Annotated in this window: 54 protein-coding genes, 2 tRNA genes and 2 pseudogenes (2 of these 58 cut by a window edge); 31 read left to right on the top strand and 27 right to left on the bottom strand. The window is 74.5% G+C overall.

Annotated features, from left to right (window positions below):
- Window positions 1-1,135, bottom strand: the 5' portion of a protein-coding gene (locus AC1WTP_RS02170) for a zinc-dependent metalloprotease (protein WP_481647667.1). Its footprint begins 92 nt before the window's first position; 1,135 of the gene's 1,227 nt are visible here — the first part of the coding sequence; it begins with the start codon at window positions 1,133-1,135; its stop codon lies beyond the left edge, outside the window.
- A gap of 182 nt (window positions 1,136-1,317) precedes the next feature.
- Here AC1WTP_RS02170 and AC1WTP_RS02165 point away from each other — a divergent pair, with 182 nt between their 5' ends.
- The 7 genes from AC1WTP_RS02165 (at window position 1,318) to AC1WTP_RS02135 (ending at window position 7,994) form a co-directional block, all read left to right on the top strand.
- Window positions 1,318-2,331, top strand: a complete 1,014-nt coding sequence (locus tag AC1WTP_RS02165) for a YlbL family protein (RefSeq protein ID WP_481647550.1) — start codon at window positions 1,318-1,320, stop codon at window positions 2,329-2,331.
- A 214-nt stretch (window positions 2,332-2,545) separates the two neighbouring features.
- A complete protein-coding gene (locus tag AC1WTP_RS02160; RefSeq protein WP_481647549.1) occupies window positions 2,546-5,551 on the top strand; it encodes a UPF0182 family membrane protein in 3,006 nt (1,001 codons plus the stop codon).
- A 169-nt stretch (window positions 5,552-5,720) separates the two neighbouring features.
- Entirely contained in the window at window positions 5,721-6,227 is a 507-nt protein-coding gene (locus AC1WTP_RS02155; RefSeq protein ID WP_481647548.1) for a SigE family RNA polymerase sigma factor, read from the top strand.
- Complete coding sequence (locus tag AC1WTP_RS02150) at window positions 6,217-7,134, top strand: hypothetical protein (RefSeq protein ID WP_481647547.1); 918 nt, start codon at window positions 6,217-6,219, stop codon at window positions 7,132-7,134. The genes AC1WTP_RS02155 and AC1WTP_RS02150 overlap by 11 nt, the downstream gene beginning before the upstream one ends.
- 143 nt (window positions 7,135-7,277) lie before the next feature.
- Window positions 7,278-7,354 (top strand) — tRNA-Met (locus tag AC1WTP_RS02145).
- A gap of 194 nt (window positions 7,355-7,548) precedes the next feature.
- Window positions 7,549-7,622: transfer RNA gene (locus AC1WTP_RS02140), tRNA-Met, on the top strand.
- 123 nt (window positions 7,623-7,745) lie between these two features.
- Window positions 7,746-7,994, top strand: coding sequence for a hypothetical protein (locus AC1WTP_RS02135; RefSeq protein WP_481647546.1), 249 nt, complete (start codon window positions 7,746-7,748; stop codon window positions 7,992-7,994).
- Between the two features lie 44 nt (window positions 7,995-8,038).
- Here the strand turns inward: AC1WTP_RS02135 and AC1WTP_RS02130 are convergent, their stop codons facing one another.
- Complete coding sequence (locus tag AC1WTP_RS02130; RefSeq protein ID WP_481647545.1) at window positions 8,039-9,361, bottom strand: ABC transporter substrate-binding protein; 1,323 nt, start codon at window positions 9,359-9,361, stop codon at window positions 8,039-8,041.
- Window positions 9,362-9,524: 163 nt separating this feature from the next.
- On the opposite strand from AC1WTP_RS02130, the gene AC1WTP_RS02125 reads away from it, so the two are divergent.
- On the top strand, window positions 9,525-10,358 hold the full coding sequence (locus AC1WTP_RS02125) for a phosphoribosylaminoimidazolesuccinocarboxamide synthase (protein WP_481647544.1): 834 nt from the start codon (window positions 9,525-9,527) through the stop codon (window positions 10,356-10,358).
- Window positions 10,359-10,365: 7 nt separating this feature from the next.
- Here AC1WTP_RS02125 and glpK read toward each other — a convergent pair whose 3' ends face one another.
- Window positions 10,366-11,850: a glycerol kinase GlpK gene (glpK, locus tag AC1WTP_RS02120; protein ID WP_481647543.1), complete on the bottom strand. Its 1,485-nt coding sequence runs from the start codon at window positions 11,848-11,850 to the stop codon at window positions 10,366-10,368.
- A gap of 94 nt (window positions 11,851-11,944) precedes the next feature.
- Between glpK and AC1WTP_RS02115 the strand changes: the two genes are divergently transcribed.
- Complete coding sequence (locus AC1WTP_RS02115) at window positions 11,945-12,883, top strand: ribose-phosphate diphosphokinase (RefSeq protein WP_481647542.1); 939 nt, start codon at window positions 11,945-11,947, stop codon at window positions 12,881-12,883.
- A gap of 3 nt (window positions 12,884-12,886) precedes the next feature.
- Here the strand turns inward: AC1WTP_RS02115 and AC1WTP_RS02110 are convergent, their stop codons facing one another.
- Complete coding sequence (locus tag AC1WTP_RS02110; protein ID WP_481647541.1) at window positions 12,887-13,354, bottom strand: ATP-binding protein; 468 nt, start codon at window positions 13,352-13,354, stop codon at window positions 12,887-12,889.
- A 121-nt stretch (window positions 13,355-13,475) separates the two neighbouring features.
- On the opposite strand from AC1WTP_RS02110, the gene macS reads away from it, so the two are divergent.
- The gene (gene macS / locus AC1WTP_RS02105) at window positions 13,476-14,603 is read left to right on the top strand and encodes a MacS family sensor histidine kinase (RefSeq protein ID WP_481647540.1); all 1,128 of its coding nucleotides are present in this window, start codon (window positions 13,476-13,478) and stop codon (window positions 14,601-14,603) included.
- A gap of 97 nt (window positions 14,604-14,700) precedes the next feature.
- Window positions 14,701-15,363, top strand: a complete 663-nt coding sequence (locus tag AC1WTP_RS02100; RefSeq protein ID WP_481647666.1) for a response regulator — start codon at window positions 14,701-14,703, stop codon at window positions 15,361-15,363.
- Between the two features lies 1 nt (window position 15,364).
- Here AC1WTP_RS02100 and AC1WTP_RS02095 read toward each other — a convergent pair whose 3' ends face one another.
- The 3 genes from AC1WTP_RS02095 to AC1WTP_RS02085 all read right to left on the bottom strand — a co-directional run bounded on the left by AC1WTP_RS02095 (window position 15,365) and on the right by AC1WTP_RS02085 (window position 17,842).
- Window positions 15,365-15,937 carry a DUF5709 domain-containing protein gene (locus AC1WTP_RS02095; protein WP_481647539.1) on the bottom strand — a complete coding sequence of 191 codons (573 nt, stop codon included), beginning with the start codon at window positions 15,935-15,937 and terminating at the stop codon, window positions 15,365-15,367.
- A gap of 121 nt (window positions 15,938-16,058) precedes the next feature.
- Window positions 16,059-16,784 carry an ATP-binding protein gene (locus AC1WTP_RS02090; RefSeq protein WP_481647538.1) on the bottom strand — a complete coding sequence of 242 codons (726 nt, stop codon included), beginning with the start codon at window positions 16,782-16,784 and terminating at the stop codon, window positions 16,059-16,061.
- A gap of 59 nt (window positions 16,785-16,843) precedes the next feature.
- On the bottom strand, window positions 16,844-17,842 hold the full coding sequence (locus tag AC1WTP_RS02085; protein ID WP_481647537.1) for an SDR family oxidoreductase: 999 nt from the start codon (window positions 17,840-17,842) through the stop codon (window positions 16,844-16,846).
- 247 nt (window positions 17,843-18,089) lie between these two features.
- Between AC1WTP_RS02085 and AC1WTP_RS02080 the strand changes: the two genes are divergently transcribed.
- The gene (locus tag AC1WTP_RS02080) at window positions 18,090-19,292 is read left to right on the top strand and encodes a glycosyltransferase (RefSeq protein ID WP_481647536.1); all 1,203 of its coding nucleotides are present in this window, start codon (window positions 18,090-18,092) and stop codon (window positions 19,290-19,292) included.
- Here the strand turns inward: AC1WTP_RS02080 and AC1WTP_RS02075 are convergent.
- The 4 genes and pseudogenes from AC1WTP_RS02075 to aroA form a co-directional block, all read right to left on the bottom strand.
- Window positions 19,247-20,177 (bottom strand): annotated as a pseudogene (locus AC1WTP_RS02075) (hypothetical protein). The gene AC1WTP_RS02080 and the pseudogene AC1WTP_RS02075 overlap by 46 nt on opposite strands.
- Before the next feature lie 59 nt (window positions 20,178-20,236).
- On the bottom strand, window positions 20,237-21,055 hold the full coding sequence (gene hisN, locus AC1WTP_RS02070; RefSeq protein WP_481647535.1) for a histidinol-phosphatase: 819 nt from the start codon (window positions 21,053-21,055) through the stop codon (window positions 20,237-20,239).
- Between the two features lie 25 nt (window positions 21,056-21,080).
- Window positions 21,081-22,064: a ribosome small subunit-dependent GTPase A gene (rsgA, locus tag AC1WTP_RS02065; RefSeq protein ID WP_481647534.1), complete on the bottom strand. Its 984-nt coding sequence runs from the start codon at window positions 22,062-22,064 to the stop codon at window positions 21,081-21,083.
- Between the two features lie 121 nt (window positions 22,065-22,185).
- A complete protein-coding gene (aroA, locus tag AC1WTP_RS02060) occupies window positions 22,186-23,487 on the bottom strand; it encodes a 3-phosphoshikimate 1-carboxyvinyltransferase (protein WP_481647533.1) in 1,302 nt (433 codons plus the stop codon).
- 102 nt (window positions 23,488-23,589) lie between these two features.
- On the opposite strand from aroA, the gene AC1WTP_RS02055 reads away from it, so the two are divergent.
- From AC1WTP_RS02055 to rsrA, 5 genes and pseudogenes are all read left to right on the top strand, one after another.
- A complete protein-coding gene (locus AC1WTP_RS02055) occupies window positions 23,590-24,300 on the top strand; it encodes an SOS response-associated peptidase (RefSeq protein WP_481647532.1) in 711 nt (236 codons plus the stop codon).
- 198 nt (window positions 24,301-24,498) lie between these two features.
- A complete protein-coding gene (locus tag AC1WTP_RS02050) occupies window positions 24,499-24,891 on the top strand; it encodes a WhiB family transcriptional regulator (protein ID WP_481647531.1) in 393 nt (130 codons plus the stop codon).
- 119 nt (window positions 24,892-25,010) lie between these two features.
- Window positions 25,011-25,647: pseudogene (locus AC1WTP_RS02045) on the top strand (alpha/beta hydrolase family protein); the annotation flags it as partial.
- Between the two features lie 213 nt (window positions 25,648-25,860).
- The gene (locus tag AC1WTP_RS02040; protein WP_481647530.1) at window positions 25,861-26,685 is read left to right on the top strand and encodes a sigma-70 family RNA polymerase sigma factor; all 825 of its coding nucleotides are present in this window, start codon (window positions 25,861-25,863) and stop codon (window positions 26,683-26,685) included.
- 1 nt (window position 26,686) lies between these two features.
- Window positions 26,687-26,974, top strand: a complete 288-nt coding sequence (gene rsrA, locus AC1WTP_RS02035; RefSeq protein WP_447134554.1) for a mycothiol system anti-sigma-R factor — start codon at window positions 26,687-26,689, stop codon at window positions 26,972-26,974.
- 114 nt (window positions 26,975-27,088) lie between these two features.
- Here rsrA and AC1WTP_RS02030 read toward each other — a convergent pair whose 3' ends face one another.
- Window positions 27,089-27,163 (bottom strand): 50S ribosomal protein bL37, encoded by a 75-nt coding sequence (locus AC1WTP_RS02030; RefSeq protein ID WP_369700219.1) that lies wholly within the window; start codon window positions 27,161-27,163, stop codon window positions 27,089-27,091.
- Window positions 27,164-27,437: 274 nt separating this feature from the next.
- Between AC1WTP_RS02030 and AC1WTP_RS02025 the strand changes: the two genes are divergently transcribed.
- Together AC1WTP_RS02025 and AC1WTP_RS02020 are read left to right on the top strand one after the other, a co-directional pair.
- A complete protein-coding gene (locus AC1WTP_RS02025) occupies window positions 27,438-27,653 on the top strand; it encodes a biotin/lipoyl-binding carrier protein (RefSeq protein WP_132265803.1) in 216 nt (71 codons plus the stop codon).
- Entirely contained in the window at window positions 27,650-28,162 is a 513-nt protein-coding gene (locus AC1WTP_RS02020) for a GNAT family N-acetyltransferase (RefSeq protein ID WP_481647529.1), read from the top strand. Before AC1WTP_RS02025 ends, AC1WTP_RS02020 begins: the two co-directional genes overlap by 4 nt.
- Window positions 28,163-28,237: 75 nt before the next feature.
- On the opposite strand, the gene AC1WTP_RS02015 is transcribed toward AC1WTP_RS02020, so the two are convergent.
- The gene (locus AC1WTP_RS02015; RefSeq protein ID WP_481647528.1) at window positions 28,238-28,801 is read right to left on the bottom strand and encodes a TetR/AcrR family transcriptional regulator; all 564 of its coding nucleotides are present in this window, start codon (window positions 28,799-28,801) and stop codon (window positions 28,238-28,240) included.
- 111 nt (window positions 28,802-28,912) lie between these two features.
- Here AC1WTP_RS02015 and AC1WTP_RS02010 point away from each other — a divergent pair, with 111 nt between their 5' ends.
- The gene (locus AC1WTP_RS02010) at window positions 28,913-30,502 is read left to right on the top strand and encodes an MDR family MFS transporter (protein WP_481647527.1); all 1,590 of its coding nucleotides are present in this window, start codon (window positions 28,913-28,915) and stop codon (window positions 30,500-30,502) included.
- 122 nt (window positions 30,503-30,624) lie between these two features.
- On the opposite strand, the gene AC1WTP_RS02005 is transcribed toward AC1WTP_RS02010, so the two are convergent.
- Entirely contained in the window at window positions 30,625-32,457 is a 1,833-nt protein-coding gene (locus AC1WTP_RS02005; protein WP_481647526.1) for a tetratricopeptide repeat protein, read from the bottom strand.
- A 188-nt stretch (window positions 32,458-32,645) separates the two neighbouring features.
- Here AC1WTP_RS02005 and AC1WTP_RS02000 point away from each other — a divergent pair, with 188 nt between their 5' ends.
- Both AC1WTP_RS02000 and AC1WTP_RS01995 read left to right on the top strand, forming a co-directional pair.
- A complete protein-coding gene (locus AC1WTP_RS02000; RefSeq protein ID WP_481647665.1) occupies window positions 32,646-33,677 on the top strand; it encodes an SIS domain-containing protein in 1,032 nt (343 codons plus the stop codon).
- 25 nt (window positions 33,678-33,702) lie between these two features.
- Window positions 33,703-35,247, top strand: a complete 1,545-nt coding sequence (locus AC1WTP_RS01995; protein ID WP_481647525.1) for a histidine kinase N-terminal domain-containing protein — start codon at window positions 33,703-33,705, stop codon at window positions 35,245-35,247.
- A 31-nt stretch (window positions 35,248-35,278) separates the two neighbouring features.
- Here AC1WTP_RS01995 and AC1WTP_RS01990 read toward each other — a convergent pair whose 3' ends face one another.
- Window positions 35,279-36,757: a glycosyltransferase family 39 protein gene (locus AC1WTP_RS01990; RefSeq protein WP_481647524.1), complete on the bottom strand. Its 1,479-nt coding sequence runs from the start codon at window positions 36,755-36,757 to the stop codon at window positions 35,279-35,281.
- A gap of 548 nt (window positions 36,758-37,305) precedes the next feature.
- On the opposite strand from AC1WTP_RS01990, the gene AC1WTP_RS01985 reads away from it, so the two are divergent.
- The 4 genes from AC1WTP_RS01985 to AC1WTP_RS01970 are packed head-to-tail and all read left to right on the top strand — an operon-like array spanning window position 37,306 to window position 40,686.
- A complete protein-coding gene (locus AC1WTP_RS01985) occupies window positions 37,306-39,018 on the top strand; it encodes a nitrite/sulfite reductase (protein ID WP_481647523.1) in 1,713 nt (570 codons plus the stop codon).
- Window positions 39,015-39,176: a hypothetical protein gene (locus AC1WTP_RS01980; RefSeq protein WP_447134564.1), complete on the top strand. Its 162-nt coding sequence runs from the start codon at window positions 39,015-39,017 to the stop codon at window positions 39,174-39,176. The genes AC1WTP_RS01985 and AC1WTP_RS01980 overlap by 4 nt, the downstream gene beginning before the upstream one ends.
- Window positions 39,173-39,934: a phosphoadenylyl-sulfate reductase gene (locus AC1WTP_RS01975; RefSeq protein ID WP_481647522.1), complete on the top strand. Its 762-nt coding sequence runs from the start codon at window positions 39,173-39,175 to the stop codon at window positions 39,932-39,934. Before AC1WTP_RS01980 ends, AC1WTP_RS01975 begins: the two co-directional genes overlap by 4 nt.
- Entirely contained in the window at window positions 39,916-40,686 is a 771-nt protein-coding gene (locus AC1WTP_RS01970) for a sirohydrochlorin chelatase (RefSeq protein WP_481647521.1), read from the top strand. The genes AC1WTP_RS01975 and AC1WTP_RS01970 overlap by 19 nt, the downstream gene beginning before the upstream one ends.
- 83 nt (window positions 40,687-40,769) lie before the next feature.
- Here AC1WTP_RS01970 and AC1WTP_RS01965 read toward each other — a convergent pair whose 3' ends face one another.
- Together AC1WTP_RS01965 and AC1WTP_RS01960 are read right to left on the bottom strand one after the other, a co-directional pair.
- A complete protein-coding gene (locus tag AC1WTP_RS01965; RefSeq protein WP_007072794.1) occupies window positions 40,770-41,027 on the bottom strand; it encodes a WhiB family transcriptional regulator in 258 nt (85 codons plus the stop codon).
- A 446-nt stretch (window positions 41,028-41,473) separates the two neighbouring features.
- Window positions 41,474-42,424, bottom strand: coding sequence for a diacylglycerol/lipid kinase family protein (locus tag AC1WTP_RS01960; RefSeq protein WP_481647520.1), 951 nt, complete (start codon window positions 42,422-42,424; stop codon window positions 41,474-41,476).
- Between AC1WTP_RS01960 and AC1WTP_RS01955 the strand changes: the two genes are divergently transcribed.
- Entirely contained in the window at window positions 42,423-42,875 is a 453-nt protein-coding gene (locus AC1WTP_RS01955) for a hypothetical protein (RefSeq protein ID WP_481647519.1), read from the top strand. The genes AC1WTP_RS01960 and AC1WTP_RS01955 overlap by 2 nt on opposite strands.
- Here the strand turns inward: AC1WTP_RS01955 and AC1WTP_RS01950 are convergent.
- The 3 genes from AC1WTP_RS01950 to sodN are packed head-to-tail and all read right to left on the bottom strand — an operon-like array spanning window position 42,869 to window position 43,985.
- Complete coding sequence (locus AC1WTP_RS01950) at window positions 42,869-43,276, bottom strand: ATP-binding protein (RefSeq protein WP_447134569.1); 408 nt, start codon at window positions 43,274-43,276, stop codon at window positions 42,869-42,871. The genes AC1WTP_RS01955 and AC1WTP_RS01950 overlap by 7 nt on opposite strands.
- 32 nt (window positions 43,277-43,308) lie before the next feature.
- Entirely contained in the window at window positions 43,309-43,584 is a 276-nt protein-coding gene (locus tag AC1WTP_RS01945) for a hypothetical protein (protein WP_481647518.1), read from the bottom strand.
- Window positions 43,581-43,985, bottom strand: a complete 405-nt coding sequence (gene sodN, locus AC1WTP_RS01940; RefSeq protein WP_481647517.1) for a superoxide dismutase, Ni — start codon at window positions 43,983-43,985, stop codon at window positions 43,581-43,583. The genes AC1WTP_RS01945 and sodN overlap by 4 nt, the downstream gene beginning before the upstream one ends.
- A gap of 69 nt (window positions 43,986-44,054) precedes the next feature.
- On the opposite strand from sodN, the gene AC1WTP_RS01935 reads away from it, so the two are divergent.
- The 3 genes from AC1WTP_RS01935 to AC1WTP_RS01925 all read left to right on the top strand — a co-directional run bounded on the left by AC1WTP_RS01935 (window position 44,055) and on the right by AC1WTP_RS01925 (window position 46,788).
- A complete protein-coding gene (locus AC1WTP_RS01935; protein WP_481647516.1) occupies window positions 44,055-44,420 on the top strand; it encodes a S24/S26 family peptidase in 366 nt (121 codons plus the stop codon).
- 141 nt (window positions 44,421-44,561) lie between these two features.
- On the top strand, window positions 44,562-45,740 hold the full coding sequence (locus AC1WTP_RS01930; protein ID WP_481647515.1) for an NAD(P)-dependent malic enzyme: 1,179 nt from the start codon (window positions 44,562-44,564) through the stop codon (window positions 45,738-45,740).
- Between the two features lie 85 nt (window positions 45,741-45,825).
- On the top strand, window positions 45,826-46,788 hold the full coding sequence (locus tag AC1WTP_RS01925; protein WP_481647514.1) for a zinc-binding dehydrogenase: 963 nt from the start codon (window positions 45,826-45,828) through the stop codon (window positions 46,786-46,788).
- A gap of 21 nt (window positions 46,789-46,809) precedes the next feature.
- Here AC1WTP_RS01925 and AC1WTP_RS01920 read toward each other — a convergent pair whose 3' ends face one another.
- The 3 genes from AC1WTP_RS01920 to AC1WTP_RS01910 all read right to left on the bottom strand — a co-directional run bounded on the left by AC1WTP_RS01920 (window position 46,810) and on the right by AC1WTP_RS01910 (window position 49,540).
- Window positions 46,810-47,778, bottom strand: coding sequence for an alpha/beta hydrolase family protein (locus tag AC1WTP_RS01920; protein ID WP_481647513.1), 969 nt, complete (start codon window positions 47,776-47,778; stop codon window positions 46,810-46,812).
- Between the two features lie 22 nt (window positions 47,779-47,800).
- On the bottom strand, window positions 47,801-48,367 hold the full coding sequence (locus tag AC1WTP_RS01915; protein ID WP_481647512.1) for a nucleotidyltransferase domain-containing protein: 567 nt from the start codon (window positions 48,365-48,367) through the stop codon (window positions 47,801-47,803).
- 276 nt (window positions 48,368-48,643) lie between these two features.
- Window positions 48,644-49,540, bottom strand: a complete 897-nt coding sequence (locus tag AC1WTP_RS01910; protein ID WP_481647511.1) for an alpha/beta hydrolase family protein — start codon at window positions 49,538-49,540, stop codon at window positions 48,644-48,646.
- 158 nt (window positions 49,541-49,698) lie between these two features.
- On the opposite strand from AC1WTP_RS01910, the gene AC1WTP_RS01905 reads away from it, so the two are divergent.
- Window positions 49,699-49,869, top strand: coding sequence for a hypothetical protein (locus AC1WTP_RS01905; protein ID WP_481647510.1), 171 nt, complete (start codon window positions 49,699-49,701; stop codon window positions 49,867-49,869).
- Between the two features lie 8 nt (window positions 49,870-49,877).
- On the opposite strand, the gene AC1WTP_RS01900 is transcribed toward AC1WTP_RS01905, so the two are convergent.
- The 4 genes from AC1WTP_RS01900 to AC1WTP_RS01885 all read right to left on the bottom strand — a co-directional run.
- On the bottom strand, window positions 49,878-50,996 hold the full coding sequence (locus tag AC1WTP_RS01900; RefSeq protein ID WP_481647509.1) for an acetate/propionate family kinase: 1,119 nt from the start codon (window positions 50,994-50,996) through the stop codon (window positions 49,878-49,880).
- A 5-nt stretch (window positions 50,997-51,001) separates the two neighbouring features.
- On the bottom strand, window positions 51,002-53,068 hold the full coding sequence (gene pta / locus AC1WTP_RS01895; RefSeq protein WP_481647508.1) for a phosphate acetyltransferase: 2,067 nt from the start codon (window positions 53,066-53,068) through the stop codon (window positions 51,002-51,004).
- Window positions 53,069-53,135: 67 nt separating this feature from the next.
- Window positions 53,136-53,315, bottom strand: coding sequence for a DUF6104 family protein (locus tag AC1WTP_RS01890; RefSeq protein ID WP_447134579.1), 180 nt, complete (start codon window positions 53,313-53,315; stop codon window positions 53,136-53,138).
- A 115-nt stretch (window positions 53,316-53,430) separates the two neighbouring features.
- Window positions 53,431-54,877, bottom strand: partial view of a multifunctional oxoglutarate decarboxylase/oxoglutarate dehydrogenase thiamine pyrophosphate-binding subunit/dihydrolipoyllysine-residue succinyltransferase subunit gene (locus AC1WTP_RS01885; RefSeq protein ID WP_481647507.1) — the 3' end only. It continues 2,285 nt past the right edge of the window; the window shows 1,447 of its 3,732 coding nt (coding positions 2,286-3,732); its start codon lies beyond the right edge, outside the window; its stop codon occupies window positions 53,431-53,433.

Raw genomic sequence — 54,877 nt, 5'->3', positions numbered from 1 at the left:
AGTTCTCCAGCTCGCTGAGATCGAACTCGGACATCGCGAAGGCCACCGGGTCGGCGAAGTCGTCGTCCGAGGGGAGCAGGTCGGGGTGGCCCCAGAGGGCGTCCCGGCCGGCGATCCCGCGGTGCTCGGTGAGCGCCGCCCAGAGCGCCGCCGCCTCGCGCAGCCGGCGCGGGCGCAGCTCCAGGCCGACCAGCGCGGCGAAGGTCTGCTCGGCCGGGCCACCCGCGGCGCGGCGCCGGCGGAACGCCTCGCCGAGCCGGACCACGTTCGGCAGCCGGCCGCCGGCGGCGCTGTCCACCACGTGGCAGACCCAGCCCTCGACCAGGGCCAGCGCGGTCTCCAGCCGGGCCAGCGACGCCTTCTGCGCGGGGCTGTCCTCCGGGGTGAAGATGCCCTCCAGCGCGATCGCCTGCATCGACTCCGGGTCGGTCGGGTCGACCCGCCCCATCGCCTCCTCGATCGCCTCCCGGTTGACCCGGATGCCGGCGGCGTACGTCTCCACGGCGTTGAGCACGTGCCCGCGCAGCCACGGCACGTGCTGGAAGAGCCGCTGGTGGGCGGCCTCGCGCAGGGCCACGTAGAGACGGACCTCGTCCTCGGGCAGCTCCAGGCCCTCGCCGTACGCCCGGATGTTGGCCGGGATCAGCGCGGCCGTGCCGGCCGGGCCGAGCGGCAGCCCGATGTCGCCGGCGGAGAGCACCTCGGCGGCGAGCGAACCGAGCGCCTGACCGAGCTGGCCGCCGAAGAGCGCGCCACCGAGGGTGGCCACCATCGACTGCATCGGGCCGAGCTGGGCGCGGGCCTCCGGCGGCACCAGGTCGCCCATCGCGCCGACCATCCGGCTGGCCACCGGGTCGCAGAGCTTGCGCCAGACGTCCAGGGTCTTGTAGATCCACTCGTTGCGGTTCCAGGCCACCGAGGTCTGGATGCCCGAGGGCAGCGCGGAGGCGGGCTCGAGCCAGAGGTCGGCGAGCCGCAGCGCCTCCTCCACCGCGTTGCGCTCGTAGGGCGAGACCGCCGGGTCGCCGGCCGCGGCGAGCTGGCTGGCGGCGACCTGCCGGGCCAGGTCCCAGTTGACCGGCCCGCTGCCCGACGAGGAGAGCAGGTGCTGCAACTGCGACATGAACTGCTGCATCTGCGCGGGGTCGTTGGGGTCTGGTGGTTGCCCACCCGGGAGCGCGAATCCGAACGGAATATCAGGCACGACGTCTACGGTACGCGCGCCGCGCCCCAGGTCGCCCCCGCTGGCGTTGCGCTGAGGGCGAAGTCGCGGTTCACCCGCCGGAGCACCCCACCCCGGTCGGTACGCTCTGCCGCATGAAGCGTCGCGGCGTGACCGTCCTGCTCGGTGCTCTGCTCACCACCCTGCTCAGCATCGGCGTGCTCGGCGCGCCGATTCCCTACGTGGTGCTCGGCCCCGGGCCGACCGTGAACACGCTGGGCAAGGAGGACGGCAAGGACGTCATCGAGGTGACCGGCCGGGAGACCTCCACCTCCGCCGGGCAGCTGCGGCTGACCACGGTCGGCGTCCAGCCCACGGTCAAGCTGCGCTCGGCGCTGGCCGGCTGGTTCTCCGACGACGAGGCGGTGGTGCCGCGCGAGCTGGTGTACCCGCCGGGGGAGACCCAGCAGCAGGTCGAGGAGCGCAACGCCGAGGACTTCAAGGTCTCGCAGACCAGCGCGGAGACGGCGGCGCTGCGCGAACTGGGCTTCCCGGTGCAGGTGGTGGTCAAGACGGTCGCCGCCGACGGCCCGTCGGCCGGGGTGCTCAAGCCCGGCGACGTGGTGACCTCCGTCGACGGGCAGCCGGTGCCGGTGGCGTCCCGGCTCACCGAGCTGATCCGGGCGAAGCCGGCCGGGAGCACGCTGACGATCGGCTACACCCGGGGCGGCGCGGCGGCCACCGCGTCGGTCACCAGCCGCGAGCAGGACGGCCGGCCCCGGATCGGGATCGAGATCGAGCAGCAGCAGCCGCACCCGTTCACGGTGAAGATCGACCTGGAGGACATCGGCGGGCCGAGCGCCGGCCTGATGTTCGCCCTCGGCATCGTGGACAAGCTGACGCCCGCGGACCTGACCGGCGGGAAGGTCATCGCCGGCACCGGGACCATCGACGACGAGGGCCGGGTCGGGCCGATCGGCGGCATCGCGCAGAAGCTGGTCGGCGCCAAGCAGGCCGGCGCGACGGCGTTCCTGGTGCCGGCGGACAACTGCGCGGAGGCCGTCCGCAACCCGCAGCCCGGTCTGCCGTTGGTGAAGGTGGGTTCACTCGACGAGGCGCTCGCCGCGCTGGAGACGCTGCGCGCGGGCGGTCAGCCGACCCGCTGCTGACCGCTGACCGATCGGCCGCGCACCGGCCGGTCCGGCGGGTCGTCCGCGTTCGCCGGGCGGCGGAACCGGCGCGCCCGGCGGCCCCGGCGACCGGCCGCCCGGTGGCCGGCGCGCGGCTGCCGCCCGACCGTGACCCGACACCTTCAGGAAGACCCCGTACTCTGGGTGCCTGGTCGGAGCCGATCACATCGAGCGTGCGGAGCCAACAGTGGTCATGCGTAGCAGCAGCCCCCTGCCGAGGATGAGCCGACGCGGACGCGTCACGATCGGCGTCCTGGTCGGGGTGTTCGTGCTCTTCACCCTGCTCGGGTGGGGTGTTCAGGCGTGGACGGACTGGCTGTGGTTCGACGAGGTCCGTTACACCCAGATCTTCACCGGCGTGCTGGCCACCCGGTTGCTGCTCTTCCTCGCCGTCGGGCTGGGCATGGCGGTGGTCGTGGGCGGCAACCTCTGGCTCGCCCACCGGCTGCGCCCCCGGATGCGTCCGCACTCGCCCGAGCAGGCCACCCTGGAGCGGTACCGGATGCTGCTGAGCCCCCGGCTCGGCCTGTGGATCGCGGTGGTCGCCGCGGTCGTCGGCCTCTTCGCCGGGCTGAGCGCGCAGAGCCGGTGGAACCAGTGGCTGCTCTTCCGCAACGGCGGCGACTTCGGCGTCAAGGACCCGGAGTTCGGGGTGGACGTCGGCTTCTACGTCTTCCAGCTGCCGTTCTGGCGCTACCTGCTCGGGGTCGGCTTCACCGCGGTGGTGCTCTCGCTGATCGGCGCGCTGGCCGTGCACTACATCTTCGGCGGGGTCCGGCTGCAGGGCGTGGGCGACCGGATGACCAACGCCGCCCGGGCCCACCTGAGCACGCTGGTCGCGGTCTTCGTCCTGCTCAAGGCGATGGCGTACGTGCTGGACCGGCGGGCCATGCTGCTGGAGTACAACGACGGCGCCAACGTCTACGGCGCCGGCTACGCCGACGTCAACGCGCTGCTGCCGGCCAAGGAGATCCTCGCCTACATCTCCGTCGTGGTGGCGATCGCGATCATCGTGTTCTCCAACGCGTGGATGCGGAACCTGGTCTGGCCGGGCATCTCGCTGGCCCTGCTCGGCGTCTCCGCGGTCGCGATCGGTGGCATCTACCCCTGGGCGGTGCAGACCTTCGAGGTCAAGCCGAGCGCCCGGGACAAGGAGGCGCCGTACATCCAGCGCAGCATCGACGCCACCCGCGCCGCCTTCGGGCTGGAGATCACGAAGACCAGCCCGTACGCGGCGAACAACCTCACCCCGCCGCCGAGCCTGACCACCGACACCTCGGTGGTGCCGAACGTCCGGCTGCTCGACCCGCAACTGGTCAGCGAGACCTACACCCAGCTCCAGCAGGTCCGCGGCTTCTACGACTTCGGCCCGAAGCTGGACATCGACCGGTACGGGGTGAACGGCAAGATTCAGGACTACGTGGTCGGCGTCCGGGAGATCAACTACGGCGAGCTGACCGACCAGCAGAGCAACTGGATCAACCGGCACACCGTCTACACCCACGGCTACGGGCTGGTGGCCGCGCCGGCCAACCAGGTGGTCTGCGGCGGCCAGCCGTTCTTCGTCTCCGGCTTCCTCGGCGAGAAGTCGCAGGAGGCGTGCGCCTCGCAGACCGAGCAGATCCCGGCCAGCCAGCCGCGGATCTACTACGGCGAGCGGATGGAGGCCGGCGACTACGCGATCGTCGGCAAGGCCGACCCGGACGCCAACCCCGCCGAGTTCGACCGGCCGGTCGGCGACGGTGGCGACAACGGTCCGGAGTCCTACTACACCTACACCGGTGAGGGTGGCGTCGAGATCGGCTCGTTCACCCGCCGGCTGCTCTACGCGATCAAGGAGCAGGAGTCGAACTTCCTGCTCTCCGAGGCGGTCAACGAGAACTCCAAGCTGCTCTACGTGCGCAACCCGCGGGACCGGGTGGAGAAGGTTGCCCCGTTCCTCACCGTGGACGGCGACCCGTATCCGGCGGTGATCGACGGCCGGGTGCAGTGGATCGTGGACGGCTACACCACGGCCGCGACCTACCCGTACGCCGAGCGGGTCAACCTCCAGCAGGAGACGACCGACGAGCTCACCGGGCGGGGCACCTTCCAGCTGGCCCGGGAGAACGTCAACTACATCCGCAACTCGGTCAAGGCCACCGTCGACGCGTACGACGGCACCGTCCGGCTCTACGAGTTCGACGAGACCGACCCCGTGCTCAAGGCCTGGAACAAGGCCTTCGGCGGGGATCTGGTGCTGCCCAAGGCGCAGATCCCGGTGGAGCTGGCCGAGCACTTCCGCTACCCGGCCGACCTGTTCAAGGTGCAGCGCAACCTGCTCACCAAGTTCCACGTGACCAACCCGGGCGACTTCTACTCGGCGCAGGATTTCTGGCAGGTGCCGAACGTGCCGGACGCGCCGGACAGCGGGCAGAAGCAGCCGCCGTACTACCTGTTCACCCAGTTCCCCGGGCAGGACTCGCCGCGGTTCCAGCTCACCTCCGCGGTCACCCCGAACGGCCGGCAGAACCTGGCCGCGCTGATCTCCGGGTCGTACGTGGACGGGCAGCCGCAGCTGGAGGTGCTGGAGCTGCCGGACCAGACCCGGATCTCCGGCCCGGTGCAGGTGCACCAGCAGATGACCAACAACGCCAACATCCGCCAACAGCTGAACCTGCTCTCCTCCAACCAGGCCCAGGTGCAGTACGGCAACCTGCTCTCGCTGCCGTTCGGCGACGGGATGCTCTACGTCGAGCCGGTCTACGTCAAGAGCAACCAGCAGGACGCGTACCCGCTGCTGCAGAAGGTGCTGCTGTCGTACGGCGACGGCGGCTCCTACGTGGTGCTGGCCGACAACCTCGCCGACGGCATCAAGCAGCTCGTCGAGCAGGGCAAGCGGGCCGCCCAGGGCGCCCCGCCGCCGCCCACCGGCGGCACCCCGCCGCCGCCGACCGGGCCGCCGACCACCCCGCCGGCGCTCACCGGCGAGCTGGCGGAGGCGGCCAACCGGGTCCAGGCCGCGATCACCGAGGTGCGGGCCGCGCAGGCGTCCGGCGACTTCGAGCGGTACGGCCGCGCGCTCAAGGCGCTCGACGAGGCGCTGACCGCGTTCCAGCAGGCCCAGCAGGCGGCCTCGCCGGCGGCCACCCCGACGCCGGGCGGCAGTGCGCCGGCGAGCCCGACCGGCAGCCCGCCGCCCACGCCGAGCGGCGGCTGACCCGCGTACGACGACGCAGCCCCCGGCCCGCGGACCGACTCCGGTCCCGGCGCCGGGGGCTGTGTCGTCCACCCGACCGAATACCCGACCGGGGGCGTGCAACCTGCCGGCGCGTTGCCCCGTCCTGTCTGCAAACACGGCGAGGACCGGGGGGATGCGGGGTCGGGACATGAGAGACGCGCACAGTTTTGACGAGTTCTACCGCAGTACCTCCCGGCGGATGCTCAGGTACGGCTACGCGGTCGCCGGCGACTACACCGAGGCGCAGGACCTGGTGCAGGAGGCGTACGCCCGGGCCTGGCGGCAGTGGGGCAAGCTGGTCACCCATCCGGCGCCCGAGGCCTGGCTGCGCCTGGTGGTGGCCCGGTTGGCCACCGACCGGTGGCGTCGCCTGCACGGCCTACGGGTGGTGCTCAGCCGCACCGGACCACCGGCGTCGGTGCCCGCCCCCAACGAGGACAGCGTGCTCCTGGTGGGCGCGCTGCGTCAGCTGCCGGCCGCCCAGCGGCAGGCCCTCGCCCTGCACTACCTCTTCGACATGTCGGTGGAGGAGATCGCCCGGGAGACGGAGGTGCCGACCGGCACCGTGAAGTCCTGGCTCTCCCGGGGCCGTTCCCGGCTGGCGGCGCTGCTGCCCGGCCACTACCCGGAGCTGGAGGCCAACGATGTCGCGTGAACTGTCCGATCTCTACCGTTCGCTGGCCGACGACGCCGACCGCGGGCGGTTGGCGCTCCCCGAGGTGCTCCGGCGCCGGGCCGACCGTCGGGCCCGGGTCCGGGCCGCCGGCACCGCGCTCGCGGTGGCGGTGCTGGTCGGCGGCGTGGTGACCGGTGCCCGGATGACCCTCTCCGCCGGCCCGGCGCCCGTTCCGCAGCCCGCCGGGACGCCGACGCCGACGGCGGCGGCGACCGCCCCGTCCCCGACCCCGTCGGCGTCGCCGTCGGCACCACCGGCGACGTCGGGTGCCGGCCCGGGCGGTACCCCCTCGGTCGGCGCGGTCGAGCCGCCCACCTCCATCCCCGACCGGGCGTTCTTCACCCTGGCGAAGGCGAATCGCACCGGCCTGGAAACCGCCATCCGGGACACCCTGGCGCTGCCGGAGCTCTGCGACGCCCGCTACCCCAGCGAGGCCGCGGTCGTGCAGAGCCGCAGCCGCAACCTCGCCTACAAGCTGGCCGCCACCCCCGAGGGGCACGTCCCGGACGGCAGCTACGCGCACACCATCACCATCTACCGGTCCGGCCGGGCCGACGACTTCCTCCGGGAACTGCGCCAGGCGGTCCGCGACTGCCCGGAGCGGGAGGGGCAGAGCAACGGCACGCCGGCGACCTCCCGGCAGCGACTGCTCCCGGACAGCGGCTACGGCGACGAGTCGGTGCTGTTCGAGATGCGGGTGGCGGTGCGGGACACCAACGGCGATCCGACCGGCGACGACGAGATCCGCCTGGTCCGGGCGATCCGGGTCGGCGACGTGGTGACCGTGCTGTGGGAGCAGGGCTGGGAGAACACCTCCAGCAAGCGGTCCCAGGTCGACGCCGACAGCCGCCGGGCGGTCGACGCCGTCGAGGCCTGGCTGCGCTGAGCCGGCGACGGACCGGGCCGGCGCGGTCGCCGGCCCGGTCCGCCGGGGTCGAGGCGAAGTCCCAGGTCAGCGGGGGTTGGCGTCGGTGCCTGCCGGGTCGTTTTGCGGCAGCCCCGGGTGGTGCGCTACGGTTGACGAACCGACGCGGGGTGGAGCAGCTCGGTAGCTCGCTGGGCTCATAACCCAGAGGTCGCAGGTTCAAATCCTGTCCCCGCTACCACCCGGAACGGCCCCGAGGAGAATTCCTCGGGGCCGTTCCGCGTTCCGGCCCCCCGTCGGGTCCGGCCACGGTCACCTCCGCTCGCGCCGGATGCCCGCAGAGTCGTGTGGGCGCTCCCGCGGTGCCGCCCGGGCCGGTGGGATCCGGGGGCGGCTGATCATCCGGGCGGGGATGCGATAGAGTAGGTGAGCCGACGCGGGGTGGAGCAGCTCGGTAGCTCGCTGGGCTCATAACCCAGAGGTCGCAGGTTCAAATCCTGTCCCCGCTACTGTCCCGAAGGGCCCCGGATGATCTCCGGGGCCCTTCGGCGTTTCCGTGCCGGCGGCAACGGCCCCGGCGATTCCCGGTCGACCGGCCTGCCGGGCTTGCGGTTCTCGGCGAGGATGTGGGCATGTCTTCTTACGGCAAGTGGTGGGGCCGGCTGAGCGCGGTCCTCGGTGCGGTGGTGCTGTCGGTCTTCGTGCCCGTGGCGGCCTGGGCGTCCACCGGCACCGGTGAGCTGGTGGTGGAGGCCGCCCGACGGCGGCGCGGTGGCGGCTTCGGGTTCCTCGGGCTGCTCTGCTGCCTGGTGGTCGTCGCCGTGATCGTCTATCTGGTGTTCCGGCTGACCCGCAACCGTCGCGGCGGCCCGCCGCGCTGACGGATCCGTAGGGGTCCGCGTCCCCGGCCCCGGACCGCCGGGGCTCAGGCGGCCAGCGCGGCGTTGGCCTGGGCCATGAACCGGGACGTGGCGGCCCCGGCGTCGGCCCGGCCGGAGCGGACGCTCTCGGCGGCGTCGAGCAGCAGCGCGCGGACCCGGGGGTGGCCCGCCGGGGGCGGGCTCGGCGCCGGCCCCAGCCCACCGGCCAGGGCGGCGCCGAAGGCGGCGGCCCGCTGCTCCACCGGGTCGGTGAGGCTGCCCTCGGTGTAGCGGCGGACGGCCAGGCTGGGGCTGAGGCCGCGGTCGTGCCCGAGCACCGCGCCGGCCTCGCCGTTGGTGGTGAGGAAGTTGAGCACGTCCACCACCGCCGCCGGGTGCCGGGTGCCCCGGAAGGCCGCCCAGTACATCGACGCCCGGGCCCACTGGGCGGCCGGTGGCCCGGGGAAGGCCGCCAGGGCCAGCTGGTCCCGGCTCAGCCGCTGCAGCTCGGGCAGCTGGTGGGACCAGGCGAAGGAGGCGGCGGTGGCGCCGGTGACCACGAGCTGCCGGGACGGCTCGTCACTGTCGGCCTGCTCGACCAGGGCGGCGCTCGGCGTGGCCCGGCCCGCGCGGGCCCGCTTCCACAGCGCGAACCACTCGGTCAGCGTGTCGGCGGCGAAGCCGAGCTGCCGGCCCCGGTAGAGCTCGCCGCCCCGGGCGCGCAGCCAGAGCCAGAGCGCCCGGTAGTCGCCGGACGCGTCGACGGTGCCGGCGACCCGCCCGCCGCCGGCCCGGGTGACCTGTTGTGCCCAGGCGACGTACTGGGCCCAGGTCATCCCGGTGCGCGGCTCGGCCACCCGCAGCCGGCGCAGCAGGTCCCGGTTGAACACCAGCGCGGCGGCGGTCTGCGCGGCGGGCACGCCGACCGTCCGCCCGGCCACCTCGCCGTACCGGGCCAGGCCGACGGGCAGGGCGCTCAGGTCCAGCCGCCGGTCGGCGACGTACCCGCCGAGGTCGAGGACGATCTGGCGCTCCGCGTACTCGGTCAGCACGCTGTCGTCGAGCTGGAACAGGTCGGGCGCGTTGCCGCCGGCGGCCTGGGTGGCCAGCCGGTCGTAGTAGCCGGCGCTGCCCTGCCAGGTGATCCGGAAGGTGACCCGGTGGTTGCGCTCGGAGTAGAGCCGCAGGGCCCGTTCGGTGCGCTCGGCCCGGGTGGCGTCGCCCCACCAGAAGACCGACAGCTCGACCGGCCCGTCCTCGGTCCGGGTGGCCTGCTCCCCGGTGCACCCGGTCAGCCCGAGGACCGGGGTGCCCAGCAGCGCGGCGAGCACCCGGCGTCGGCCCGGATCCGCGCCGGGGCGGTGCAGCGGGGAGCGGGCGGCGGGCACGGGGCCTCCTGTGGGGATCGGGCGGCGGATCGGATCATTCACGCAGGCGCGCCGGAGGGTGTCAACGGCCTGTCCGGCCACACCGCCACCCGCCCGGACGTGGGCTTGCCGCCCGCGCCACCGCCCACCGGGCGTACGCAGGCCACATGGTGTACTAGGGCACGTGGAACTTCTGCACTCGGGCAAGGTCCGGGACGTCTACGCCGACGGCGACGACCTGATCCTGGTCGCCTCCGACCGGATCTCCATCTACGACGTGGTGCTGCCGACGCCGATCCCGGACAAGGGCCGACTGCTCACCGCGCTCTCGCTGTGGTGGTTCGAGCAGCTTTCCGACCTGGTGCCCAACCACGTCATCTCCGCCACCGACGTGCCGGCCGAGTTCGCCGGCCGGGCGATCCGTTGCCGGCGGCTGGAGATGGTCCCGGTGGAGTGCGTCGCCCGCGGCTACCTGACCGGCGGTGGCCTGAAGGAGTACCAGCACAGCGGCGCGGTCTCCGGCGTGCCGCTGCCGCGTGGCCTGGTCGAGGCGTCGATCCTGCCCGAGCCGATCTTCACCCCGTCCACCAAGGCGCCGGTGGGGGAGCACGACGAGCCGATCACCTTCGCCGAGGTGGTGGACAAGGTGGGCGCCGAGACCGCGGAGCGGCTGCGGCAGATCACCCTCGACGTCTACCGGCGGGGCGCCGAACTCGCCGCCGACCGGGGCATCCTGGTCGCCGACACCAAGATCGAGCTGGGCTGGGCGGCGGACGGCACGCTGATGATCGGCGACGAGCTGCTCACCTCCGACTCGTCCCGGTTCTGGCCGGCCGAGTCGTACCAGCCGGGGCGCGTCCAGTTCTCCTACGACAAGCAGTACGTCCGGGACTGGGCCACCACCAGCGGCTGGAACAAGCAGGCCCCCGCCCCCGAGGTGCCGGCCGAGGTGGTCGCGGCGACCCGGGCCCGCTACGTCGACGTCTACGAGAAGCTCACCGGCAACCGCTGGGACTGAGCGGCGCTCACTCCACCCAGTCGAGGGTGCGCCGCACCGCCTTGCGCCAGCTGCGCAGCTCGCGGTCGCGGTGCTCCGGGTCCATCGCCGGGGCCCACTCCGCGTCCGAGCGCCACTGCTCGCGCAGGGTCGCCAGGTCCGGCCAGAAGCCGACCGCGAGGCCGGCCGCGTACGCGGCGCCGAGGCAGGTGGTCTCGGTGATCCGGGACCGGATCACCGGCACGTCGAGCACGTCGGCGAGGAACTGCATGAGCAGCCCGTTGGCGGTCATCCCGCCGTCCACCCGCAGCCGGCGCAGCGCCACGTCCGAGTCGGCGTTCATCGCGTCCACCACCTCGCGGGTCTGCCAGGCCGAGGCCTCCAGCGCCGCGCGGGCCAGGTGCCCCTTGGTGATGTAGCCGGTCAGCCCGGCGATCACCCCGCGCGCGTCGCTGCGCCAGTGCGGGGCGAACAGCCCGGAGAAGGCCGGGACCACGTAGCAGCCGCCGTTGTCGTCGACCGTGCCGGCCAGCTCCTCGACCTGGGCGGCGGTGGAGATCAGCCCGAGGTTGTCCCGCAGCCACTGCACCAGCGAGCCGGTGACCGCGATCGCCCCCTCCAGCGCGTACGCGGCGGGTTGCCCGTCGATCCGGTAGGCGACCGTGGTGAGCAGGCCGTGCGCCGACGTGACCGGGCTGGCGCCGGTGTTGAGCAGCAGGAAGCTGCCGGTGCCGTAGGTGCACTTGGCCTCGCCCGGCTGGAAGCAGGTCTGCCCGAACAGGGCCGCCTGCTGGTCGCCGAGCGCGCTGGCCACCGGCACCCCGGCGAGCACCCCGGTGCCCTCCCCGTAGACCTCGGCGGAGCTGCGGATCTCCGGCAGCATGGCGGCCGGCACGCCCATCGCGTCGAGCAACTCCGGGTCCCAGTCCAGGGTGGTCAGGTCCATCAGCATGGTGCGGCTGGCGTTGGTCACGTCGGTGACGTGCCGGCCGGTCAGCTTCCAGATCAGCCAGCTGTCCATGGTGCCGAAGAGCACCTCGCCGGCCTCGGCGCGCTCGCGCAGCCCGTCCACGTGCTCCAGCAGCCAGCGCAGCTTGGGGCCGGCGAAGTAGGTGGCCAGCGGCAAACCGGTGCGGGCCCGGAACCGCTCCTCGCCGTGGGCCTGCGCCAGCCCGCGCAGCAGCGGGCCGGTGCGGGTGTCCTGCCAGACGATCGCGTTGGCCACCGGGCGGCCGGTGGCCCGGTCCCAGACCACGGTGGTCTCCCGCTGGTTGGTGATCCCGACCGCGGCCAGCCCGGCGGCGTCGGTGCCGGCGGCCTGCAGCGCCTCCCGGACCACCTGCTCGACGTTGTCCCAGATCTCCTCGGCGTCGTGCTCCACCCAGCCCGGCTGCGGGAAGAGCTGCCGGTGCTCGCGCTGCGCCACGGAGACGATCTCCCCGGCCCGGTCGAAGACGATGCACCGCGAGGAGGTGGTGCCCTGATCGATGGCGGCGACGTACTCTCCGGTCACGGCAGCACCGTACCCGGCCGGGCGTCCGGCCGCCGCCCGGCGCCCGCCGCGTCCGTCGGCACCGGGCCGGTGATGATCCGTACGATGTGCAGACGTGCGTGACATCGCCGTGTTCAGCGGAACCGCCCATCCCCAACTCGCCGCCGAGATCTGCGCCCACCTCGGTGTCCCCCTGCACCCGGTGCGGGTGTCCCGGTTCGCCAACGACTGCCTGGAAGTGCAGTTGCAGGCCAACTGCCGGGAGCGGGACGTCTTCCTGATCCAGCCGTTGGTGCCGCCGGTGCAGGAGCACCTGGTGGAACTGCTGCTCATGATCGACGCCGCCCGGGGCGCCTCGGCCGGCCGGATCACCGTGGTGCTGCCGCACTACGCGTACGCCCGGTCGGACAAGAAGGACGCGCCGCGGATCTCGATCGGCGGCCGGCTGGTGGCCGACCTGCTCACCTCGGCCGGCGCCGACCGGGTGCTGGCGATGACCCTGCACTCCCCGCAGGTGCACGGCTTCTTCAGCGTGCCCGTCGACCACCTGCACGCGCTGCGCGAACTCGCCGCCCACTTCAGCCGGTACGACCTGGGCAACACCGTGGTCGTCTCGCCGGACCTGGGCAACGCCAAGGAGGCGGCGGCCTTCGCCCGGCGGCTCGGCACCCCGGTGGCGGCCGGGGCGAAGCAGCGGTTCAGCGACGACCGGGTCAAGATCAGCGCGGTGATCGGGGACGTGGCGGACCGGGACGTGATCGTGCTGGACGACGAGATCGCCAAGGGCAGCACGGTGGTCGAGCTGATGGAGCACCTGCGCGGGCTCAAGGTGCGCTCGATCCGGCTGGCCTGCACGCACGGCCTCTTCTCCAGCGGGGCGCTCGACCGGCTGGGCGCGCAGGAGGGGGTGCTGGAGATCGTCTGCACCAACACGGTGCCGATCCCGGCGGAGAAGCGGGTGCCGAAGCTGAAGGTGCTCTCGGTGGCGCCGGCGTTGGCCGAGGCGATGCGCCGGATCCACAACGGCGAGTCGGTCAGCGCCCTCTTCGGCTGACGGTCAGTCGCGGCGGTGGCGGCCGGCGTGCTGGTGGGCACCGACCGCCGCGCTGATCCGTACCGTCGTGCCGGCGGCGCCGGTCTCGACCTCCATGCTGTCGCTGAGTTCCCGGGCCAGCCAGAGTCCCCAACCGCCGGCGGTGTCCGGCGCGGGCCGGCTCCGGTCCGCCAGCCGCCGGGCACTGATCCCGTGACCGCGGTCGGAGACCTCGCAGACCAGTTGCCCGGGCTGGCGCCACAGCCGCAGCGAGCCGTGCCCGCCGCCGTGCCGGACCGCGTTGGTGATCAGCTCGTTGACCGCGAGCACGAAGTCGTCCAGCCGCTGCCCGGAAAGCCCGGCGGCGTGCGCGCAGGAGGTGACCGAGTGCCGTAGCTCGGTCACCTGAGCCTGGTCGAAGGCTTCGGCGATCAGGAGGGAGGGTTCGATGGGCACAACCGTACGCGGTACCGGGGGATCAACGTTCGGCATGGACCCGTCCCGACAGCGCAGCTCGGAGTTATTCGCGGCATTTCCACCGTACGTCAGGGTTTCCCGGGGCGCATCAGCCGGGGTCGCGGGCGGCCTGCGGCGCTGTGGCATCGTGGCCTCCGTGCCGTCCCCACCCGGTGGTTTCGAGGTCCCGCTCTGGCGGGCCGTCGCGGTGTTCCGGGTCGCCTCTCTCGCGTACGTCTGCGTGGTGGTGCTCCGCGACGCGCACCGGTACGCCCACCCGCTCGCCGCGGCCGGGGTGGTCCTGGTGATGGCGGCCTGGACCGCGGTCACCGCGGTCGGGTACGCCCGCCCGCGGTGGCGGGGGTGGCCGCTGCTCCTGGCCGACCTCGGCGTCGTCCTCGGGATCCTGCTGGTCACTCCCTGGGTGGTCGGGCGCGCGGCGCTCGCCGCCGGGGTGACCACCCTGGCCGTGGCCTGGCTGGGCGGGCCGGTGCTGGCCTGGGCGGTCTCCGGGGGGCGGCGCCGGGGCGTCGTGGCCGCCCTGGTCCTCGGTGCCGCCGACCTGGCGACCCGGGGGATGGTCACCCCGTCGGCGCTCAACGGCGCGATCCTGATGCTGCTCGCCGGCGTGGTGGTGGGGCACGTGGCCCGGCTCGCGGTGACCGCCGAGGAGCGGCTGCACCGGGCGGTCGAGCTGGAGGCCGCGACCCGGGAACGGGAGCGGCTGGCCCGGGACATCCACGACTCGGTGCTCCAGGTGCTGGCCCTGGTGCAGCGGCGCGGCGCGCACCTGGACGGCGAGGCCGGCGAGTTGGCCCGGCTCGCCGGGGAGCAGGAGGCGGCGCTGCGGGCGCTCATCGCCGGGGCCGGCCCGGCCCCGGCCGCCACCGACGACGGTCCGCTGGATCTGCGCGCGCTGCTCGGCCGGTACGCCTCGGCGACGGTGTCGCTCTCGGCGCCGGCCACCCCGGTGCCGCTGCCCGGGCCGGTGGCCCGTGAGGTGGCTGCCGCCACGGCCGCCGCGCTGGACAACGTCGAGCGGCACGCGGGCGGCCGGGCCTGGGTGCTGGTCGAGGACGAGGGGACCACGGTGACGGTGTCGGTCCGCGACGAGGGGCCCGGGTTCCCGGCCGGCCGGCTGGCAGAGGCGGCGGAGCAGGGGCGGCTCGGGGTGGCCCGGTCCATCCGGGGCCGCCTGGCCGACCTCGGCGGCACCGTACGGATCACCTCGGCCCCGGGCGCCGGCACCGAGGTGGAGCTGACCGTGCCCCGGGCGCGTCGGTGAGCGCGAGGAGTGAGCCGGGTCGGCGAGCCCCGCAGTCGCCGAACGAAGGTGTCACCGTGAGCGTGGACAGGGGGGAGTGCCGGACGTGGCGCGGGTGATGGTGGTGGACGACCACCCGATGTGGCGTGAGGGGGTGGCCCGGGACCTGACCGAGGCCGGTCACCTGGTGGTGGCCACCAGCGGCGAGGGACGGCAGGCGGTACGCGTCGCCGCGGCCGCCCGGCCCGACGTGGTGGTGCTCGACCTGCAACTGCCGGACATCTCCGGCGTCGAGGTGATCCGGGGGCTGCGCGCGGTGCTGCCCGGGGTGCGGGTGCTGATGCTCTCGGCCAGCGGCGAGGCGCAGAGCGTGCTGGACGCGGTCAAGGCCGGCGCCACCGGCTACCTGGTGAAGTCCGCCGCGCCGGCCGAGTTCCTGGACGCGGTGCGCCGGACCGCCGCCGGTGAGCCGGTCTTCACCCCCGGCCTGGCCGGGCTGGTGCTCGGCGAGTACCGGCGGCTGGCGGCCGAGCCGACCGGGTCCGCCCCGGCGGGCTCCGGCACGCCGGGCCGGGACGGCGCGACGCCCCGGCTCACCGACCGGGAGACCGAGGTGCTGCGGCTGGTGGCCAAGGGGATGTCGTACAAGCAGATCGCCGAGCGGCTCGGGCTCTCCCACCGGACGGTGCAGAACCACGTGCAGAACACGCTGGGCAAGCTCCAGCTGCACAACCGGGTGGAGCTGACCCGGTACGCGATCGAGCGCGGGCTGGACGACTGACTCAGACCGAGTGCGGCGGGCGCGTCTCGTGGATGGCCAGCTCCTCCGCGCTGGCCCCACCGCCGGCCGACCCGGCGTCGTAGGCGACCGAGTCGGTCTCCTGGTCGGTGTGCGCCCCCTCGTCCGGTTCGACCAGCCGTCCCACCGAGGTGTCGGCGACGGTGCCCAGCCGGCCGTGGTCGTAGATCGAGACCGGCGACTTCGGGTCCGAGGTCGGTCCCGGGTCGATGATGTCCGCGTCGAGTTGCGCCTGCGCCGCCTGTTCCCGGCTGTCCGCCTCGGCGGCGATGTCCGGGTCGACCGGGCCGGCCAGCGGATCGTCCACCGGACGTTCGAAGGACTCCCGGCTCAGCTTGTAGTCGAGCGACTCGCCGTCGAGCTGCTCCTCGGCCGTGGTCCCGAACCGGTCCACCGCCACCGGGTCCCGGTCCCCGGGCAGCTGCGCCGGCTCCGGACCGTCCGCTTCCCGGCCGGTCAGGACGTCGTCCTTCGCGGTGGAGTCGTCGTCGGCGGTGTCGGGCAGGCCCTCCGCCTCGGGATCGGACACGGGGGTCGGGTACTCGTCGTCGCGCATGGCTGACCACTACCCACTCCCGGCACCCCCGTAACCGCCACCACCGGCTCCGCTGCCGGTCACCGGCTCGAATCGGGGACGCGGGGGGACGAAACGCCCGGCCATCCCGGCCGGCGGGGCGTCAGCCGCGTGCCGCGGCCTCGTCGTCGGGATGCAGGACGCACCAGACGACCTTGCCGTCGGGCAACCGGCTGCTGCCCCAACGGCGGGCCACGGTGTCGATGAGCAGCAGACCCCGGCCGCCGGTCGAGGTCAGCGGGGCCAGCCCGGCGTACGCCGGCTGCCGCGCCGAGTGGTCCCGGACCGCCAGGTGCAGCTCGCTGTCGCGGGGAGCCAGCCGGACCGTCATCGGGGTCCGCGCGTGGGCCACCACGTTGTTGACCATCTCGGTGACCGCGATGCAGCCCGGCTCGACCAGCCCCGGCACCCCCCACCGACGGCAGCCGTCGGTGACCAGCTGCCGGGCCTGCCGCGCGGCACCGACCGTGGGCGGCAGGTCGGCGGTGAGCACCGCGGCCATCGGCGCGGCGGCCAGCGCGGCCACCGCCCCGTCCAGGGTCGGCCAGGCGGGCACCCCGGCCACCGTGCCGGACGGGTCGTGGAGCAGCAGGTCGGCGGCGGGCCAGTCGAGCACCTCCCGGCGCACCTCGGCGAAGACCTGACCGGCCGCCGGCTCGGTCACCCGCAGGCCGGAGAGGTCGGCCACCACCGGACCGGGCCGGTCGCCGAGCCGGGCGAGCAGCGCGTCGCGCACGGTGTCGACCCCGGACGGGTCCAGCACGCCGGTCACCCGGACCACGGCGGACGACTCGTCCGTCTCCACCAGGCAACGCACGTCGGTCGGCATAATCGCCCTATTGTGCATGCCCGCTGCGGACCCCGCATCCGGCCGGCCGGTCGGGTTCATCAGCGGTCCGTCCGGGTCCGTCGGGCCATCGCCGCGACCGTGCCCACCGCCGTTCCGGCGGCCGCCAGCCCGAACGCCGCGGTCATCCGCACCAGCTGCCGCCGCCGGCCGTGCCAGCCCCCCTCGCGGCGGGCCGTGCCGTCGGGTTCGAAGAGGTTGCCGCTGCTGTCCCCGCGGGCCGCCGGCCCGAACTGGGTGCGGTGGGCGTACCAGCCGAGCGTCCGCTCGACCAGCGCCGGGGCGAGCCGCCACTGCAGGCCGATCAGCCGGGCGGCGCCGCCGGCGTACGCCTCCCGGCGCGGCCGGCGCAGCATCCGGACGATCGTCTCGGCGACCACCTCCGGCGGGTAGACCGGAGGCGGCGGCACCAGCTCCCGCCCGGAGTGGTTGGCGGTGTGCCGGTAGAACGGGGTGTCGATGGTCGCCGGCAGCACGGTGCAGATCGAGATGTTGCCCCGGCCGGTGACCCGCAGCTCCTGGCGGACCGTGTCGGCCAGGCCGCGGATGCCGTGCTTGGTGACGTTGTAGGCGGACTGGTACGGCATCGCCACCTCGGCCAGCACCGAGGCATTGTTGACCAGCACGCCGCCGCCGGCCGCACCCAGGTGCGGCAGCGCGGCCCGGGTGCCGTACACCGCGCCGAGCAGGTTCACCTCCAGCACCCGGCGGAACTCCTGCACCGGGATCTCGTCGAACAGGCCCACCGCGCTGACCGCCGCGTTGTTGACCCAGCCGTCGATCCGCCCGAACTCGGCGACCGCGCGGGCGGCCAACCGCTCCATCTCGGCCGGGTCGGTGACGTCGGTCGGTACGACCAGCGCCCGCCCGCCCAGGTCGCGACAGTTGCGGGCGACCTGGTGCAGGGCGGTCTCGGTGCGGGCGGCCAGCACCACGGCGGCGCCCCGGCGGGCGAGGGCGTACGCCGTCGCGGTGCCGATCCCGCTGGAGGCTCCAGTGATCACCACGGTGGCGTCGGCGAGGCGGCGGGTCAGCGGCATTCCTGGCCGGTACCCCGGCTGGCAGGGGTCATGCGACCGATTTCGGTCGGATCGCCGTCGGCGCGGCCGGTCCGGCCCGCGCTGTCCCGCCGTCCGAGCGGGGCGTACCGGGCCGGCGGACACTTGCCGCCGCGCAACTACCCGCCGGCCTCTTCCCGATCTGCCAGGTTTCGGCTCCCGAGCCCCGGGTTAATGGGACCCTCTGACCGGAGGACCACCGCTGGAAGAAATCGCATGGAGGTGACCCATGCGCGTCGGCCTCGTCTGCGCGCACGCCGGCCCGTCCAGCCACCTCGACGGCCCGGCCGTCGGCACCCACCAGCACATCGCGCGGGTCGCTGCCGAACTGGCCGCGCGCGGCCACGACGTCCGGCTCTACGAACGCCGGGACGACCCCGCGCTGCCGGAGACCGCCGAGCTGCACGGCTACCGGGTCGAGCGGGTGCCGGTCGGGCCGGCCGCCGCGCTGCCCACCGGCGAACTGGTCCCGTACGTCGCCGAGTTCGGTCGCTGGCTGGCCGACCGCTGGTCGGCCGACTGGACCCCGGACGTGGTGCACGGGCACTACTGGATCGGCGGGCTGGCCGCGGCGCACGCGGTGCGGGAGACCGACATCCCGGTGGTGCAGACCTTCCACTCGCTCGGCGTGGAGCAGCTGCGCCACCTCGGCCAGCAGTACGGCGGCCCGGGCGAGCGGATCCCGCTGGAGCGCGCGCTGACCCGGGCGGTGGACATCGCAGTCGCCCAGTGCAACGACGAGGTCGACGAGCTGACCCGGATGGGCCTGCAACGCACCTCGGTGGCGATGGTGCCGGCCGGGGTCGACATCGAGCAGTTCCACCCGGACGGCGAGGCCGCCCCGCGCGACCAGCGGGCCCGGATCCTCTCCGTCGGCGGGCTCTCGCCCGGGCACGGCCAGGACGACCTGATCCAGGCGATGCGGCTGGTCGGCGACGCCGAACTGGTCATCGCCGGGGGCCCGCCGGCCGAGCAGTTGGCCAACCACGCCGAGGCCCGCCGGCTGCGGGAGCTGGCCGACCGCAACGGGGTCGGCGAGCAGGTGAAGCTGGTCGGCGCGGTGCCGCACGACCAGATGGCCACCTGGTACCGCTCGGCCGACGTGGTGGCCTGCACCCCGCACTACTCCTCGGCCGGGCGGGTGTCGCTGGAGGCGATGGCCTGCGGCGTGCCGGTGGTCGGCTACGCGATGGGCGGCATCGCCGACGCGGTGGTCGACGAGGTCACCGGCCGGCTGGTGCCGCCGGGCGACGTGCGGACGCTGGGCGTGACGCTGCGCCGGCTGCTCGCCGACAACGCCGGCCGGTTCGCGTACGGGCACGCCGCGGTCGACCGGGTGCGGTGCAGCTACACCTGGGAGCGGACGGCGGGCGCGCTGGAGCGCCTCTACGAGCGGGTGGTCCGCCGCCGCAAGCCGGTCGAGGCGGCCTGACGGATTCCGGTCCCGGTTCTCCGGGCCGGGTCAGCCGGCGCGACCGGCGCCGACCATGGCCCGCTGCCGGTCCCCGGCGACCGCGTGGTGGTGCTGCGGCTCGGCGTAGCGGGTCAGCCCGATCACCGCGGCCAGGGTGACCAGGAAGCCGGTCGCGGCCAGCCACTCCCGGCCGGGCCAGATCTTGTCGTTGAGCAGCAGCAGGCCGACGATCGCCGCGGGCACCGCCCCGGCCGCGTCCATCGCCGCCACCGCCGCCGTGGTGGAGCCGCGCTGCATGGCCAGGCCGAGCAGCAGCTGGCCGACCACGGAGTGCGCGATCAGCAGGTAGAGCAGCGGGTTGCCGAGGAACGCCTCGGCGGTCGGCGCGGAGGCCAGCGGCCGCGCCGCCACCGCGGCGGCGGAGAACGCCAGCCCGGCCAGCGAGCCGAGCGCCACCGAACCGGGCGCGCCGTGCAGCCGCACCGCGAAGAAGCCGAGCGCCGCGATCACCCCGAGCGCCACCAGCAGGGCCACCGTGCCGGCCGTACCGAGCTGCCGGGACGGCGCCGGCCGGGCGGAAAGCACCAGCGCGGTGATCCCGCCGAAGAGCAGCACCAGCAGCACCACCTCGGCCACCGGTAGTCGCCACTTCAGCAGCAGCACGCCGAGCAGCGCGGTCACCCCGAGCCCGGCCGCGACGCTGGCCTGGACCAGGAACAGCGGCAGGTCCCGTCGGGCCAGGAAGGCCAGCACGAACCCGGCCACCTGGCAGAGCAGCCCGACCAGGTAGGTGCGGTGCCCGGCCAGCCGCAGCAGCAGGCCGGGATCGAAGGTGTGGTGCACCGTGGTGCGGGCGGCCGCGACCGACTGGAGCAGATTGGCGATGCCGTACGCGACGATCATCGACGCAAGGAAGCACCAGCCGGAGGAGGACATCTGGCGAGGATAGAGGCTGGCCGCTGTCAGTGCTCGATTGGCCGAGCCAGCCGGGCGAGGATGTCGGCGTGCAGCGCGCCGTTGCTGGCCACCGCGCTGTTCTCGGCGTCGGTGCGGCCCGCCGGGGCCGGCGTGCCGGCCAGGTCGGTGAAGGTGCCGCCCGCCTCGGTGACGATCGGCACCAGCGCGGCGATGTCCCACAGCGACAGCTCCGGCTCCACCATCACGTCCAGCGCGCCCTCGGCGAGCAGCATGTACCCGTAGAAGTCGCCGTACGCCCGGCTGCGCCAGCTGTCCCGCATGATGCCGAGCATGGCGTCCAGCCGGCCGTTGGCCGTCCACCCGTCCAGCGAGGAGTAGCAGAAGCTGGCGTCGACGAGCTGCCGCACCCCGGAGACCCGGATCGGGGCGCCGCCGTCGGCGTCCGGCCCGGCGTAGGCGCCCGCGCCGCGCGCCGCCCACCAGCGGCGGCCCAGCGCCGGGGCGGAGACCAGCCCGACGACCGGCCGGCCGCCCTCCAGCAGGGCGATCAGGGTGGCCCAGATCGGCACCCCCCGGATGTAGTTCTTGGTGCCGTCGATCGGGTCGACCACCCACTGCCGGTCGTCCGGGCCGGTCGGCGGCGCCTCGCCGTACTCCTCGCCGAGCAGGCCGTCTTCCGGGCGGTGCTCGGCGAGCAACGCGCGGATCGCCCGCTCCACGGCGGTGTCCGCGTCGGAGACCGGGGTCAGGTCGGGCTTCGCCTCGACCCGCAGGTCGAGCGCGCGGAACCGGGCCGTGGAGACCGCGTCGGCGGCGTCCGCGAGCAGGTGGGCGAGGGCGAGATCATCGGCGTACCCGGTCATGTGCGCAACCTAGTCGATCCGTGAATCACCCGGCGGCGGGCGGCTCGCCGCGGTGCTCGGGCTCGCCGCGCGGGTCGCCCTCGCCGGCCCGCGAGGCCAGCAGCCGGCGGTACGACGCCAGCCGGCGCGGGTCGGCCTTGCCCGCCGCGACCCAGGCGTCCAGCCCGCAGTCCGGCGCGTCGGCGGTGTGCGGGCAGTTGGCCGGGCAGTCCGCCGTCCCCTCCACCAGGTCGGGGAAGCCGTGCAGCAGGCTGTCGGCGGAGACGTGCGCCAGCCCGAAGCTGCGTACCCCGGGGGTGTCGATGATCCATCCCGCGGCGTCAGCGCCGCCCGGCGCCAGCGGCAGCCGCAGTGCCACCGCGCTGGTCGAGGTGTGCCGCCCCCGGCCGATCGCGCTGACCGTGCCGACCGCCCGGGCGGCCTCCGGCACCAGCCGGTTCACCAGCGTCGACTTGCCCACCCCGGAGTGCCCCACCATGACCGAGACCCGCCCGGCGAGCAGGCTGCGCAGGGCGTTGAGGTCGGAGTCCGGGCGGATCAGCACGTACGGCAGTTCCAGCTCGGCGTAGTAGCCGAGCACCGCGTCGGGACCGGCCAGGTCGGCCTTGGTCAGGCAGAGCAGCGGCTCGATGTCGGCGTCGTACGCGGCCACCAGGCAGCGGTCGATGAACCCGGTGCGCGGCGGCGGGTCGGCCAGCGCGCTGACGATCACCAGCTGGTCGGCGTTGGCCACCACCACCCGTTCCAGCCGCCCCTCGGCGGTGGTCGCGTCGTCCTCCGCGGTGCGCCGCAGCACCGAGCGGCGCTCGGTGATCCGGACGATCCGGGCCAGCGCGCCGGCCGTGCCGGAGGTGTCCCCGACCAGGCTGACCCGGTCGCCGACCACCACCGACTTGCGTCCCAGCTCGCGGGCCCGCATGGCGGTCACCGGGTGCGCGTCGGCGCCGGTGTCCGGTAGCAGCACGCAGGTGTAGCGGCCCCGGTCGACGGCGATGACGAAGCCGTCCACCGCGTCGGCGTGCCGGGGGCGGGTGCGGGTACGCGGGCGCGAGGACTTCCCGGGCCGGACCCGTACGTCGTCCTCGTCGTACTCCCGCCGCCTGGTCGCCAGGACCCGTCCCCTCTACCCGTCAGCTCTTGCCGGTCACCACTGCTGACCATAGTGCCGGGAACTCGGGCATCGTCTTCGAGGTACACGCCACGTCGTCCAACTCGATGCCCGGCACGGCGAGCCCGGCGACCGCGGCGGCGTGCGCCATCCGGTGGTCGGCGTAGGTGCGGAACGTCCCGCCGCGCAGCGGGCGCGGCCGGATCTCCAGCCCGTCCCGGGACTCGGTGAGGTCGGCGCCGAGCGCGGCGAACTCCCGTGCCAGCGCGGCGATCCGGTCGGTCTCGTGGCCGCGGATGTGCGCCACCCCGGTGAACCGGGACGGCGAGTCGGCCAGCATCGCCAGCGCGGTCAGCGCCGGGGTCAGCTCGCTGACGTCGGAGAGGTCGGCCTCGATGCCGTGCACCGTGCCGGTGCCGCGCACGGTCAGCCCGGCGGTGGAGAGCGTCACCTCGCCACCCATCCGCTGCAGCAGCGAGCGGAGCTGCTCGACCGGCTGGGCGCTGCTGCGCGGCCAGCCCTGCAGCGTCACCTCGCCGCCGGTGACCAGGGCGGCGGCGAAGAACGGTACCGCGCCGGAGAGATCCGGCTCGATCGTCCAGCCGCGCCCGGTGAGCGGGCCCGGCTCGACCGCCCAGACGTCGGGGGTGGCGTCGTCCACCGCGGCGCCGGCGGCGCGCAGCATCTGCACCGTCATCCGCAGGTGCGGCGCGGAGGGCACCGGCGGGCCGACGTGCCGGACCACCACGCCCCGGTCGAAGCGCGGGGCGGCCAGCAGCAGCCCGGAGACCAGCTGGCTGGAGGCGGAGGCGTCGATGACCACCTCGCCACCGGTGACCCGGCCGGCGCCGAGCACGGTCAGCGGCAGGCTGCCGGTGGGCGGGGTGTCGATCCGTACCCCGAGCGAGCGCAGCGCGCCGATCAGCGGGCCGAGCGGGCGGATCCGGGCCTGCGGGTCGCCGTCGAAGGTGATCCGCCCGTCGGCCAGCCCGGCCACCGGCGGGACGAAGCGCATCACCGTGCCGGCCAGGCCGACGTCGACGTGGGCCGGGCCGACCAGCCGGTGCGGCCGCACCAGCCAGCGGTCGTCGTCGCTGATCGACATGTGCGCGCCCATCGCCCGCAGCCCGGCGGCCATCAGCTCGGTGTCCCGGGCCCGCAGCGGCCCGGCCAGCGTCGACGGCCCGCTGGCCAGCGCGCTGAGCACCAGGGCGCGGGCGGTCATCGACTTGGAGCCGGGCAGCCGCACGCTGGCCGCGACCGGGTCGGAGGCGGTCGGTGCGGTCCACGGCTGCAGCGGCCGGGTCGCGGTCAGGTTCCCCACGGTTACATTCTGCCGTGTCCGGCGGTCGGCGGCGCCGGCCGACCCGGGAGCTCCCGGTTGGCGGGACAGCCGAGCGGCCGCCGGCGGGTTAGCGTGTGCGACATGTGCGGGAGGTACGCGACGACCCGGAGCGCGGGTGACCTGAGCGCGCTGTTCGAGTCGTACGACGACACCGACGGCCGGCTCGCCCCCGACCACAACGTGGCGCCGACCGACCCGGTGCCGCTGGTCCGGGTCACCCCCGAGGGGCACCGCGCGCTGTCGGTCGGCCGGTGGGGCCTGGTGCCGCCCTGGTCCCGGTCGCCGGCCGGGGCCGCCCGCATGATCAACGCCCGGTCGGAGACGGTCGCCACCAGCCGGGCGTACGCCGGCGCCTTCGCCCGCCGCCGCTGCCTCGTCCCCGCCGACGGCTGGTACGAGTGGGTCCGCTCGGCGGGCGCCGGGAAGCAGGCCTACTACATGACCCCGCTCGACGGCTCGGTGCTCGCCTTCGCCGGCATCTGGTCGGTCTGGGACGGGCCCACCGGGCCGCTGCTGACCTGCAGCGTGCTGACCACCGCCGCGCGCGGCGAGCTGGCCGAGGTGCACGAGCGGATGCCGCTGCTGCTGCCCCGGGAGCGCTGGGCGGGGTGGCTGGCCCCGGGTGGCGAGCCGGACGCGCTGCTCACCCCGCCGCCGCTGGACTGGCTCGGCGGGCTGGAGATCCGGCCGGTGGGGCCGGCGGTCGGCGACGTCCGTAACGACGGTCCGGAGCTGACCGCCCGGGTGCCGGTGGCGCGGGCCGCCGAGCCGGAGGAACTGACACTTTTCTGACAGCGTCAACGACATTGTCGCCGACTGATTTGCCAGTGTTGCGGGTGAAACGTCGCCTGAATATTCGGCCGACTTTACGGCAGAGTCTTGTCCCCGTGTCCGGAAGTGCGATACAACACAGCGCCGGTGGTGGGTGTCGATCCGCACGGGGTGGACGACGCCCATCGATCTTGCCGGTCCCACGGGGGAGGTGGGTGGATGACACGGGCACGTATGCCCCGCCCGCACGAGGTGGCCGCCGCACGACGAGATCCGCGACTGCTGCGGGCGTTGCGGGAGCGGCGACAGGACGACGCATGGCGGACCAGAGGAACCTGCCAGAGCGTCGATCCGGAAACGTTCTTTCCGGCGCCCAACGAGCCGGCGGACGCCGCCGTCGCCCTCTGCCGCAGCTGCGATGTGCAGGGCTCCTGCCTGGCCTGGGCGCTGGAGGTGGGTGACTGCCACGGGGTGTGGGGCGGCACCACCCCGCGCGAACGCCGGGCCATGCTGGTCGCCTGGCGCTCGGAGGTGCAGCCGGATCCGGACGCCGCCGACGAGGCCGGGCCGCCGGTGCGGGACCGCCTGCTCACCCTGGTGCCGCTGAGCTGACCGCCGACTGAGTCGACCGCGACCGGCCCGTGAACCACGGGCCGGTCGCTCGTCGTACCGCCGGGCGGTTCGGGCGGGAGTGCGCGGCCCGGCGGCGGCGCGGGGCGCAGAATGGGCCGGTGCCGACCAGCGAAGAGATCGCCACCCCACGGGGCCCGGCCCGGGTGGAGACCGACCTGCCCGCCGGGCCGCCGGTCGCCCTGCTGGTGCTCGGGCACGGTGCCGGCGGCGGCGTCGACGCACCGGACCTGCTGGCCCTCCGCGACGCGGCGGTCGGCGCCGGGCTGGTGGTGTCCCGGGTGACGCAGCCCTACCGGGTCGCCGGTCGGCGCGCGCCGGCCCCGGCCGGCCACCTCGACGAGGCGTGGAGCGCGGTGCTGGCCGCGCTGCGCGACCGGCATCCCGGCGTACCGCTGCTGGTGGGCGGCCGGTCCAGCGGCGCGCGGGTGGCCTGCCGCACCGCGCGGGCGGTGGCCGCCGCCGGCGTGGTGGCGCTGGCGTTTCCGCTGCACCCGCCCGGGCGGCCGGAGCGGTCCCGGGCGGCGGAGTTGGCGACCGGCCTGCCGACGCTGGTGGTCAACGGCGATCGCGACCCGTTCGGGGTGCCCGCACCCGGGCCGGCGGTACGCGTGGTGACCCGTCCGGGACAGCGGCACGACCTGCGTGGCGATCCGGCCGGGACGGCCGCCGTGGTGCTCGACTGGCTGCGCGGGCGGGGCTGGGCGCGGGCCTGACCGGGCCGCCCGGCGCGCCGGACGGGCCGTTTCCGGCGGCGGCGGCGGGTCGTTGCACCGGTTGGTGCCGTTCGCCCGGTTCGGGCGGCGGCACCGGTCCTCCCAGGCCCTTCCTGGTCCCAGCGTCGGCCCCTGGCCGGGGCCGGGGCCAGGAACGGGGACCGGGGTCGGAATGATCCGGCCGGCGGTTCGCGTTGCACCCCCCGGACGACATTTCTGGCGAGAGGGGTGACCGGTGCCGACCGAGACACGGGCCCGGGAGCGGGACGAGCGGGACGCACGGCGGCTGCGGCAACTGCTGGGCGGCCCGGACTGGCCCGCGGCGGTGCCGCCGGCCGGTTCGGCGGTGGTGAGCACCGGCACACCCGACGGAAGTGAATCTGCCGGTACGTCCGTGCGCGTATCCTCGGCGGGTAAGCATCCGACGCGAGGGGATGTGCGGTTGACCACCGAGAAGACGGACGAGCGCAGGGCCCGCTTCGAGCGGGACGCGATGCCCTTCGTCGATCAGCTCTACGCTGCCGGGCTGCGGATGACCCGCAATCCGGCGGATGCCGAGGACCTGGTCCAGGAGACGTACCTGAAGGCGTACGCCGCCTTCCACCAGTTCGAGCAGGGCACCAACCTGAAGGCCTGGCTCTACCGGATCCTGACCAACACCTACATCAACTCCTACCGCCGCCGGCAGCGCCAGCCGATCCAGGCGCCGACCGACGAGATCACCGACTGGCAGCTGGCCGAGGCCGAGTCGCACACCTCCAGCGGGTTGCGCTCGGCGGAGACCGAGGCGCTGGACCGGCTGCCGGACAGCGACGTCAAGGAAGCCCTCCAGCAGCTGCCGGAGGAGTTCCGCCTGGCGGTCTACCTCACCGACGTCGAGGGCTTCTCCTACAAGGAGGTCGCCGACATCATGGGCACGCCGATCGGCACGGTGATGTCGCGGTTGCACCGCGGCCGTCGTAATCTGCGCAAGCTGCTCGAGCAGTACGCGGCCGAGCGGGGTTTCAGCTCCGCCTCGTCGTCGAAGGGCTCGACCGCTGCCGCCGGCCGGGAGGTGTGACGTGAGCTGTGGAGAGCCGCACGAGACGGACTGCCGCGAGGTGCTCGAGGAGGTCTACCTCTACCTCGACCTCGAGTGCGCCGAGGAGCGGCGCACGCTGATCCGCTACCACCTCGACGAGTGTGGCCCCTGCCTGCGCGAGTACGGCATCGAGCAGGAGGTCAAGGCGCTGGTCGCCCGCTGCTGCGGCAACGAGACCGCGCCCGACCAGCTGCGCGAGCGGCTCCGGGTGCGCATCGCCGAGCTGGTGGTCTTCGAGAGCAGCGAGTCGCGGGAACTGGCCGACTGAGCGCGGCCGGATGACGAAACACCGGTGGCCCGGGTCGGTCTCGACCCGGGCCACCGGTGTCTCCGGCGCCAGGGCCGGGGCGGTGCCACGCCGGACGTCGTCCGGCACGCCGCCTCAGGAGTTGGGGCGCTTGCCGTGGTTCGCGCCGCTCTTCTTGCGGGCCTTCTTCTTGCGGGCCTTCTTCGCCATGGTGACCTCCTCGTGATGGGCCGGATCCGCCTGCGCACGATCCCGGCGCCGGTGCGCGCACCGGTCCGCCCGGCGCCCGGTCCGACCTGCTGATGCTAGTGCCGCGGGCACCCGCGGCCGTCGCCGGGCCGGAACCGGCGGGCGCCGGCCGCGTGGCCGGGCCGGCGGCGATCCGGAGTGGAATGCGGGCTGGTGCCGCCGCTCCCCGCCCGCCGGCGCCCCGCCACATGATTGGATACGTCGGCAGGTAACCGCGAGAGGGAGGGCCGGGCAGATGGCCGAGGAGATCCGCGCCGAGATGGTGGCGAACGTCTGGAAGGTCGTCGCGTCGACCGGGGACACCGTGTCCGAGGGGGACACCCTGGTGATCCTGGAGTCGATGAAGATGGAGATCCCGGTCGTGGCCGAGTCCGACGGCGTCGTCCGCCAGCTCGCCGTGAACGAGGGTGACGTGGTGCAGGACGGCGACCTGATCGCGGTGATCGATTGACCGGCCTGCTGGTCCGCCGGGCCACCCCGGCCGACTTCGCGGCGGTGGCCCGGCTGACGGTGGCCGCGTACGAGGCCGACGGGCAGCTCAAGGGCGAGCACGGTTACGCCGCCACGCTCGCCGACGTGGCGACCCGGGCCGAGCACGGGGAGGTGCTGGTCGCCGTCGACGAGGCCACCGGCGAGGCGCTCGGCTCGGTGACCTTCGTACTGCCCGGCACCCGGTACGCCGAGCTCTCCGCCGCCGGCGAGGCGGAGTTCCGGATGCTGGCCGTGGACCCGGCCGCCCAGGGGCGGGGTGTGGGGGCCGCCCTGGTCGACGCCTGCGTGGCGCGCGCCACCGAGCTGGGCTGCACGGCCGTGGTGATCTGTGTCCGCAGCGGCTTCGCCACCGCGGCCCACCGCCTCTACCAGCGGCGCGGCTTCGTCCGTATTCCGGAGCTGGACTGGTCACCGGTGGCCGGCGTGGAGCTGCACGGCCTGCGCCTCGACCTCACCCCGGCCGGCTGATCCGGCCCCACCGCCCGCCCGGCCGGCCGCGCCCGCAAGCCGAGTGCGCCGGCCGTGGCCCCGGATGGGTCCGGGCTACCGGCCGATCGCGGCGAGCAGCTCGTCGGCCACCTTCAGCGCGATCCGGCGCCGCTCCTCGTCGCTGATGCCCGGGGTCCGGACGGCGAACCAGCTGCTGTGCACGGCGAAGAGCGACAGTGCCGCGCGCAGCTGGGCCTCCGGTGAGTCGTCACCCCGGAAGAGCGCCTCGGCCAGCTTCAGCATCCGGCCGCGCATCTGCTGCCCGGCGGAGAGGCTCTTGAGCACGGTCTGGTTCTGCTCGAAGAAGCGCATCACCGAGGGCTGCTCGCTGGCGAACATCGCGTCGGCGTAGCGGGCGATCAGGGTGCGCCGGGTCTCCACCGTGGCGGGCTGCGCCTCGGCCCAGGAGATGAGAGCGTCGATCTGCTCCAGCCGGTCCTCGACGAAGCTGGTGACGATCTCGTCCTTGCTCTTGAAGTGGTAGTAGAGCGCCGCCTTGGTCACGTTGAGCCGCTCGGCGATCTCCCGCAGCGAGGTCTTCTCGTACCCCTGCTCGGTGAAGAGCTCCAGCGCGACGGCCTTGATCCGCTCCCGCGTGCCGCCTGTGCTCTCCCTCACCCAGACACCCCAATCCGCTTGACCGGCTCTCGTACCCAACTTACCGTCCGGCTAGTAAGGTAACTAGCCGGGCGGCAAGTAAGTGTGCAACTTCTCGGGGGGAGCTTACCCATGACTCAGGCAGCCCAGGCCGTGCCGCGACCCAACGTGCGGGTCGTGCTCTCCGGCCTGATGATCGCCATGATGCTGGCGATGCTCGACAACATGATCGTCAGCACCGCGTTGCCGCGGATCGTGGGCGAATTCGGCGGGCTGGACCACTTCACCTGGGTGGTCACCGCGTACGTGCTGGGCACCACCGTCTCCACCCCGATCTGGGGCAAGCTCGGTGATCTCTACGGCCGCAAGTCGGTCTTCCTCACCTCCGTGGTGATCTTCCTGGTCGGCTCGGCGCTCTGCGGCATGGCCGGCTCCGACCTCCTCGGCGGGCCGGGCGACGGCATGGTCGAGCTGATCGCCTTCCGGGCGGTCCAGGGCCTCGGGGCGGGCGGCCTGATGGTCGGCGTGATGGCGATCATCGGCGACCTGGTGCCACCCCGGGAGCGGGGCCGCTACCAGGGCATGATCGCCGGCATCATGGCCATCGCCATGGTGGCCGGCCCGCTGGTCGGCGGCTTCATCACCGACCACCTCTCCTGGCGCTGGGCGTTCTACGTGAACCTGCCGCTGGGCGGCGTCGCGCTGCTGGTCCTCGCCACCACCATGCACCTGCCGAAGTACCGCACCGAGCACCGGATCGACTGGCTCGGCGCCGGGCTGCTGTCGGCCGGCATCACCGCGATCGTGCTCATCACCACCTGGGGCGGCAACTCCTACGACTGGGTCTCGCCGCAGATCCTCGGCCTGGCCGCGCTCGCCGTGGTCGCGCTGGCGGCCTTCGGCCTGGTCGAGCGGCGGGCGGCCGAGCCGATCCTGCCGCTCGGGCTCTTCGCCAACCGCAACTTCGCGCTGATCTCGGTGATCGGCTTCCTGCTCGGCTTCGCGATGTTCGGCGCGATGAACTTCCTGCCGCTGTACCAGCAGACCGTGCAGGGCGCCTCGGCGACCAACTCCGGGCTGCTGCTGCTCCCGCTGATGTTCGGCATGCTGGTGGTCTCGCTGCTGATCGGCCGGGCGATCACCAGGACCGGGCGCTACCGGATCTACCCGATCGTCGGCGGTGTGGTGATGACCGCGGGCATGGCCCTGCTGACCCTGCTCGACGTGCGCACCGGCAAGGTGGAGTCCTCGCTCTACATGGTCGTGCTCGGCGTCGGCATGGGCTTCCTGATGCAGACCTCGATGCTCATCGCGCAGAACAGCGTGGAGCAGAAGGACCTCGGCGCGGCCAGCGGCGCGGCCACCTTCTTCCGCTCGATCGGCGGCTCGTTCGGCATCTCGCTGTTCGGCGCGATCTTCGCCAACCGGCTGGCCGACTCCGCGGCCGGCGGCGCGTTCACCGGCGGAGGCGAGGCCGGCGCCGGGATGGACCTGGCGAAGCTCAGGGAGTTGCCGGCACAGGCCCGGGAGGCGGTGCTCGGCGGGCTCGCCGACGCCATCTCGCACGTCTTCTGGTGGGCGGTGCTGTTCACCGTGGCGGTGCCGGTGCTGGCCTGGTTCATCAAGGAGATCCCGCTGCGCACGGCCAACGAGCCCCCCGCACCCCAGGGCGCCGGCGACGACCAGGCCGAGACCGCCCTCGGCAAGGCCCCCGTCGCCTAACCCCCCACCCCCCACCCGGCCCCCGTCCACCCCGGTGATCATGAAGCTTGCGTCAGACCGTCATCCGGGTGACGCAAGCTCCATGATCAACCCAACCGGGGCCGGGGGGTGGGCGGGGTGGGTCAGGGGTGGTGGAGGGATCGGGTGAGGCGGCGCCAGAGGCGGTGCAGCGGGTTGCGCGGGCGGGGGACGGCGATCCCGGTGCGGAGCAGGCCGGCGGCGAGGGCGGTGGTCTCCCGGTCCAGCGCCGGGGTGGCCAGAGCCAGGTGGGCCAGCGAGGTGGCGATCGGCACCGGGCGGATCCGGGCCACCGCCGCCACGTCGGCCAGCCGCTCGGCCACCACCCCCGCCACGTCCGGGCGGACGGACGGGTCCACCCAGGCGGCGGTGACCAGGGCGAACAGCGCCGCCTCGGTGATCCAGTCCTCGACGCCCCAGACCAGGTCGAGCAGCACCCGGCGCCGGGTGGACTCCGCCCACGGCTCGTCGGTGCGGTGGTGCAGCAGCCCCAGGCAGGCCCACACCTGCACGCAGCGTACCCAGAGCGACGGGTCCTGGCCGCCCAGCACCCGGCCCAGCGCGGTGGGCGGCGGGTCGGGCGGGTGCACCAGCAGGCCGAGCAGGTCGGCCAGGTCGAGGGTGGCCAGGCCGACCGCCGCGTCGTACGCCGCCGGCGGGTGCGGCCAGGCCGGGTGGGCCAGCTGCGCGAGCCGCTCCGCCGCCTCCGCCGCGGGCGCCGGCACCGCGGGCGCGGCGGTGCTGCCCTCGTAGCGCCAGAGCTGCCGGGTGTCGGCCCGCCGTGGCTCGCGCGGGTCCGGGTCGGCCACGTCGGCCACCTCGACCCGCAACCCCGGCGCGGCCGTCGCGACGGTACGCATCGCGCTCGGCGGCGCCGGCGCGTCCAGCCGTACGGCGGCTCCGAGGCCGCCCGGGTCGCCGGCGAGGGCCAGCCGCAGCGCGTCGACCACCGCCCCGCCGGCCGGGGTGACCTGGCCCAGCCAGGGCCGGCTCCGGCAGCACTCGGCCAGGTCGGCGTGCTCGTGCGAGTCGTCCGGGTGCTCGCGGACGAAGTCGGCGAGCCCGACCAGGTGCGCCACGTCGCCGTCGCGCTGGAACCGCAGCCGGTGCGCGGTGTGCACCGCGCAGTCGAAGGTGGGGTCGCGGGCCAGGGCCCGGTCGATCCAGTCCAGCGCCTCGTCGAGCCGGCCGTTGTCGGCCAGCGTGCCGGCGATGTCCGCGTACACGGCGAGGTCGTCGGGGTCGTGCTCGACCGCGCGGCGGAGCGCCGCCAGCGCCTCCCGGGTGCGCCCCGCGCTGCGGTACGCGTACCCGAGCCAGACCTCGCCGATCTTCGACGGCTGCGCGCGTACCCCGCGGGCGGCCCAGCGGATCGCCAGCGCGATCTCGTCGAGGCGCCGGGCCAGCGCGGACGCCGCGCCCAGCAGCAGGGCGTGCTCGGGGTGCACGGTGACCGCGTTGCGGGCCAGCGTCAGGTACGGCGCCAGCGCCGGCCGGCCGGCCCGCGGCACCGGGTCGGGGACGACGGCGCAGACCTGCATGAGGATCCGGGCGGTCCGCTCCGGCTCGAGCCGTTCGGCCAGCTCCGGCGCGGTCACCCAGGGCACCCCGGCCCAGTCCGTGCCCGGCACGTGGCCGGTGGCCGCGACGAGCAGGTCCAGTCCCTCGGCCGGCCGCCCGGCGGCGGCGAGCAGGTGGGCGCGGGCGACCACGGCGCCGACGAACGCGCGGTGGCCGAGCGGGAAGAGTTCGACGCCGCCGTCCCCGCTGGCCGCCGCCAACCGGGCCAGGATCTCGTGCACCTCGGGCAGGGTCGGCGCCTGCGCCAGCGCGCCGGCGAGGTGGCTGGCGGCGTGCGGCAGGTCGCCGGCCTCCAGCGCCAGCCGGGCCAGGGCCAACTCCTCCGCCGCGGGTAACGGGCGGTCGTCCTCGGACACGGCGTCCTCTCGGTCGTTTCTGCTCGGTGAGGTCGGGCAAGCCTAGGTGATGTTGGACCGGGGTGGTGATCGACTGCGCACTTGTGCTCGTTACATTGCTCAGACCAGATCAAACGTGCAAGGCTGAGCAGCGAACGCGCGGCAAACGCGCAGTGGGAGGAGCTTCCGTGACGCGTGCAGGGGCCGGGATGGCCGCCGACATCGACGAGCAGCCGGCCGGCTACGACCGGTTGCTCTCCGCCGAACACGCCGGGCCGATCGCCCGGGTGGCGGCCGTGATCGCCGAGCGTCGGCCCCGGCACGTGGTGTTCACCGCCCGGGGCACCTCCGACCACGCCGCGCTCTACGGGGCGTACCTGACCGAGATCCGGCTCGGCCTGCCCGCCGGCCTCGCCTCGCCCAGCGCCGTCACCGTCTACGGCGCCCGGCCCGACCTCTCCGACGCGCTGGTGGTCGGGGTCAGCCAGAGCGGCGGCTCGCCCGACCTCACCGAGGTGCTCCGGGCGGCCCGCGCCTCCGGCGCGCTCACCCTCGCGGTCACCAACGCGCCGGACTCCCCGCTGGCCGGCGTCGCCGAGCTCAGCGTCGACATCGCCGCCGGGCACGAGCGGGCGGTGGCCGCCACCAAGACGTACACCGCCGAACTGCTCGCCCTGCTGATGCTGGTGGAGGGGATCCGCGCCGGCGACGGGGCGCTGCCCACCGCCGAGCGGGCGGCGCTGGCCGCCCTGCCCGAGTTGGCCGCCCGCACCCTGGAGGACCCCACCGCGGCCCAGCTCGCGCCGCGCTACCGGTTCGCCGCCCAGCTGGTCACCACCGGCCGCGGGTACGCGTACCCGACCGCGCGGGAGGCGGCGCTGAAGCTGATGGAGACCTCCTACCTGCCGGCGCTCGCCTTCTCCGGCGCCGACCTGCTGCACGGCCCGCTGGCGATGACCGACCCGGACGTGCCGGTGCTGGCCGTGGTCGGCACCGGGCCGGGCGGCCGGTCGATGGGCGAGGTGCTGCCCCGGCTCGGCGAGCGCCGCGCCGACGTGGTGGTGGTCGGCTCGGCCGATGTCGACGGCGCCACCCGGATCGCCGTCCCGGAGGTCGACGAGCGGTACGCCCCGCTGCTGGACATCCTGCCCCTGCAGCGGCTGGCCCTGGCGCTGGCACTGGCCCGGGGCGAGGACCCGGACGCCCCCCGGGGGCTCAAGAAGGTCACCGCGACGATGTGAGCCGCGGCGTGGCACGCTGGTCAGCGTGTCCACGCTGCGCGACCTCGCCGAGGAGCACACCCGCCTCCGCCCGGCCGACATCGACCACCTGCACCGGATCGCCGGCGACTGGCAGTTGCTCTCCGACCTGTCCTTCGCCGACCTGCTGCTCTGGGTGCCGGTGGACGGTGACGGGACCTACCTCTGCGTGGCCCAGGTCCGGCCGACGACCGCGCCCACCGCGTACCTCGACGACCAGGTGGGGCGGATCGTCGGCGGGCCGGAGGTGGCGCACCTGGAGGTGGCCTACCGGCAGGGCCGGATCTGGCGGGAGGGCGACCCGGTCTGGTACGGCGACGTGCCGGCCCGGCACGAGGCGATCCCGGTCCGGCTGCGCACCGCCGGCGGGGAGGCCGGCGAGGTGGTGGCCGTGGTGGGCCGGGACACCAACCTCTCCACCGCGCGTACCCCCAGCCAGTTGGAGCTGAACTACCTCACCACCGCCGACGACCTGGCCCAGATGATCGCCGACGGCACCTTCCCGCCGCCCCGGCATCCGGGCGAGACCACGTCCGCGCCCCGGGTGGGTGACGGGCTGGTCCGGCTGGACGCCAACGGCAAGGTCACCTACGCCAGCCCGAACGCGCAGTCCGCGTACCGGCGGCTGGGCTACGCCTCGCACCTGGTGGGGGAGGACCTGCCGGCGCTGCACCGCCGGCTGGCCGGCGACCCGCTGGAGGGCACCGACGCCGCGAACGGCATCCTGGCCGCGCTGCGCGGCGAGGCGCCACCCCGCCGGGAGATCGACGCCCGGGGCGCGACCATGCTCACCCGGGCGCTGCCGCTGATGCCCGCCGGGGTGCCGATCGGCGCGCTGGTGCTGGTCCGCGACATCACCGAGGTACGCCGCCGCGACCGGGCCCTGATCACCAAGGACGCCACCATCCGGGAGATCCACCACCGGGTGAAGAACAACCTCCAGACGGTCGCCGCGCTGCTGCGGTTGCAGGCCCGCCGGGTGGCCATGCCCGAGGCCCGGGTCGCCCTGGAGGAGTCCGTACGCCGGGTCGCCTCGATCGCGCTGGTGCACGAGACGCTCTCCATGTCCAGCGACGAGGCGGTCGAGTTCGACGGCATCGTCGACCGGGTGGCCAGCGCGGCCACCGAGGTGGCGGCGGCCGAGTCGACGGTCGGCATGCGGCGCAGGGGCAGCTTCGGGGTGCTGCCCGCGGAGATCGCCACCTCGCTGGTGATGGTCCTCAACGAGCTGCTGCTCAACGCCGTCGAGCACGGCTTCCCGGCCGAAACGGCAGACGGGGCGGAGGCGCCGGCCCCGGTGGCCGCGCCCGAGGTGGTGGTCTCGGCGCACCGGTTCCGCAAGCAGCTGCACGTCTCGGTCACCGACAACGGGCGTGGACTGCCGCCCGGGTTCGACGCCGAGCAGAGCGGGCGGCTCGGGCTGCAGATCGTCCGGGCGCTGGTCACCGGCGAGCTGCGCGGCACGATCGAGCTGCGCGACGGCGCGCAGGGCGGCACCGAGGCGGTGCTGGTCGTCCCGCTGGCCCGCAGCGCCCCCCGTTCCCCCGGCTGAGCCGCCGTCGGCGAGCGCCCGGAGCGTCCGGTCAGCGGGTGAGCAGGGCGACGGTGAGGCCGTGGCGCGGCCAGACCTGCTCGACGCTGAAGCCGCCCCGCAGCGCGTCCCCCTTCGCGCCCGGCACGGCGGCCACCGGGTCGGCCCGGCGTCCGGCCACCACCAGCCAGACCCGCTCCGCGCCGGCCAGGCACTCCGCCGGCCGGGCGCACTCGGCCGCCCACAGGTCACCCCGGCGGGCCTGGTCCCGCGTGACCAGCACGTCGTCGGGGCGCCGGTCGCCGAGGTGGTAGGCGAGACCGAGGTCGAGGAAGAGCCAGCTCTCCCGGGGTGAGTAGACGACCACGTCGCCGGGGCGTTGCTGTGCCGCGATCACCCGGGCGGCACCCCGGTAGTCGACCGGTGCGCTGCGCGGCCACTCGTGGGTCCTGCGCAGTGCCGCCTGGTCCGGCAGGCCGAGCAGCCCGGCGAGCGCCACCACGGCCAGCGCGGCGGGCAGCCGCACCGTGGCCAGCGCCGCCCCCGCCAGCAGGCAGCCGAACGGCACGACGAAGACCAGGTACCGGGGCACCCAGAGGGGCACCGCGAGGCCGGCGGCGAAGACCAGCAGCACCGGCAGCAGCACCGCACACCCGGGCAGCAGGGCGCGCCGGCCCAGCCGGGCCGCCCCGAGCGCGGCGAGGCCGACCAGCAGCCCGCCCACGACGCCGCTCTGCGCCACCCCGCCGGGCAGCGCCGCCAGGTCCTCGGGCCGGGCGGTGTCCACCCAGTCCAGCTGCCGGGACCGCTGCCCGACGGCGACCAGGACCAGCGGGGTCACCAGCAACGCGGCCGGCACCAGGGCGAGCAGCCAGCACAGTGGACGGCGCCGGCTCCCGGCCGCGCCCCGGCCACCCGCGCCGGGGGCGCGGCCGGCGGCGAGCACCGCGACCGCGTGCGCGGCCACCAGGGTGAGGGCGATCAGGTGGGTCAACCCGAGTGCGGCCACCGCGGCGGCGTACCCGGCCCAGCGCGCCCACCCGGGCCGGCGCACCGCCTCGACCAGCAACAGCGTCGCCAGCACCGCGAAGAACGTGGCCAGCGCGTACGGGCGGGCCTCCTGGCCGTACCGGGAGGTGGCGGGGAGCACCGCGAAGAGCAGGCCGGCGAGCAGGCCGGTGCGCGCGTCGACCAGCCGCCGGCCGAGGAGCGCGGTCAGCCCGGCCGTGGCGGCCATGGCCAGTGCGGCGGGCAGTCGCAGCGCGGTCACCGAGTCGCCGAAGACCGCCAGCCAGCCGTGCATGAGCAGGTAGTACGGACCGGTCGCGGCGTCGATGGTGCCGGCCAGCCGGACCAGGTCGCCCACCGACCGGGTGGCCGCACTCCAGGTGGCCAGCTCGTCCCGCCACGGTTGGGCCCGGTCGATCCCGGTGGCGGTCGCCAACAGGGTCAGCAGCGCCGGCCACGGCCAGACCGGCAGGGGTCGGCCGGAGCGTTCCGGCCGGCGGCGCTCGCGCTTCGCATCGACCACGCGGGATCGCCACTTTTTGGACAATCTGCCCACGAGCCCGAGCCTCCCACACCCCCACCCCCCGCACGCCCCGGATCCGGCCCGCCCCGCGCCCGTCCGGAGACCGGGCATCTTCAGGGCAGCGCAACTTCGGTGAAGTAGTGGCCTGTGACAGGTGCGGTGGCCGCTACTTCCCGGACGTTGTCGCCTCGGGTCGGAGGGCACATGGCCGGGGGAGTGGCGCGGTGGTGGGTGCGGAGCGGTCGGCCGGTGGTGCCAGCCCGTGATGTGGGATCCCGCACGCGCTCATTGGTCGGCCCCCCGGGGGTGTGGCAGCATGAGCCCATGACCGCCGCTGTCGTCCGCCGCTTCGTGGCCCGCCGCCACGTCGACTACGGCCGCGTGCGCAGCGCGATCTGTCCGGCCCACTGACGACGCCCGACCCATCCGTCTCGGGCGCGCTTCCGCGCCGGCCGTCTCCGACAATGCCGTCCACGGCCCCTACCCACGGGCCGGCCGCCGCGTCCCGCGCTCCCACCGAGGCATTGCAGACAACGGAGGACGCCGCGATGGCGGTCAGCAGCATCCCGGCCCGGCCCGGGGACCCGACGGCGCGACCCGCCCGGGCCCCCCGCCGGCCGCGCGGCGAGGGCCAGTGGGCGCTCGGTCACCGTGAGCCGCTCAACGCCAACGAGCGGATCAAGAAGGACGACGACCCGCTGAACGTGCGGGCCCGGATCGAGAACATCTACGCCCACCGGGGCTTCGCCTCCATCGACCCGGCCGACCTGCGCGGCCGGTTCCGCTGGTGGGGGCTCTACACCCAGCGCAAGGCCGGCATCGACGGCGGGCGCACCGCCGTGCTGGAGCCGCACGAGCTGGAGGACGAGCACTTCATGCTCCGGGTGCGGGTCGACGGCGGCCAGCTCGACCTCGCCCAGCTGCGCACCGTCGCCGAGATCTCCCGGGAGTTCGCCCGGGACACCGCCGACATCACCGACCGGCAGAACATCCAGTACCACTGGATCCGGGTCGAGGACATGCCGGAGATCTGGCGCCGGCTGGAGTCGGTGGGCCTGCAGACCACCGAGGCGTGCGGGGACTGCCCGCGGATCGTGCTCGGCAGCCCGGTCGCCGGCGTGGCCGAGACCGAACTGGTCGACCCGACCCCGGCGATCGACGAGATCGTCCGCCGGTACGTCGGCAACCCGGAGTTCTCCAACCTGCCGCGCAAGTTCAAGACCTCGATCTCCTGGCTGGTCGACACCCCGTACGAGGCGAACGACGTCGCCTTCCTCGGCGTCGACCACCCCGACCACGGCCCCGGCTTCGACGTCTGGGTCGGCGGCGGCCTCTCCACCAACCCGATGCTGGCCAGGCGGCTCGGGGTGTGGGTGCCGCTGGCCGAGGTCCCGGACGTCTGGGCCGGCGTGGTGGGCATCTTCCGCGACTACGGCTACCGCCGGCTGCGCAACCGGGCCCGGCTGAAGTTCCTGGTCGCCGACTGGGGCGTGGAGAAGTTCCGCGAGGTGCTGGAGAAGGAGTACCTCGGCCGGGCCCTGCTGGACGGTCCCGCCCCGGAGCTGCCGGAGAAGCCGGTCGACCACATCGGCGTGCACCGCCAGCACGACGGCCGGCACTACGTCGGCGCCGCCCCGGTGGTCGGCCGGGTCTCCGGCACGCAGCTCGCCCGGCTCGCCGACGTGGTCGAGGCGCACGGCAGCGGCCGGATCCGGCTCACCCCGTACCAGAAGCTGCTGGTGCTGGACGTGCCGGCGGAGCGGACCGAGTCGCTGGTCGGCGCGCTGCGGGAGATCGGCCTGGAGGCCCGCCCGTCGGCCTGGCGGCGCGGCACCATGGCCTGCACCGGCATCGAGTACTGCAAGCTCGCCATCGTCGAGACCAAGGCCCGCGGCGAGGAGCTGGTGGCCCGGCTGGAGGAGCGGCTGCGCGACTTCGACGCGGACATCTCCATCCACCTCAACGGCTGCCCGAATGCCTGCGCCCGCACCCAGGTCGCCGACATCGGGCTGAAGGGACAGCTGGTGGTCGGCCCGGACGGCCGGCAGGTGGAGGGCTTCCAGGTGCACCTCGGCGGCGGCCTCGGCATGGCCGAGGGGCGGACCGCCGGCTTCGGGCGCAAGCTGCGCGGTCTCAAGACCACCGCCGAGGAGCTTCCGGCGTACGTGGAACGGCTGGCCCGCCGCTACCTGGCCGGCCGGCACGAGGGCGAGGCGTTCGCCCAGTGGGTGATCAGAGTCGACGAGGAGGAACTGCGATGAGCAGCGAGCACCGAGCGGCACCCCTGTACTGCCCATACTGCGGCGAGGAGGACCTGCGGCCGAGCGAGGAGGGGCACGGCGCCTGGGAGTGCCACGCCTGCGCCCGGGTGTTCACGGTCCGGTTCACCGGCCTGCTGTCGACGGCGGTGACCCGATGAGCCTGGTGTCCGCGGCGAACCTCGGACTGGTCGGCGTCGGTGGCCCGCGGCCGGCGGACGCGGCCCGGCGGGACCCCGACGAGCTGCGCGCGCTGGCCGAGCGGGCCGGCCGGGAGCTGGAGGGGGCGCCCGCCCTGGAGATCGCCCGGTGGGCGGCGGAGACCTTCGGCGACCGGTTCTGCGTGACCAGCTCGATGGCCGACGCCGTGCTGGCCCACCTGGTCTCCCGGGTCGCGCCCGGGGTGGACGTGGTCTTCCTCGACACCGGGCTGCACTTCCCCGAGACGCTGCGGGTCCGCGACGAGGTGGCCCGGACGCTGCCGGTGAACGTGCGGTCGATCCGTCCCCGGCTGACCGTCGGCCAGCAGGACGGCGAGTACGGCCCGCGGCTGTTCAACCGGTCCCCGGACGACTGCTGCCAGCTGCGGAAGGTGGAGCCGCTGGAGCGGGCCCTGTCGGGCTACGACGCCTGGGCCGCCGGCCTGCGCCGGGACGAGTCGCCGACCCGGGCGAACACGCCGGTGGTGACCTTCGACGCCCGGCGCGGCAGGGTGAAGGTGAACCCGATCGCGGCCTGGACGCAGGCCGACGTGGACGCCTACGTCGCCCGCTGGAACGTGCCGGTCAACGAGCTGTTCAAGCGGGGCTACGGCTCGATCGGCTGCTGGCCCTGCACCCGGCGCAGCAAGGCGGGGGAGGACCCGCGGGCCGGCCGCTGGGCGATGTTCGAGAAGACCGAGTGCGGGCTGCACGTCTGACCGGCTCGGGTGCCGACCCCGTGGTCCTGGTCGCGCACGGCAGCCGTGATCCGCGGGCTGCCACGGCGACCCGGGCGCTGGTCCGGGCGGTGTCGGCCGCCCGGCCCGGCACCCCGGTGCTGGCCAGCTGGCTGGACCACACGCAGCCGGGGCCGACCGAGCTGCTCCGGTCGCTGGCGTCCGCCGGGCATCCCCGGGCGGTGCTGGTGCCGCTGCTGCTCACCGCCGCGTACCACCGGCGGGTGGACATCCCGGCGGCGGTCGCGGCCGCCCGGGAGGCCGGCCCGCCCATGGCGGTGCGGGTGACCGACGTGCTCGGCCCGGCTCACGGCGAGGTGGACGGTGGTCTGCTGGCGGCCCTCGGCCGGCGGCTGGGCGAGGCCGGGCCGGGGCGGTTCGACGCGCTGGTGCTGGCGGCGGCGGGCACCCGCGACGCGGCGGCCCGGTGCTCGGTGGGCCGGGTGGCCGCCGCGCTGGGTGACCGGCTCGGCGTGCCGACCCGGGTGTCGTACGCCTCGGCGGCCCCTCCGGACACCGCCTCGGCGGTGGCCCGGCTACGGCTCGGCGGCGCCCGGCGGGTGGCGGTGTCCGCGTACTTCCTGGCACCGGGGCTGTTCCACGACGCGGTGGCGGCGGCGGCCCGGGACGCCGGGGCGGTGGCGGTGGCCGATCCGCTGACCGACGCCCCGGAGCTGGCCGACCTGGTCCTGCGCCGGGTCGACGCCCGGCCGGCCATGGCCGGGGCGGCGTGACGTCGCCGGCGACCGGCGGTGCCCCGGGCAGCAGAACGCCCCGGCGGGTGAACCCGGCCGGGGCGTGAAGCTTGGTGCGTGGATCAGGCGGAGTGAGCGCGCAGCACCCGGAGGCCACCGCGACGCTTCACGGCGCGCCGCTCCTCCTCGCTCATCCCGCCCCAGACGCCAGCGTCCTGACCGGACTCGAGCGCCCACTGCAGGCACTGGTCGGTCACGGAGCAGCGCCGGCAGACGGCCTTGGCCTGCTCGACCTGCAGGAGAGCCGGTCCGGACGTCCCGATCGGGAAGAACAGCTCCGGGTCCTCGTCGCGGCAGACAGCATGGTGACGCCAGTCCATGGCGGCAACACTCCTCATTCTGGATGGGTGGCAGATATTGCTTTGGTGCTTTTCCTATATGCATCCGCAGCGCCGGCCGTAACGGTTCGCGTCCGACTATTCGGCAGTGCGTGAGCAGGCTGCTGGCCCCGCGGACCTGCTGGAACAGCTCAACCTGCCGAGCATATCCAGGCAATGTCCCGGTAACTCAAGTTCGCTTGTGAATACTTTCACGAACTCTCGCGATGTCAAGGGTGCCGCTCGGAAAAACTCCGCGCGGTGAGCAAGCCCACAACCCATTTGTCCGGGTTCCAGAGCACTCTGGTTACCCGGCGTACCACAGTCGAGGATCAATATAGTACAGTCCGCGTGACATTGCTGACATTTCCGGCACCTGCCTCTCGGTGTGGCGGCGCCGCGTCGATGCGGTGCCGCGAACCGCGTCGACCTAGGGCAGTACCCGAGACCTAGCAGACTACTCTCAGTGCCGCGGGAACGGATGTGAATCTAACTTTCTCCCGCTCGCCGAGGTAGTCGCCGTCCAGCTGGAAGGCCTGCGGGCGGCTGGCGATCAGGGTGAACTCGGGCAGGTCGTGCAACCGCAGCACCTGCTTGCCGTGCGGGTCGGGGCGCCGGGAGAAGAACTGCGTCACCGTGCGTGTGGTGCTGGCCACCCGCAGCCGCCGCAGCGCCAGCACGTCCAGCCCCAGGTCGAACGACGCCTCCGGGTTGGGGTTGATCTCCCGGTCGCCGAGGTACGTCCAGGGCGCCGTGTTCTGGATGATGACCGTGGCCAGCTCGCTCTCGGCCGGCTCGCCCGGGCGCTCCAGGCTGATCGCCGGGTGCCGGCGGTCGGAGCCGACGAAGTACTGGCTCACCGTGGAGCGCAGGTAGAGCCCGGGGGTGGAGACCCGGCCCCGGCGGCGGGCCCGCTCCACCCGGTGGATCACCGCCGCGTCGATGCCGAAGCCGGCGCAGAAGGTGAAGTAGCGGTCGTCGGCCCGGCCCAGCCCGATCGTGCGGTGCCGACCCAGCCGGAGCCCTTCCAGGATCATGCTGGTGCCCTCCGGCCACTCGCGGGGCAGCCCCAGCGCGCGGGCGAAGACGTTGGTCGACCCGCCCGGCACGGTGGCCAGCGCCGGCAGCCGCTCGGCCGGCGTGGTGGCGGCGGGCACGGTGGGCGGGGTGGCCGTCATCAGGCCGTTCACCACCTCGTTGACGGTGCCGTCACCACCGAGGGTGACCACCAGGTCGACGCCCTCCTCGGCCGCCTCCCGGGCGAGCGCGGTCGCGTGCCCCCGCCGCCGGGTGTACCGCACGTGGAGGTCGACTTCGCTGCGCAGCGCCCGGACCAGGACGTCCCGGCTGCGTTCGCTGGTGGTGGTGGCCTTCGGATTGACCACCAGGACGGCCCGCATGGGCGGCACTGTACCCCGGAGTAGCACGGGTATCGTGGCGCGCGTGACGCTCGACTCCGACCCGATTCCCGTCACGCTCCGCTGGGCGGTCCGGCTGCTGCGGGGCGAGGCTGTCGCGGTGGGCCTGGTCGCCGCCTGGCTGCTCTGGGCCGACCTCACCGCCGACAGCACCGACCGGTTGTCGGCGTGGCTGGTGACCGCGTTCGCCATCGGCACCGCCGCCGCGCTCTGGGCCCTGGGCGGCGCGCTGGACCGCCGCCGGGCCGGCGCCCGGGCGCCGGCGATCGTGCTCCAGCTCATGCTGCTGCCGATCGGCTGGTTCATGGTCCAGGGCGGGATGGGCTGGCTCGGGGTGCCGCTGATGGCCCTCGGCGTCGGGATGACCGGGCTGCTGGTGAGCCCGCCGACCAGCCGGGCGCTCGGCTTCGGCGCGCCCGGCGGCGGTCAGTAGCCCGCGGCGCGCCGGGTCAGCAACGAGATGGTGGCCCGCCCGTCGGTGACGTTCGCCGACGCCGAGGTGGTCAGCGCGGTGAGCACCTTCCAGGCGAAGGAGGACTCGGCGGGCAGCCCGGCACCGCGCACGGTCGGCACGGTCACCTCGACGGTGAGCGCGTCCTCGGTCACCGCGAACCGGCAGTCGAGTTCGGCGTCCCGGGTGGCGATCGCGAGCAGCATGGCGCAGGCCTCGTCGACCGCGATGCGCAGGTCCTCGATCTCGTCGAGGGCGAACTGCAGCCGCGCCGCGAGCCCCGCCGTGGCGGTGCGCAGCACCCCGAGGTAGCCGCCGTCGGCGGGCACCGTGAGGTGCACGACGTCGTCGTCGGTCGTCGGCTGGCCGGTCAGTTGAGTCACCACTCATCCCCCCGGTCGGGGACTCTACCCGCTCAGGCGGCGGGTTGCGTCGGGGTGGCCACCTGGGCCGCGAGACCGGCCAGGGCGGCGCCGTCGAGCCGGTAGGGGACCCACTCGGTCAGCTGCTCGGCGCCGATGGCGGCGTAGAAGCCGGCGGCCGGGTTCCAGTCGAGCATCGACCACTCCAGCCGCTGGTGGCACTGGTCGGCGGCGCGCTCGTACTCGGCCAACTCGTGCACCATGGCGACGACGGCCGGCACGTCCGCGGGACGTGCCGGCCGGATCGTCGGCGGGACCGCGTGGGTCACGCCTTCTTGGTCTCCCAGAAGATCTTGGAGATCTCGTCGATCTTCTGCAGCAGCTGGTCGGCGGTGGCCGGGTCGAGGCTGCCCTTGACGCCGCCCGAGCCGGCGAGCTTGGTGGCCTCGTTGAACAGCTGGTGCAGCTGCGGGTACTTCTCGAAGTGGGGCGCCTTGAAGTAGTCGGTCCAGAGCACCCACAGGTGGTGCTTGACCAGCTCGGCGCGCTGCTCCTTGATGATGACGGCCCGCGTGCGGTACTCCGGGTCGGTGTTCGCCTGGTACTTCTCGCAGATCATTTTGACCGACTCGGCCTCGATCCGGGCCTGCGCCGGGTCGTACACGCCGCACGGCAGGTCGCAGTGGGCGCTGGCGGTCACGCGGGGCGTAAGGATGCGTGGAAGTCGCATCGGGATCCTCCATGGGAAGTTTGCGATGATCCAAGCCGACATTACTCCTGGAGTGGCTCCCCCAAGCCGGTGGAGGTGAAACCGATGCCCGCCGACCGTCCGGCGGCCGCGCGCCGGCCGCGCTGGCCGTTGACGGCCGTGCTGGTCAGCGGCCCGTCCATGGCGCCGACCCTGCGCCACGGCGACGCGGTGCTGGTCCGCCGGGGCGGCCGGCCGGTCCGCCCCGGCGACGTCGTGGTCGCGGTCTTCCGCAGCCGTCCCGACCTGCTCGTGATCAAGCGCGCGGCCCGCGCCCAGGACGGCGGCTGGTGGCTGCACGGGGACAACGAGTTCGTCGCCGACGACTCCCGGGTGTACGGGGTGGCCGACGTGCACGGCCGGGTGGTGGCCCGCTACTGGCCCCGCCCCGGGCGGCTGCCCCGACGCCTGTTATGACCCTGCTCACATCGGCGGGGCCCCGGCGACACTATGCTCGGAAAGTGCCCGGGTGACCCCCCGCACCGCGCGCCGCCGCTCGTCGCCTCACCACGCGCCCCGACCGGCTGGTCCATCTGCTCGACAGATCCTGGAGTCACCATGTCACCGTCCACCGTGGACCCTGCTGATCCCGTCTTCCGGCTGCACCGTGGCGGCAAGATGGCCGTCACCTCGACGGTCCCGCTGACCAGCCGGGAGGACCTCTCCCTGGCGTACACCCCCGGGGTGGCCCGGGTGTGCGAGGCGATCGCCGCCGACGAGACCCTGGCCGACGACTACACCTGGGTGTCGCACACCGTCGCGGTCGTCACCGACGGCTCGGCCGTACTCGGGCTGGGCAACATCGGCCCGCGCGCGGCGCTGCCGGTGATGGAGGGCAAGGCGGTGCTGTTCAAGCAGTTCGCCGGGGTGGACGCGGTACCGGTCTGCCTGGACACCCAGGACGTGGACGAGATCGTGGCGGTGGTGCGGGCGTTGGCGCCCTCGTTCGGCGGGATCAACCTGGAGGACATCAGCGCGCCGCGCTGCTTCGAGGTGGAGCGCCGGCTGGACGAGGCGCTGCCGATCCCGGTCTTCCACGACGACCAGCACGGCACCGCGATCGTCGTGCTGGCCGCGCTGCGCAACGCCGCCACGCTGCTCAACCGCAAGCTCGGCGACCTGCGGGTGGCGGTCAGCGGCGCCGGCGCGGCCGGTGTGGCGGTGACGAAGATGCTGCTCGCCGGGGGAGTGGACCCGGCCCGGGTGGTGGTCTGCGACTCGAAGGGGATCCTCGGCCCGCACCGCACCGGCCTGACCGACACCAAGGCCGAACTGGCCGCGGTCACCAACGCCGACGGCCGGCAGGGCGACATCACCGAGGCGCTGCGCGACGCGGACGTGCTGATCGGCGTCTCCGGCGGGCAGATCCCGGAGGCCGCGGTGGCCGGGATGGCCCCCGGCGGGATCGTCTTCGCGCTGGCCAACCCGAACCCGGAGGTGCACCCCGAGGTGGCCGCGCGGCACGTCGCGGTGGTGGCCACCGGCCGCAGCGACCACCCCAACCAGATCAACAACGTGCTGGCCTTCCCCGGCGTGTTCCGGGGCGCGCTGGACGCCCGGGCGACCCGGATCACCGAGGGCATGAAGGTGGCCGCCGCCGACGCCATCGCGCAGGTGGTGGCCGAGTCGCTCACCCCGGAGGCGATCGTCCCGTCCCCGCTCGACCCGCGGGTCGCCCCCGCGGTGGCCGCGGCGGTCGCCGAGGCCGCCCGCCGCGACGGTGTCGCCCGGGCCTGACACCCCGCCCGATCCGATGCGGGCCCCGTCCTGTCGCCAGTCGCACAGGGCGGGGCCCTTCTTCCGGCCCGCCCCGCTTGTTACCGTGCCGATCATGCGTGCCGCCTTCGCCTCCCGCCTCGACGACGCCGACCCGCTCGCCGCGCTCACCGTCGGCGAGCGGCCCGAGCCGAGCCACCCGGACGACGACTGGGTCACCGTGCAGGTCCGGGCCAGTTCCCTGAACCACCACGACCTGTGGTCGCTGCGCGGGGTCGGGCTCACCGGCGACCAGTTGCCGATGATCCTCGGCTGCGACGCCGTCGGGGTCGGCCCGGACGGCACCGAGGTGGTCGTCTACCCCGTGGTGCCCACCCCGGGCGACCCGCGCGGCGTCTCGATCCTCTCCGAGCACTTCCCCGGCACCCTCGCCGAGCGGGTGGCCGTACCCCGGTCGAACCTGGTCCCGCTGCCGGCCGGCCTGGCCGCCACCGACGCGGCCTGCCTGCCCACCGCGTGGCTGACCGCCTGGCGGATGCTCACCACCAAGGGCCGGGTCGCCGAGGCCGACGCGGTGCTGGTCCAGGGCGCCGGCGGCGGCGTCGCCACGGCCGCCGTCGCGCTCGCCGCGGCGATGGGCAAGCGGGTGTACGCGACCAGCCGGGACGCCGCCAAGCGGGAGCGGATCGCCGAACTGGGCGCGACCGCCGTCGAGCCGGGCGCCCGGCTGCCGGAGCGGGTCGACGTGGTGATCGAGACGGTCGGCGCGGCCACCTTCGACCACTCGCTGAAGTCGGCCGCACCGATGGCCCGGATCGTCGTCTCCGGCGCCACCGCCGGGCACGAGCCCAAGGTCAACCTGCGCCGGGTCTTCGCCATGCAACTGGAGATCCTGGGCACCTCGATGGGCACCCCGGACGAGCTGGCGGCCCTGCTCGCCTTCTGCGCCGAGCACCGGGTGCGCCCGGTGGTGGACAGCGTGGTCCCGTTCAGCCGGGTCGAGGAGGCCTTCGCCCGCCTGCACTCCGGCGACGTCTTCGGCAAGGTCGTCGTCGACCACACCGCCTGATCCGGCCCGCCGGCGGGTGGGTCAGAGGCGGTTGTCGAGGGTGGCGATGTCGCCGCGGGCGGCGCCGGTGGGGATGCGCCGCTTGGCGGCCTCGTCGCCGTAGAGCGTCCAGCGCAGGAACTCGACCGTGGTGTCCGACACCACCCGCAGCGCGGCCCCGTCGCTGAGCAGCGCCCGCCCGTGGTCGCCCTTCGGCAGGCTCAGCATCGCCTTCGGCCAGGGCACCCGGTCGTACGCCTCCTTGCCGGCGGCGTACCCGACCACCTCGTCGGCCTCGCCGTGCACGAACAGCTGCGGTGCGGCGGCGCCGGCGAACGCGGTGCCCACGCCGAGCGCGGTGCCGGCGAACACCACGCCGGCGTCCAGCCGCTCGTCCCGGCCGGCGGTGAACAGGCCGATGGTGGTCACCCCGCCCGCCGAGTGCCCGGCCGCGGCCACCCGCTCGGTGGCCAGCCGGCCGCGCAGCGGGTCACCCGCCGTGCCGTCGAGGGCGAGCACCCGGGTCAGCGCGTACGACACGTCGGCCGGCTGGTTGAGCACGTCCAGCACGTTGCCGTCGGCGCCCCGGGAGGTGTGCGGGAAGGTCGGCGCGGCGACCACGAACCCGGCCGCCGCCCACCGGGTGAGCAGCGTCTCGTAGTCGGCGGGCCGCCCGCCCAGGCCGTGGCTGAACATCACCACCGGGAACTTGCCCTCGGCGGCCCGCGCGGAGCGGGCCGGTTCCCCGCCGGCCGTCCCGGCCGCCGGATACCAGACGGTCACCGGGAGCGGCCGGTCGCCGTCGCGGTTCAGCTTCAGCTGTCGTACGCCCACCGCGAAGGACCGCTCCGGCGCGGTGCCGGCGGGTACCCGCGGCGCGGGGGTGGCCGCCGCCGGGGGCTGGGTCGGGACGGTCTGCGGCCCGGCCGGCCGGGTGTCCCCGGCGCAGCCGACCAGACCGGCCGTGAGCAGGGCGCAGGCGAGCAGGGCAGGGGTGCGGCGACGCGACATGAATCCGATTGTGCCCTGCCCCTCAGGGGTGCCCGCCGGACATCGACGGACCGTGGCCGGGGCCCGACGCAACGGCGCCGAGGCGGGCCAGGTCGGCGGCGTCCTTGGCGCGGCGGGGGCGCTCCGGCATCCAGACCGGGTACATCCGCTTGAACTCGATCTGTGCCGCGACCGCGATGACCGGGACGGTCAGTGGGCCGATCCGCCCGGGTGGGCCGTCCAGCATCCCCGCCGGCAGCGGCGTGCCGGCCCACCGGCCGCCGCCGACCGTGAGCCGCCCGCCGGCGTCCCGCGCCAGGTACGCGAAGCTCACCTCGACGTCGTGGCGGAACAGCTCCAGCTGCACCTCGACCGGCAGCCGCGGGTCGGGGCGCCAACCGCGCCCGCGCAGGAGGGCGGCCAGCCGCTCCGCGTCGGCACGCCAGCAGTACCAGTCGACGTCCGCGTGCGGCCGGGTCACCTCGCCGAGGTGGAAGCCGACCGCCCAGCCGCCGCGCAGCCACACCTCGATCCCGGCCGCCCCGGCGAGCCCGACGACCTCGCCGATGCTGGCCAACTGGCGCCCCGCAAGCCCCGCCACCGCCGCCACGCGCCGACCGTAGCCTCGGCCCACCCTCGCCGCACCCTGTTTCGGCCCGGCACTCCCGCCGCCCGACGTCGTCCCGGCTAAGGCGGGTCGGCGTGTCGCGGTGGGTCGTCGCGTTGCCCGGCAAGCGTGATACCGCAGAGTCATTTTGATGACTCTGCGGTATCACGCTTGTTCCCGTCCTGCTCGCCCGTGCGGGGCCGTCCCGGGGCGGCGCCGGCCAGGTGGTGCCCGGCACGTCGGCCAGCGAGGCGGACCGGGCGTCCACCGGGCGCGTCGTCAGGGGCGGGCAGGGGCCGGGCGGGCCTCGTAGCGGGTGAGGGCGGGGGCGTGCGCGACGGCGGGCAGGCGGCGGGCGGCGTCCGGGTCGCCGTAGAGGGTCCCGCGGAGGAAGTCGGTGGTGGTGGCGAGCACCTGGGCGAAGCCCGGCCGGCCGGGGGTGAGGTACTCGCCGTGACCCTGCCCGAGCAGGCTCAGGAAGGCGGCCGGGCCGCCGGCGCGCCGGTAGGCCGCCCGGCCGACCGCCAGCGGCACCACCGGGTCGGCGGTGCCGTGCACGAAGAGCACCGGCGCGGCCGGCGCGGCGAAGCTCCCGGCCATCCCGCCGCCGGCGATCACGATGCCCGCCCGCAGCCGTGCCGAACGCCCCGAGGTGAACATGCCGGCGGTGGTGAAGCCGCCGGCCGAGTGGCCGGCCGCGGCGAACCGGGTGACGTCCAGGTGGCCGGCCAGCGGGTCGCCGGTCCGGGCATCGAGGCGGACCAGGTGCCGGATCACCCGCCAGCCGTCGGCCGGCTGGTGCCGTACGTCGGCCCGGTCGAACCGGCGCGCGCCCCGCCGGGTGTGCGGGTAGGCCGGCGCGGCCACCACGAAGCCGGCGGCGGCCCACCGGGAGGTCAGCCCGGCGTGCAGGCGGGGCAGGCTGTCCAGCCCGTGGCTGTAGACCACCACCGGGAACCGCCCCGCGGCCACCGCGCCCCCCTGCGCCGGGTACCAGACGGTGACCGGCAGCGGGCGCGCGGAGGCCGGGTCGACGGTGAGCGTACGCACGCCGACGGCGTACGCCCCGGCGGGCGCCCGGCGGGCCGGTTGCGGTGCACCGGGCGCGGCGGTGGCCGTTCCACAGCCGGCCAGCAGCGCCGTCAGCAGCGCGGCGACCAGCCGCTTGATCCCCACGGATCCACGGTAGGTGCCGTGCCGCCCCGAGCGACCCCGCCGTCCGGACCGGCTCCGCCGACCACCCGGCCGGAGCCGCTCCACCGGCCGGCCCGACCTGGCCGGGGCGGCCGCGCGCGGGACGGTGCCCCTCGACCGGCTTCGCTAGGGTCACCGGCATGCCTGAGAACTACACCGACCCGAGCGGCAACACCGAGGCGTTCCGCGCCTTCGCCAACACTCCGGAGGCCGAGGCGCCGGCCGCCGCGTCCCGGGTTCCGCTGCTGGCCGGCGCGGCGGTGGTCGTGGTCGTCCTGGTCGCCCTGGTCGCCTGGCTGGCCCTGAGCTGAGCGGTGCGTCAGCCCGCCGCGGCGGCCAGGTCGCGGGCGGCGCGGGCGATCTCCCGCTCCTCGTCGGTGCCGATCACGCAGACGGCCACCTCGGCACCCTCCGGTGAGATGACCCGGTCGCCGCTGCCGGCGTTGCGCGCCGGGTCCACGGCGATGCCGAGCCGGTCCAGGCCGGCCAGCGCCGCCGCGCGGACCGGGGCGGCGTGCTCGCCCACCCCCGCCGTGAAGGTGACCGCGTCCACCCGCCCGAGCAGAGCGTAGTACGCGCCGACGTACCCGGTGATCCGGCGGCAGTAGACGTCGAAGGCCAGCGCCGCCGCCGCATCGCCGTCCGCCCGGCGCCGGAGCACCTCGCGCATGTCGTTGGCGCCGGTCAGCCCGAGCAGGCCGCTGCGGTGGTTGAGCAGGTCGTCGATCTCGTCGACGGAGAGCCCGCCTTCGCGGCGCAGGTGGAAGATCACCGTCGGGTCCAGGTCGCCGCTGCGGGTGCCCATCACCAGGCCCTGCAACGGCGACATCCCCATCGAGGTGGCCACGCTGCGCCCGCCGGCCACCGCGCAGGCGCTGGCTCCGTTGCCCAGGTGCAGGGTGATCGTGTTCAGCTCGTGGTACGGGCGGCCCAGCAGCTCCGCGGTGCGCCGGGAGACGTACGCGTGCGAGGTGCCGTGGAAGCCGTACCGCCGGATGCCGCACCGCTCGGCGGTGTCCCGGTCGATCGCGTAGACCGCGGCGGCCTCCGGCATGGTGTGGTGGAACGCGGTGTCGAAGACGGCCACCTGCGGGACGTCCGGCAGCGTCGCCCGGGCGACCTCGATGCCGGCCAGGTTCGCCGGGTTGTGCAGCGGGGCGAGCGGGACCAGGTCGCGGATCGCGGTCAGCACCGCGTCGTCGATCAGGGTCGGCTCGGTGAACCGCCGGCCACCGTGCACCACCCGGTGCCCGACGGCGGTCAGCCCCGCCAGGTCGAGCCGGCCGAGGATGTCGTGGACCGCCGTCTCGTGGTCGGCCGGCCCGCCGCCCGGCTCGCCGACCCGCTCCACGGTGCCCTTGTCGCGGATCTCGTCGCCCTCGTAGAGGCGGTACTTCACCGACGACGACCCGCAGTTGAGAACCAGGACCCGGCTCATGCCGCTCATCGGACCTCCGCGGTGGCCTGGATGGCGGTGATCGCCACCGTGTTGACGATGTCCGCCACGGTGGCGCCGCGGGACAGGTCGTTGACCGGCTGGCGCAGGCCCTGCATCACCGGTCCGACGGCCACCGCCCCGGCCGAGCGCTGGACCGCCTTGTACGTGTTGTTGCCGGTGTTCAGGTCGGGAAAGATGAAGACCGTGGCCCGGCCGGCGACCTCGCTGCCCGGCAGCTTCGTCGCCGCCACCGCCGGGTCGATCGCCGCGTCGTACTGGATCGGCCCCTCCACCAGCAGGTCGGGGCGGCGCTCCCGGACCAGCTCGGTGGCCGCCGCGACCTTCTCCACGTCGGCGCCGGCGCCGGAGCTGCCGGTGGAGTAGGAGAGCATGGCGACCCGGGGCTCGATGCCGAACCGGGCGGCGGTGTCGGCCGAGGAGATCGCGATGTCGGCGAGCTGGCCGGCGTCCGGGTCGCGGTTGACCGCGCAGTCGCCGTAGACCAGCACCCGGTCGGCCAGCAGCATGAAGAAGACGCTGGAGGCCACCGAGACCCCCGGCACGGTCCGGATGATCTCGAAGGCCGGGCGGATGGTGGCGGCGGTGGTGTGGGTCGCCCCGGAGACCATGCCGTCGGCGTGCCCGGTCTGCACCATCAGCGTGCCGAAGTAGTTCGGCTGCGCGACGACGTCGTGCGCCAGTTCGGCGGTGACGCCCCGGTGGGCGCGAAGCTTCGCGTACTCGGCGGCGAACCCGTCGCGCCACTCGCTGGTCACCGGGTCGACCACCCGTGCCCCGCCGATGTCGATGCCCAGCTCCCGGGTGCGGCGGGCGATGTCGTCCGGCCGGCCGAGCAGGGTCAGGTCTGCGACGCCCCGGCGCAGCAGGATCTCCGCGGCGCGTAGGATGCGCTCCTCCGCCCCCTCCGGCAGCACCAGGTGCCGGCGCTGCGCCCGGGCGCGGTCGATCAGGTCGTACTCGAACATCAGCGGGGTGACCCGGGCGGAGCGGCTGACCCGCAGCCGGCGGGCCAGGTCGTCGGTGTCCACGCAGCGTTCGAAGGCGCCCAGCGCCGCCTCGACCTTGCGTGGGTTGCCGGCGCTCGGCCGGCCCTCGATCCGGCTGGACGCGGCCACCGTGTCGTAGCTGTCGCTGGTCACCGAGAGCACGGCGAGGCCGGTGTTCAACCTCTCGACCAGGCGCATCGCCCGCGGGTCCGGCTGCTCGCCGAGGGTGAGCACCAGCCCGGCCACCGACACCTGCCCGGCCACGTGCGCGGCGCTCGCCGCGATCAGCAGGTCGGCCCGGTCGCCGGGCGTGATCACCAGGGCGCCCTCGGTCAGGTGGTCCAGCAGGGTCGGCACGTGCGCCGCGCCCACCACGTAGTCGAGCACGTCCCGGCCGAGAGCGGCGTCGTCCCCGGCGAGCAGGGTGGCGCCGAGCGCCGCCGCCACCTCGGCCACCGTCGGCGCCGACACGCTCGGCACCTCGGGGATGGCGTACGCGGGAACCGGCAGGTCGGGCAGGGGCATCGGCTCGGGCACCCGGTTGGCGATCACCGCCAGCACCGTGGCGCCCAGGTCCGCGAGGTCGTGGTACGCCCCGCGCACCCCGGCCGCGATCGCCGTCGGTTCCTGCCCGAAGCCGTCCACGACCGGCACCACGACGCTGCCGAAGTCGGTGGCCAGCCGGGCGTTGAAGGCCAGCTCGCGCGGGCCGGCGCCGTCCCCGCCGTCGGCGAAGTCGCTGCCCACCACGACCACCGCCCCGCACCGCCGTTCCAGGTCCCGGTAGCGCTCCACGATCCGGGAGATGAGTTCCTCCCGGCGCCCGTCGGCGACCAGGGCGGTTGCCTCGGCGTAGGTGGTGCCGGCGAGGTCGGTCAGCGGCGGCTCGATCCGGTAGCGGTCGCTGAGCAGGGCGAGAATCGGGTCGGGGGCGGTGCCGCCGACCAGCGGCCGGAACGCGCCGATCCGCTCGACCTGCCGGGAGAGCAGTTCGGCCAGCCCGAGCGCGATGGTCGACTTCCCCCCGCCGGACCCCACGCTGGTGACGTACACACTCCGGGCCACGATCCCACCCTAGAAGATCGCGCGATCTCCTGCCCGGGTCCTTGGCCCCCGGGAGCTGTCGCCGGGGTTACTCGTCGTCCTCGTCGTCGAGGCGGGCCAGCCAGGTGGCGAAGCGCTCGACGGGGGTCTCGAACTCGGGGTTGAGGTCGACGAAGTCGCGCAGGCGCTCGCCGAGCCACTCCAGGGTGACCTGCTCGTCGCCCCGGCGCTCGACCAGTTCCTCGATGCCGCGGTCGGTGAAGTACATGGTTTTCCTCGTGGTGTCGTCCGGCGTGGGGCCGGTCGGTGGCTGGGCCCGACGCGAGGCGGGGCAGAGCCGTCGTGGGTGACGGTCTCTGCCCCGGCTCGGCGGTGCGGTCAGGTCACGGGCGGGGCAGCGCCGCCTCGATCAGGGCGTTCTGCTCGACCTCGTGCATCTTGGCGGAGCCGACGGCCGGCGCGGCGGCCGCCGGGCGGGAGATGCGGCGCAGCCGGACGTCCGCCAGGTGCTCCAGCAGGTTGAGCGCGACGAACGACCAGGCGCCCTGGTTGGCCGGCTCCTCCTGCACCCAGGCGAAGTCCTCCGCGTTCGGGTACTCCGCCAGGGCGGCGCGGACCTCCTCGACCGGCATCGGGTAGAGCTGCTCCAGCCGGATGATCGCGGTGTCGGTGATGCCGCGCTCCTGCCGGGCCTGGAGCAGGTCGTAGTAGACCTTGCCCGAGCAAAGCAGCACCCGCTTCACCGCCTGCGGCGCCGGGGCGGCCGAGTCCCGCAGCACCGGCTGGAACGTGCCGGTGGTGAAGTCCTCGACCGACGAGACGCAGAGCTTGTGCCGCAGCAGCGACTTCGGCGTGAACACCACCAGCGGCTTGCGCTTCGGCGAGAGGGCCTGGCGACGCAGCAGGTGGAAGTAGTTCGCCGGGGTGGTCGGGATGGCCACCCGCATGTTGTCCTCGGCGCACATCTGCAGGAACCGCTCGGGCCGGCCGGAGGTGTGGTCCGGGCCCTGACCCTCGTGGCCGTGCGGCAGCAGCAGGGTCACCGCGGAGCGCTGGCCCCACTTCACCTCGCCGGAGGAGATGAACTCGTCGATCACCGACTGGGCGCCGTTGACGAAGTCGCCGAACTGGGCCTCCCAGCAGACCAGCGCGTTGACGTTCTCCACCGAGTAGCCGTACTCGAAGCCCATCGCGGCGTACTCGCTGAGCAGCGAGTCGTGCACGAAGAACCGGGAGCGCTCGCCGTCGCCGGTCAGCGACTGGAGCGGGAGGTAGTCGTTGCCGGTCCGCGCGTCCAGGATCGAGGCGTGCCGCTGGACGAAGGTGCCCCGGCGGGAGTCCTGCCCGGCGAGCCGGACGGTGACCCCGTCGTGCAGCAGCGCGCCGAACGCGATGATCTCGCCGAAGCCCCAGTCGATGTTGCCCTCGACGGACATCTTGGCCCGCCGGTCGAGCAGCTGCTGGATCCGCTTGTGCGGGGTGAAGCCCTCCGGCAGGTTGACGTGCGCCTCGCCGATCGCCTTGACCACGGCGGCGTCGGTCGCGGTGTCCACCTGCGGCTCCGGCTCGTCCTCCCGCTTCGGGCGGCTGAGGTGGCGCGGCGTGGTGGCCGCGTCGCGGGTGGCCTTGAAGACCCGCTCCAGCTGCGCCTGGTAGTCGCGCAGCAGCTCCTCCGCGTCCTCCACGGTGATGTCGCCCCGGCCGATCAGCTCCTCGGTGTAGAGCTTGCGCACCGAGCGCTTCGAGTCGATGATCTTGTACATCTGCGGGTTGGACATCGACGGGTCGTCGCCCTCGTTGTGCCCGCGCCGCCGGTAGCAGACCATGTCG

The organism is Micromonospora sp. R311 (assembly GCF_056780015.1).
The sequence above is the reverse complement of the archived record's forward strand: the minus strand, read 5'-3'. Positions and strand labels throughout refer to the sequence as shown.

Coding starts and splice junctions, on each gene's coding strand:
- hisN (WP_481647535.1), bottom strand. CDS start 21,055: ATGACCGGGTACGCCGATGATCTCGCCCTCGCCCACCTGCTCGCGGAC.
- AC1WTP_RS01905 (WP_481647510.1), top strand. CDS start 49,699: ATGCCTGAGAACTACACCGACCCGAGCGGCAACACCGAGGCGTTCCGC.
- AC1WTP_RS01920 (WP_481647513.1), bottom strand. CDS start 47,778: ATGTCGCGTCGCCGCACCCCTGCCCTGCTCGCCTGCGCCCTGCTCACG.
- AC1WTP_RS01900 (WP_481647509.1), bottom strand. CDS start 50,996: ATGAGCCGGGTCCTGGTTCTCAACTGCGGGTCGTCGTCGGTGAAGTAC.
- sodN (WP_481647517.1), bottom strand. CDS start 43,985: ATGCGACTTCCACGCATCCTTACGCCCCGCGTGACCGCCAGCGCCCAC.
- AC1WTP_RS01975 (WP_481647522.1), top strand. CDS start 39,173: ATGAGCCTGGTGTCCGCGGCGAACCTCGGACTGGTCGGCGTCGGTGGC.
- AC1WTP_RS01930 (WP_481647515.1), top strand. CDS start 44,562: ATGTCACCGTCCACCGTGGACCCTGCTGATCCCGTCTTCCGGCTGCAC.
- AC1WTP_RS02110 (WP_481647541.1), bottom strand. CDS start 13,354: ATGCCGAACGTTGATCCCCCGGTACCGCGTACGGTTGTGCCCATCGAA.
- AC1WTP_RS02085 (WP_481647537.1), bottom strand. CDS start 17,842: ATGCCGCTGACCCGCCGCCTCGCCGACGCCACCGTGGTGATCACTGGA.
- AC1WTP_RS01955 (WP_481647519.1), top strand. CDS start 42,423: ATGGGCGGCACTGTACCCCGGAGTAGCACGGGTATCGTGGCGCGCGTG.
- AC1WTP_RS01890 (WP_447134579.1), bottom strand. CDS start 53,315: ATGTACTTCACCGACCGCGGCATCGAGGAACTGGTCGAGCGCCGGGGC.
- AC1WTP_RS02165 (WP_481647550.1), top strand. CDS start 1,318: ATGAAGCGTCGCGGCGTGACCGTCCTGCTCGGTGCTCTGCTCACCACC.
- AC1WTP_RS02160 (WP_481647549.1), top strand. CDS start 2,546: ATGCGTAGCAGCAGCCCCCTGCCGAGGATGAGCCGACGCGGACGCGTC.
- AC1WTP_RS02090 (WP_481647538.1), bottom strand. CDS start 16,784: ATGCCGACCGACGTGCGTTGCCTGGTGGAGACGGACGAGTCGTCCGCC.
- AC1WTP_RS02000 (WP_481647665.1), top strand. CDS start 32,646: ATGGCCGCCGACATCGACGAGCAGCCGGCCGGCTACGACCGGTTGCTC.
- AC1WTP_RS02050 (WP_481647531.1), top strand. CDS start 24,499: ATGACACGGGCACGTATGCCCCGCCCGCACGAGGTGGCCGCCGCACGA.
- AC1WTP_RS02025 (WP_132265803.1), top strand. CDS start 27,438: ATGGCCGAGGAGATCCGCGCCGAGATGGTGGCGAACGTCTGGAAGGTC.
- AC1WTP_RS02080 (WP_481647536.1), top strand. CDS start 18,090: ATGCGCGTCGGCCTCGTCTGCGCGCACGCCGGCCCGTCCAGCCACCTC.
- AC1WTP_RS02010 (WP_481647527.1), top strand. CDS start 28,913: ATGACTCAGGCAGCCCAGGCCGTGCCGCGACCCAACGTGCGGGTCGTG.
- AC1WTP_RS01980 (WP_447134564.1), top strand. CDS start 39,015: ATGAGCAGCGAGCACCGAGCGGCACCCCTGTACTGCCCATACTGCGGC.
- AC1WTP_RS02150 (WP_481647547.1), top strand. CDS start 6,217: ATGTCGCGTGAACTGTCCGATCTCTACCGTTCGCTGGCCGACGACGCC.
- AC1WTP_RS02095 (WP_481647539.1), bottom strand. CDS start 15,937: ATGCGCGACGACGAGTACCCGACCCCCGTGTCCGATCCCGAGGCGGAG.
- AC1WTP_RS01960 (WP_481647520.1), bottom strand. CDS start 42,424: ATGCGGGCCGTCCTGGTGGTCAATCCGAAGGCCACCACCACCAGCGAA.
- AC1WTP_RS02155 (WP_481647548.1), top strand. CDS start 5,721: ATGAGAGACGCGCACAGTTTTGACGAGTTCTACCGCAGTACCTCCCGG.
- AC1WTP_RS02135 (WP_481647546.1), top strand. CDS start 7,746: ATGTCTTCTTACGGCAAGTGGTGGGGCCGGCTGAGCGCGGTCCTCGGT.
- AC1WTP_RS01965 (WP_007072794.1), bottom strand. CDS start 41,027: ATGGACTGGCGTCACCATGCTGTCTGCCGCGACGAGGACCCGGAGCTG.
- AC1WTP_RS02100 (WP_481647666.1), top strand. CDS start 14,701: ATGGTGGTGGACGACCACCCGATGTGGCGTGAGGGGGTGGCCCGGGAC.
- AC1WTP_RS01985 (WP_481647523.1), top strand. CDS start 37,306: ATGGCGGTCAGCAGCATCCCGGCCCGGCCCGGGGACCCGACGGCGCGA.
- AC1WTP_RS02055 (WP_481647532.1), top strand. CDS start 23,590: ATGTGCGGGAGGTACGCGACGACCCGGAGCGCGGGTGACCTGAGCGCG.